This is a genomic window from Streptomyces sp. M-16, from assembly GCF_052114405.1.
GTDB lineage: Bacteria > Actinomycetota > Actinomycetes > Streptomycetales > Streptomycetaceae > Streptomyces.
Window position 1 is genome coordinate 1 of the sequence record NZ_JBFRER010000038.1, and the last position, 57,245, is coordinate 57,245.

The following is a 57,245-nucleotide window of genomic DNA, read 5'->3' on the forward strand; positions in this document are numbered from 1 at the left end:
TGCGCACAGTGCGGAGCTGCGCACAGTGCGGAGCGAGAGCCAAGCACGCACTCCCCCTCTCCGAGAGAACGTATACGTGCACCGCGTGCGGAGCGGTGTCCCCCAGGGACAAGAACTCCGCCCGCGTGATGCTCGTCCGGGCTGGTCTCAACCCGGCTGGTGCTGATCTTGTAAGACCTGCCCCCTGCCAGGGGCCAGGCGAAGTGAGCCAGGAATCCCTCTCGTTCACGAGGGGGATGAGTCAAATCCTTCGTACGTACGGAGCCCCGAGAGGGCGCAGCGATGCCGCCGGGGCATCGTCCGGCGATGGTCGGCGCTGACAACCGGGCTGTCAGGGCGGGCTCGCCTTCGGCCGGTCAGGCCTTGCGACGGCCGGCGATCAGACGCTGGAGCAGGATGAAGACGAACAGCAGGCAGCCGACCACGATCCTGGTCCACCACGAGCTGAGCGTGCCCTGGAAGCTGATGACGGTCTGGATCAGGCCCAGCACGAGCACTCCCAGCACGGTCCCCAGCAGGTATCCGGACCCTCCGGTCAGGAGCGTCCCGCCGATCACCACGGCTGCGATCGCGTCCAGCTCCAGGCCCACCGCGTGCAGCCCGTAGCCGGAGAGCATGTAGAAGGTCAGCAACACTCCGCCGAGCGCCGAGCAGAAGCCGCTGACGGCGTACACGGCCATCTTCGTCCGCCCGGCCGGGAGCCCCATCAGCCGGGCCGACTGCTCGCTGCCGCCCAGCGCGTACACGTTCCGGCCCAGCCGCGTGTAGTGCAGGACCACGAATGCGATCACCAGCACAGCCACCGCGATCAGAACGCTCGGCGAGACGAACAGGTCGCCGGGCAGGGGAATCCGGGTCTGGGCGAAGGCCGTATAGGTCGGGTTGGTGAGGGAGATCGAGTCGATGCTGATCGTGTAGCAGAGGCCACGGGCCAGGAACATGCCGGCCAGCGTCACGATGAACGGTTGGATCTCGAAGGAGTGGATCACCCATCCCATCGCGAGTCCGGCGCCCGTCCCCACCGCCAGGACCAGCGGGATCACCAGCAACGGCGGCCAGCCGTGCTGTTCCACCAGCCAGGCGGAGATCATCGTCGACAGTGCGACCATCGCGCCGACGGACAGGTCGATCCCGCCGGTCAGCACCACGAAGGTCATCCCGATGGCGACCACCAGCAGGAAGGCGTTGTCGATGAGCAGGTTGAGCAGCACCTGCCCGGAGAAGAATCCGACGTACCGGACGGATCCCGCACCGAACATCGATATCAGCAGGGCCGATGTGACCAGCAGCGGGATGTACGCGCGGCCACGCGCTGCCGTGATCGCGCTCATGCCCCCACCTCCGTGTTCTCTGTCGTCAGCGGACGCGGCCTCGTGCCGCGCCCGGTCCGGGCCCGTCGGCGAGCGGCCTTGGCCCGGAAGGCGGGTGACTGGATCAGGCAGACCGCGATCACCACGAAGGCTTTGAAGACCAGGGTGGTCTCCGGCGGGATGCCGATGGTGTAGACGGTGGTGGACAGGGTCTGGATGATCAGCGCACCGATCACCGTGCCGCCGAGCGAGAACCGTCCGCCGGTCAGCGCGGTGCCGCCGACCACCACGGCGAGGATGGCGTCCAGCTCGATCCAGAGCCCGGCGTTGTTGCCGTCCGCACTGGAGACGTTCGAGCTGATCATGAGCCCGGCTACCGCGGCGCACAGTGCGCTGAAGACGTACACCAGGCATATCAGGCCCATCGCCCGGATGCCGACCAGGCGGCTGGCGACCGGGTTGCCGCCGACCGACTCCAGCAGCAGCCCGAGCGCCGTACGCCGGGTCAGCAGCGACGTCAGCACCACCACCACGACCGCGAGCAGGATCGCGAACGGCATGGTGAGCCAGTAACCGCCGCCGATCAGCTTGTAGGGCTCGCTGGTGACGGTGACGATCTGGCCGTCCGTCACCAGCTGGGCGACACCGCGTCCGGCCACCATCAGGATGAGGGTGGCGATGATCGGCTGGACACCGGCCCCCGCCACCAGTACGCCGTTGACCAGCCCCAGGACGAGGGCCACCGCCAGGGCGATGGCGACGGCGCCGAACACCGTGCCCGGGCTCGCCGGGTCGGCCGCGCCGCCGATGTGCAGGCAGGCCAGCGCGCCCGCGATGGCGACGGTGGAGCCGACCGAGAGGTCGATGCCACTGGTCGCGATGACCAGCGTCATGCCCAGCGCCACCAGGATCAGCGGGGCGCCGAAGTGCAGGATGTCGATCAGGCTCCCGTACAGGTGCCCGTCCTTGACCCGGATCGCGAAGAAGTCCGGAGTGAACAGCACGTTGGCCAGCAGCAGGGCCGCGAGCACGGTGGCGGGCCAGAAGAGGCGGTGCTTGGTCATGACCGGGCTCCGCTCGCGATCGTCGCCATGATGCGTTCGGGAGTGAGCGTTCCGTCGTTCGGCAGCTCGGCGACCAGCCGGCGGTCCCGCAGCACGCCCACCCGGTGGCTGAGCCGCAGGACTTCCTCCAGCTCGGCCGAGATGAACAGCACCGACATGCCGTCCCGGGCCAGCGTGGCCACCAACTTCTGGATTTCGGCCTTGGCACCGATGTCGATCCCCCGRGTCGGCTCGTCGAGGATCAACAGCTTGGGGTCGGTGATCAGCCAGCGGGCCAGCAGTACCTTCTGCTGGTTGCCGCCGCTGAGATGGCGCACCAGCGCCTCGGGGTTGTCCGGGCGGATGTCCAGTGACCGGATCCAGCGCAGCGCGATCTCGTCCTGCTTGGAGCGGGAGAGCGGACGCGTCCAGCCGCGAGCCGCCTGCAGGGCCAGGATGATGTTCTCGCGTACCGTCAACTCCGCCACCAGACCCTCGTTCTTGCGGTCCTCCGAGCAGAAGGCGATCCCGTACGAGATCGCGGCGCGCGGCGTGCGCAGCGCGACGGCGGCGCCCTCGATCCGCACCGAGCCCTGGGAACTGCGGTCGGCACCGAACAGCAGGCGGGCCGCCTCCGTACGCCCCGACCCCAACAGCCCTGCGAACCCCACGACTTCACCGGGCCGGACGGTGAGGTCGTACGGCTCGATCGCGCCGGTGCGCCCCAGGCCGTCGGCGCTCAGGAACGGCGTGGTTCCCGCTTCGGCGGCGGTCTCGTGACGCGTGGCGCCCGACAGCTCCTCCAGACTCCTCAGTTCGCCGCCGATCATGCGGGCGACCAGTTCGACCTGGCTCAACTCACCGATCGGGTACTCGCCCTCCAGCCTGCCGTTGCGCAGGATGGTCATCCGGTCGCAGATCTCGTAGATCTGGTCCAGGAAGTGCGAGACGAACAGGATCGCCACACCCTGGTCGCGCAACCGGCGTATCACCGCGAACAGTTGTCGCACCTCGTCGCGGTCCAGGCTGGAGGTCGGCTCGTCCAGGATCAACACCTTGGCCGAGACGTCCACCGCCCGGACGATCGCGACCAGTTGCTGGACCGCGATCGAGTAACTGCCCAGGGGGGCGGTGACGTCGATGTCCAGGTCGAGGTCGGCGACCAGCTCTGCGGCGCGGCGACGGAGGGCCGACCAGTGGATGAGTCCGAGGCGGCGCGGTTCACGGCCGATGAGGATGTTCTCCGCGACCGACAGGTTCAGGCAGAGGTTGACCTCCTGGTACACCGTGCTGATCCCGGCCTGCTGCGCCTGTAGCGGGCCGGGGATGTGCACGGGCCGGCCGCTCAGCACGACCTCGCCGCCGTCCGACGCGTAGACGCCGGTGAGCACCTTGATCAGCGTGGACTTGCCGGCGCCGTTCTCACCCATCAGGGCGTGCACCTCGCCGGGGAAGAGCCGGAAGTCGACCCCGTCCAGCGCCACCACGCCCGGGAACTCCTTGCGGATCCCGTGTACTTCCAGGACCGGTTGCTGTGCGCGGTGCGCCGGCATCCGCCCCCTCCTCTCGTGGTCGCGACCGGGGCCGGCCGGGTCGGATCCGGGTAGCCCCTGGTCACCGGGCCGGTCAGTACTGGCGGGTCGGCAGGGCGGCCGCGGCCTGGTCCCGGGTGAAGACGCCCTCTTCGGTCTTGATCCGGCGCGGCACCTGTTCGCCGGCCTTGATCTTCTTGATGAGGTCCATCAGCTGGTCGCCCAGGAGGGGGTTGCACTCGACGAGGACGTTGATCTTGCCCTGGCTCATCGCGGTGAAGGCGTCCTTGACACCGTCGACCGAGATGATCTTGATGTCGGCGCCGGGCTTCTTGCCGGCTTCCTCGATGGCCTGGATCGCGCCGAGTGCCATGTCGTCGTTGTGCGCGTAGAGCACGTCGATCTTCGGCTGGGACTTCAGGAAGGCCTGCATGACCTCCTTGCCCTTGGCGCGCGTGAAGTCACCGGTCTGGGAGGCCGTGATCTTGAACTTGGGGTCTGCCTTGATGACGTCGGCGAAGCCCGATTTGCGGTCGTTGGCCGGGGCGGAGCCGGTGGTGCCCTGCAGCTCCACGATGTTCACCGGGTCGCTCTTGCCCTGGTAGTCCTTCACCAGCCAGTCGCCGGCCTTCTTGCCCTCCTCGACGAAGTCCGACCCGAGGAAGGTGGCATAGAGCGACTCGTCCTTGGAGCCCACCGCGCGGTCCGTCAGAACGACCGGGATGTGGGCGGCCTTGGCCTCCTTGAGCACGGTGTCCCAGCCCGATTCGACCACCGGCGAGAAGGCGATGACGTCCACCTTCTGCTGGATGAACGAGCGGATGGCCTTGATCTGGTTCTCCTGCTTCTGCTGGGCGTCGGAGAACTTCAGCGTGATCCCGGCCTTCTTGGCCGCGTCCTGGACGGACTTGGTGTTGGCCGTGCGCCACCCGCTCTCCGCGCCGACCTGGGAGAAGCCCACGGTGAGCCGGCCACCGGAGCCCTTGCCGTCGGACGGGCCACCGCCGGTGCCGCCGCCGGAACCGCAAGCGGACAGAACGGCGACCATCGTGCCGGCGGCCAGGGCCGCCGCAGCTCTCTTGGACATCCTGGGATTCCTCTCAAGTGGGGAGGCCGCTCTCGGCGCGGACGGATCGCCCGTGGGCAGATCGACCGCGGGCAGATCGACCGGGCAGGCCGACCGGCGCGGGAGGCGGTGGAAACACCGGCAGGGGCGATGGACGCCCGGTGCGGCGTTGGTGCGGGCGGCGGTGCGGTCCGCGCCGTCCATGTGAACGGGATGTAGCGGTGCCGTTTCGCTTGAGTGAGATTGTTAACGCTCACAATTCCATGGACAAGGGGGCCGCCGTGCCGTTACCCAATCTTGACCAGGCCGTCCGCGGGCCGCCGGCTATCGACGCGAGGGCTGCCGGCTATCGACGCGCCACCGGGCCGGCACTGCGCCGCAGCACCATCTCCGGCGAGATCAGCACGTGGCTGCGGGCGTGGCCGACGCCGGTCAGCTCCTCCACCAGCAGCTCAAGAGCGCGGCGTCCCAGCTCACCGAAGTCCTGACGCACGGTGGTCAGCGGTGGGGCGAAGTACGCGGCTTCGGGAATGTCATCGAACCCGACCACGCTGATGTCCCCCGGAATCGCCCGTCCCGCCTCATGGAACGCGCGGAGCAGGCCGAGGGCCATGTGGTCGTTGGCGCAGAAGACCGCCGTGACCAGGGGATCCTCTGCGATCCGTAGTCCGGCCTCGTACCCGGACCGCGCGCTCCAGTCGCCGCTCTGTACCGGTGGCACCTCGGCGCCGCCGGCCTGGAGGGCCCCCCGCCAGCCGTCCTGTCGGGTCTTGGTCTCCAGCCAGCCGGACGGGCCGGCGACGTGGTGGACCGTGGCATGCCCGAGGTCGAGCAGGTGTCGGGTGGCTGCCAGCGCGCCCGACTCGTTGTCGACGGCGACCATCGGCACTCGGGACTGGCTGCCCGACCCGACCGCGACCACCGGCACCGTGCTGGACAGCTTCGCCACCGCGCTCACCGCCGAGATCTGCGGCGCGATGACGACGATGCCCTCCACGCCCTGGTCGCGGAGCCGGTCCACCGCCTCCTGTACGGACCGGCTGTCCAGCGAACGCAGGCTCGCGACGCTGACGAAGTACCCCGCACTGCGCGCGGCCTGCTCGATCCCGTCCAGCATCGAGGCGGGCCCGTAGAGCGCGCTGCCGAAACTGACCACACCCAGGGTCTGGGAGCGGCGGGTGACCAGCGCGCGGGCCGCCGAGTTGGGACGGTAGTCCAGCTCCCGGATGGCGGCGAGCACCCGGTCCCGGGTGTCGGGCCGGACGTGCGGTGCACCGTTCAGCACCCGGGACACGGTCTGGTGGGACACGCCGGCGACCCGCGCCACATCCGCCATCACGGGCTGGCGGGACTCCGGCTCGGTGCTTGCAGTTCCCACTCAAGGCTCCCTCATCGGTCGTACCAGTGCGGATCGCAGCCGCTCGGTGCCTACGAGTGACGACCCTCGGCGGCTGGACCGCTGTGGGGATCCGGCCGAGGACGCAGGGCTTCGCAGACCTTACGACTGTCTCACGAGTGCTCACGAGAGTGTATTTGTTCGCGATCACATGATCTGTGGCAGCCCGCTCTCGCATGGCTGACGCAGCAGATCACCCGTCCCGCGGAACGCATGCGCCGAGCGGCAGCGCACGCGGCCTCCGGTCCCCGCCGCCGGGCGGGGACCGGAGGCCGTCGTGCGGCGGGGTGGCTCCCGACGCCTCACGGATACGGATGCCGCGCTCGTTCACGACTGCGGAGGCATGAGGTCCGGCGCCTTGGCCTCACGCTCGCCGAGCGCACCGAGATCCGGACCCTTTCGGCCCGGGCCGCTGGAGCGCCTCCGCGTCGTTCCGGCGTCATATCGGGGAGGCTCTCGGTGGCCCGGGACCGGACTTCGGCGGGCGGCAACCTTTTCCGGAGCGGCGGCAACTGACGGGCACACCAGAAGGCGATCACACCCACGGGTCGCCCGATCCTCCGCCGCATGCCGCCGCACACCGCTGACCTGAGCGGTGGTACGGGGCAGGGCCGAAGCAAGGAGTAGCCCCCATGAACGAGACGGATCCCACGGCGGACGGCCGCAGCCGGCGCAAGGCCGCGGCCGGTGGCGAGCGGCGTACGCGGGGGCGCCACCGCCGGCGCGGGATGACGATCGGCCTGATGCTGGGCGTGCCTGGAGTCCTCGGCCCCTACCTGCTGTTCGTGCAGGCCGATTCGAACGCCGCGACGGTGGACGCCGACGCCTACTACACGCTGACCTCTGTCCGCAGCGACAAGGTGCTCGACGTGCCGGGGGCGGACACGTCGGACGGCGTCTGGATACGGCAGGCGAGCCGCAGGGCAGGTGCCACGAGTCAGCAGTGGCGGCTGAGGCAGGCGGGGGACGGCTACTACGAGGTGGAGAACCGCAGCAGCCACAAGGTCCTCGGAGTGCGCGGCGCTTCCAAGGAGTCCGCGGCGGCCGTCGAGCAGCAGACCGACCACGGCTCTGCCACGCAGCAGTGGAAGATGCAGGACGTGGGCGATGGGGCGGTGAAGTTCGTCTCCCGGAGCAACGGCATGGTGCTGGACGTGTGGGGCGGCTCCACCAACGAGGGGTGCCGCTCATCCAGTACGCCGACCGGGGCAGCACCAACCAGCAGTGGAAGCTGGTGAAGGCGGCCGGCCCGGGCAGGTACACCTGGCACAACGCGCAGATCGTCGGTGGCGGGTTCGTCACCGGGCTGGTCTTCAACCCCGCCCGCAAGGACCTGCTGTACGCACGGACCGACATAGGCGGCGCCTACCGCTGGGACGCGACCGCCGCCCAGTGGACCTCGTTGACCGACTGGATCGGCGGCTCCGACTGGAACCTGCTCGGGATCGAGAGCCTGGCGACCGACCCCGTCGACCCGAACCGCCTGTACCTCGCGAGCGGCACCTACACCAACGACTGGGCGGGCAACGGCGCGATCCTCCGCTCCACCGACCAGGGCAAGACGTTCCAGCGCACCGACCTGCCGTTCAAACTGGGCGGCAACGAGGACGGCCGGTCCATGGGCGAGCGGCTCGTGGTGGACCCCGCCAACCACGGCACGCTCTACCTGGGCACCCGCAAGAACGGGCTCTGGCGCAGCACCGACTACGGCGTGACCTGGAGCCAGGTCGCCGCCTTCCCCGTCAAGGACGGTGCGAGCAGCGGCGTCGGCCTGTCCTTCGTGACCTTCGGCCCGGCCGGCAGCCGGACGATCTACGTCGGGGTGGCCGACAAGACCACCTCGCTGTACCGCTCCACCGACGGCGGCAGCAGCTGGCAGGCCGTGTCCGGCCAGCCCACAGGGCAGCTGCCGCAGCACGGTGTGCTGTCCGGTGACGGCTCGCTGTATCTCACGTACACCAACGCCCCGGGCCCGAACGGAGTGACGGCCGGTTCGGTGTGGAAGTACACGCCGTCCACGGGGGCCTGGAAGGACATCTCACCCTCCAGCGGTGGTTACGGATTCGCCGGGCTGGCTGTCGATCCGCAGCGCCCGTCCACGGTGATGGTCACCACGCTGGACCGCTGGTGGCCCTCGGACGAGGTGTACCGGTCGACCGACGGCGGCGCCTCCTGGAAGGCGCTCGGCGCGACCTCGGTGCGGGACAACTCCGCGGCGCCGTACGTGGGCACGGGCATCGGGCACTGGATGGGCGCGCTGGCCATCAACCCCTTCGACTCCGGGCACGTGCTGTACGGCACCGGGTCGGGGATGTGGGGCAGCAACGACGTGACAGCGGCGGACAAGGGGGGTGCCACGCACTGGACGGTCCCGGCCAAGGGGCTGGAGGAGACCGCGGTCCTCGGGCTGATCAAGCCCCCGGGCCTTCCGCTGATCAGTGCGCTCGGCGATGTCAGCGGATTCCGGCACGAGGACCTGACCAAGGCACCCGCCAAGGCACTCTCCGGACCGCTGTTCTCCAACACCACCGGCATCGACTTCGCCCAGGCGAAGCCGGGGTTCGTGGTCCGGGTCGGTCTCGGTGGCGAGCAGCACGGCGCCTATTCGACCGACGGCGGGGCCGGCTGGACGCCGTTCGCCGGGGAACCCGTGCGCGGCGCGGGCGGCGGGGCCGTCGCGGTCTCGGCGGACGGCGCCGCCGTCGTCTGGACGCCCGCGGGCCAGAGGCCGTTCCAGTCGACGAACCGCGGTTCGACCTGGACGGCCGTCTCCGGCCTGCCCGCGGACTCGGCCGTGGTGGCCGACCGTTCGTCGGCGAACACGTTCTACGCCCTCAAGGGCGGCACCCTGTACACCAGCGCCGATGGTGGAAAGAGCTTCACCGCCCGGGCCACCGGCCTGGGTGACGGACAGCTCAAGGCGGCTCCGGGCGTCGCCGGTGACCTGTGGATCACAGGCGGAAGCAACGGACTCCTGCACTCCACCAATGGCGGGGCGAGCTTCAGCAAGCTCGCCGGGGTGCAGCAGGCGTACGGTGTCGGCTTCGGCAAGGCTGCCCCGGGCGCCACCTACCAGACCCTCTACCTCAGCGGGACGCTGAAGGGCGTCACCGGGGTGTTCCGCTCCATCGACGGCGGTTCGACCTGGGTCCGGATCAACGACGACCAGCACCAGTTCGGCGGGAGCGTGATCTCCGTCGTCATCGGCGACCCGGACGTGTACGGCCGGGTCTACCTGGGCGGCTACGGCCGTGGCGTGGTGTACGGCGACGGGTCCTGATCGCCCCGGGCCGGGGCGGGCGGCCGTACGCGGCGCCCGCCCCGGCATCGGCGACATCGACATCGACATCGACATCGACATCGACATCGACATCGACATCGGCACCGGACCGGAACGGACCGGAGCGGCAACCTTTTCGCCTTCGGCGGCCACTGAGGAGTGCGACGTCGACTCGATCTACCGAACGGATGGGCATGAGGACAACGAAACACGGTGCTCCGCGGCCGCGGCGCGGACGCGGGGCGGCCGTCGGCATTCCGTTGGCGGTGATGGCCGTCGGTGTGCTGGCCTGCCTGGCCCTCACGCTCCTCCCCGGGAGCCGGTCCGGTGCCGGGCTTCCCACCGACGCATACGTAGCGGCCGGCCCGGCGGACGCACCGTCCGGTTCCGGGTCGTCGGCAGCAGTGGTCGGCGCCGCGACCGCATCGACGCGGGCGACGGTCACGAGCCCGCCCCCGCCCCCGCCGTCAGCCGCCAGTATCCCGTCGCCCTCGGCCTCCAGCCCGGCACGCGCGGAGTCGGCAGCGTCTTCGCCGGGACGGATCAAGCCCTCGGTCAGCTATCAGGGAGTCGCGACTTCCTACGCCGCGGGTGACGGCAATGGTGCCTGCCTGTACGGACCGTCCGGTGATCTCATGATCGCGGCGATGAACCACACCGACTACGAGTCGGCCAGAGCGTGCGGGGCGTACGTGCGGGTCCGCGCCGCCAACGGGAACTCCATCACGGTGCGGATCGTCAACGAATGCCCCCTGCCCTGCGCACCCGGGCAACTCGACCTCAGCCAACAGGCCTTCGCCGAACTCGCGAACCCCTCGCTCGGCCGGATCCCGGTCACCTGGACGCTGCTGAGCCCCGCCACGCCCGACACGCTCTCCATCCGGTACAAGACCGGGTCCAGCCGCTCTTGGTGCGGTGTCCAGGTGATCGGGCACCGGAACCCGGTGGCGGTGCTCGAACTCCGGACCGCCAACGGCTGGCGGAAGCTGCCCCGCACCGACTACAACTACTTCCTCTCCGCCGACGGCAGCGGATGCGGCGGAGCGATCAGGGTGACCGACCTCTACGGAGAACGACTGACCGTCGAGGGGATCGCACTGAAACCGGACGTCGCGCAACCGACCCGCGTCCAGTTCGCCCGGCGTTGACCGTGCCGTCCGCCCACCGTCACGGCTCCGCCCCCGGGATCGGCCACTGTCCGGTTGCGGCGACGGGCCCTGTTACGCTCCATCCGATTGTTAACGCACACATAGCAGGGAGAGGGCGACCGGGGGAGATGCTCCTTCATGACGCGTCCGCGGAGTTCCACGACTTCTTCGAACGCCACTACGCCGAACTGGCCCGTCTCGCTCATCTCCTGACCGGCGAGACGGACGCGGCCGACGACCTCGCCGCGGATGCCCTGGTCGCCCTGTGGCAGCGCTGGGACCGGCTTCGCAAGGCTGACCACCCGCTCGCCTACGCTCGCGGCGCTGTCGCCAACATGGCGCGGGAACGGATCCGCAGTGCGGTGCGCGAGCGGCGCCGGATCGCGCTGTTCTGGTCCCGCAGTCCGGAGCAGATGGAGGGGCCGGACGTGGCGGCCGTGCTGGACGTACGTACGGCGCTCGCCCGGCTGCCGTTCCGGAAGCGGTCGTGCGTGGTGCTGCGCCACGCCTTCGACCTGTCGGAGAAGGACACCGCGGCGGCGCTGGGCATATCGGTCGGTACGGTCAAGAGCCAGACCTCGAAGGGAATGGCCGAGTTGGAACGGATACTTGGCACACGGGCGGTCGGCGACCTGGTGGCGGGGAGGAGGAGCCGGTGAACGAGGACATCATCCGTCGGCTGCACGACGCCGCCGAGGCCCACCAGCCCGATCGCGCCGGGATGCTGGCCCGCGTGGAACGCGGCGCGGCCGACGGCACCGTCCGTCACCACACACCGTCCATCGCGAGATCGTGGCCCAAGGCCGCCCTCGCAGGCCTCGCCATCACCGCGACCCTGGCCACGGGTGGTCTCGCGGTCGCGGGCATCGTCCGCACTCCGCCCCCGTCGGACAGCGCCACCACCCCCGCGACCCCGTCCCCGACGGTTCCTTCCCGTCCGACGCCGTCGGCTCCCACCACCCCCGCCGCCCCGGCACCGGCACCGGCCCCGACTCCGACCACCACCGCCCCGGTCGGCCCGCGCCCCACTCCGCTGCCCAGCAGCCGGGTTCAGAACGGGCCCCTGTCGTCGGACGGCTCGGTGGATCCGCACAGCACCGTCTACTGGGCCCAGAGCGACCTCACTTTCAAGACCACACAGCCGCTCACCTCACTCACCGTGGAACTGCGCATCGCCCAAACCGGCGGCGTGCAGAACACCGGCAACTGGCGCACCCTGCCGGGCGAAGACTTCGTCTTCACCGTTCAGGAGACCGGCGGAGCCCTGGTCTACCGCTGGGTCCTCAAACCGGGCCGTACCGTGCCGGCCGGGCAGCATGAATTCGCCGGCCAGTACAACCACGCCACCGGCGTGCGCAGCGCCACGGACGACGGCTACCGCGTCGACGCGCAGACCTCGGGCGGCTCCGTCGCGGTCTGGGGACGGTTCACCCCGGCACGGTAAGGACCGGCCGGGTTCCGGCCGCGGTCGAGGGAGGTGGGAATGGGACTCATGGATGCGGACCACACGGGGCTGGTCGTCACCGCGCAGGCCGGTGACGATCGGGCGCGCGAGGAGCTGATCGCCGCGTACCTGCCGTTGCTCTACAACATCGTCGGGCGGGCGCTGAGCGGACATGCCGACGTCGATGACGTCGTCCAGGAAACCCTGCTGCGCGTGGTGCGCGACCTGCCCGCCCTGCGTGCCCCGGAGAGCTTCCGGTCCTGGCTGGTCTCGATCACGCTCCACCAGATCAGTACCCACCGGCACCGGCAACGCGCCTTCGCCGGCCGGAGCACGGCCATCGACGAGGCACACCGGATACCGGACGCCGGCGCCGAACTCGAGGACATGACGATTCTGCGTCTGCAGGTGTCGGACGAGCGCCGTCAGGTGGTCGAAGCCGGCCGGTGGCTCGACCCGGACCATCGAGTGCTGCTGTCGCTGTGGTGGCAGGAAGGCGCCGGCTCGCTGAGCCGCGACGACATCGCCGCCGCGACGGGGCTCACGGTCGCCCACGTCGGAGTGCGCCTGCAACGCATGCGCGAGCAGCTGGAACTGAGCCGGACGATCGTCGCCGCGCTGGAGGCCGACCCGCGCTGTCCGCAGTTGGACGAGGCCGTCATCGGCTGGGACGGTCTGCGTACATCGGTGTGGCGCAAGCGGATCGCGCGGCACACCCGCGGATGCCCGGTCTGCGCGGCGACGAAGACAGAACGGGTTCCGGTCGAGCGACTGCTCCTCGGTCTCGCCCCCCTGGCCGTCCCGGCCGGGCTCACCGCCGCGCTGGCCGCCAAGGGCCTGCTGTCGGGTACGGCCGCGAGCGCCGCCGGGCCGGCCACGGCACACGTCGCCTTCGGCACGGCGACGGGGGGAGGCGGTCTGCACGGCTCGCTGATCGGCAAACTCCCCGCCGTGACCGCTCATCCGCTGGTGGCCCTCGCCACCGGCGCGGTCCTCATCACCGGGACCGCCGCCTACGTGACCTGGCCCGAACCGGCGCATCGGGTGCCCGGCGTCACCGCCGCTCCCACGGCCGGCCACCCCACGCCGATCCCGTCGCGCACCACCCCGTCGGCCGGACCGTCCCCGGCGAGTCCGTCGGCCGCCGCGGGCACTGTTCCGCTGGGCGCACAGTCGCTGGAGTCCGTGGACGAGCCCTCCCTGTACCTCACGTATGCCGGCGACTTCGCGACGCTCGGCCGAGTCTCGGCGTCCAGCAGCGCGCAGACACGGCAGCGGGTCACCTTCACGGTCGTCGGGGGGCTGGCCGACACACGGTGCGTCACCTTCCTCGCCGCGGACGGCCGCTATCTGCGCCATCGTGACCTGCGGCTACGGCTGAGCACCAACGACGGCAGCGAACTGTTCCGTGAGGACGCCACCTTCTGTCCGCGCCCCGGGGCGGTCGCCGGGTCGGTGACCTTGCACGCGCACAACTATCCCGGTTCCGTCCTCCGCCACCGCGACGGTGGCATCCGGCTCGATGGCTCCGACGGCACTCGGGCCTTCGCCGACCAGGCTTCCTTCATCATGCGAAGGCCCTGGGCCTGAGAACCGCTCCTTGAGCACGTGGACCGCTGGTGATCAGGGAGGCGCCCTTTCCACGGGACGACCGGAACGCAGGGCTCGGCATAACGCTAATTGCCCGCGAGATGCATCACGGGGCAATCATCCGGGCGGCGCCACTTTTCTGTTACGAGACCGTGCGTCCGGAAGCCTCCATTGTGTGGGGTGCTCTTCCCGCCGCTCACCTTGACGGGCCGGCGTGGCAGGTACCCCGACGTTCCCCGTTGACGTATCCCCTGAAGAGAGCCGCTCCAAATGACGCCACACACCCACGCCTCCCGGGCGATCGGCAGGCAGGAACGGGCCCACGCCCTGCCCCGCCCCCGACCCGCGACGGATCGGGCCGTACCGGCCGATGCGYGCACGATCACGGAACCCAGGGCGACTCGCGGCCCCCGAGGAGAATCATGAAGGGCCTGCACCGGCTCGTCCGGCGTCGCCGAACCGCGGTGATAGGACTCTCGGCCGCGGCCCTGGTGGCCGGTGTCGTGACGCTCCTGCCCAGCTCGGCCGGAGCCGCCGCCCTGGGTACGCAGGCGGCCCCCTCGGGCAGGTACTTCGGCACCGCCGTGGCCGCCGGCAGGCTCGGCGACTCGAAGTACGCCGGGCTCGCGGACCGGGAGTTCAACATGATCACCCCGGAGAACGAGATGAAGTGGGACGCCATCGAACCGTCCCGCGGCAACTTCAACTTCGGCCCCGCCGACCAGATCGTCAACCGCGCCATGGCACACGGCCAGCGCATGCGCGGCCACACCACGGTCTGGCACTCACAGCTCCCGTCCTGGGTCAGCTCCATCGGCGACCCGAACACGCTGCGCAGCGTGATGAACAACCACATCACCACCGAGATGACCCACTTCAAGGGCAAGATCTACGCCTGGGACGTGGTCAACGAGGCCTTCGCCGACGGAGGCGGCGGCCAGCACCGCAGCTCGGTGTTCCAGAACGTGCTGGGCAACGGCTTCATCGAGGAGGCGTTCCGCACCGCCCGGGCGGCCGACTCCTCGGCCAAGCTCTGTTACAACGACTACAACATCGAGAACTGGTCGGACGCCAAGACCCAGGGCGTCTACAGCATGGTCAGGGACTTCAAGTCCCGCGGCGTGCCGATCGACTGCGTCGGCTTCCAGAGCCACTTCGGGGCCGGCGGGCCACCGTCCAGCTTCCAGACCACCTTGTCCCACTTCGCCGCGCTGGGCGTGGACGTCCAGATCACCGAGCTGGACATCGCCCAGGCGTCGTCCACCCACTACGGCAACGCCGTCAACGCCTGCCTGTCCGTGACCCGGTGCACCGGCATCACGGTGTGGGGCATCCGTGACAGCGACTCCTGGCGCAGCGGCGAGAGCCCCCTGCTGTTCGACAACAACGGCAACCCCAAGGCCGCCTACACCACCGTCATGAACGCGCTGAAGGCCGCCTCCGGTACCGCCCCGGGCGGGGCGCCCGGCGGAACCGGTACCGGGCAGATCAAGGGCGTCCCCTCCGGCCGTTGTATCGACATCGACGGTTCCACCCCTGCCAACGGCACCCAGGCGCAGCTGTCGGACTGCAACGGACAGACGAACCAGCGCTGGACCTACACCTCCGGCAAACAGCTGACGATCTCCGGCAACAAGTGCCTGGACGCCATGGCCCATGGCACCGGCAACGGCACGAAGGTCGTCATCTGGGACTGCAACGGCGGCGCCAACCAGCAGTGGAAGATCAACACCAACGGCACGATCGCCGGCGTCCAGTCCGGGCTGTGCCTCGACGCCGTCGGCGCGGCCACCGCCAACGGCACCAAGATCCAGCTGTACTCCTGCGCGTCCGTCGACAACCAGAAGTGGACCGCCCCGTCCGGGACGGGCGGCGGCGGCACGTGTGCTCTTCCCTCGACGTACAAGTGGAGTTCGACGGGTGCCCTCGCACAGCCGTCGAACGGGTGGGCCGCGCTGAAGGACTTCACCACCGTGACGTACAACGGCAAGCACCTGGTCTACGCGTCGAGCGCCTCGGGCACCTCGTACGGCTCCATGGCGTTCGGTCCCTTCACGAACTGGCCGGACATGGCGTCGGCAGGCCAGACCAAGATGAACCAGAACGCGGTCGCGCCCACGCTGTTCTACTTCGCGCCGAAGAAGATCTGGGTGCTCGCGTACCAGTGGGGTGCCTCGCCCTTCAGCTATAGCTTGTCGAGCGACCCCACAGACCCCAACGGCTGGTCCGCGCCGCAGCCGCTGTTCACCGGGAGCCTCCCCGGCTCCGCCCCGATCGACCAGACCCTGATCGCCGACGACCAGAACATGTACCTGTTCTTCGCCGGTGACAACGGCAAGATCTACCGGGCGAGCATGCCGATCGGGAACTTCCCGGGCAGCTTCGGCTCGTCGTACACGACGGTCATGAGCGACACGGTGAAGAACCTGTTCGAGGCGCCGCAGGTCTACAAGGTCCAGGGCCAGAACCAGTACCTCATGATCGTTGAGGCTCGGGGTGCGAACGAGCAGCGCTACTTCCGCTCGTTCACGGCCTCCAGCCTGAGCGGTTCGTGGACCCCGCAGGCCGCCAGCGAGAGCAACCCCTTCGCCGGCAAGGCCAACAGCGGTGCCAGCTGGACCAACGACATCAGCCACGGCGATCTGGTCCGCAACAACCCCGACCAGACCATGACCATCGACCCCTGCAACCTGCAGCTCCTCTACCAGGGCAAGTCCCCCGACGCGGGCGGCCCCTACGACCAGCTGCCGTACCGGCCGGGTGTCCTCACCCTGCAGCGCTGACCTGCCTCGGCCAAGACCTTCGCCGCTCTCGGCTTCGGCAAGGCCGCCCCTCGACCTCTCGGTTGGGGGGCGGCTTTCTGCTGCGGAGTCGCACCGCGGCGGCGAGGTCGGCGGCGGGGCTCAACCGGATAGGTCATCCGTATTCGTGTTACGGTCATTTCAAGCGGATGAACTATCCGGATACCTGTTGGGGGTGGATGTGCCATGAAGAGGGCTGCTGTGGTCACGGCCGGGACGGCCGGTATCGGCTTGGAGACGGCGCTGGGGCTGGCTGCCGTCGGGTTCTCGGTCACCGTGATCGGACGCAATGCCGACCGGGGTGCCCGGGCGGTCGACCGCATCAACGCGACGAACCCGGAGCACCCTGCCCGGTTCCTGTCCGCGGACCTCTCCTCGCTCGACGAAGTGCGCGGTCTCGCCGAGCGGATCGCCGCCGATCACGCCACCTCGGGCGAACCACTGACCGTGCTGGTCAACAACGTCGGGGCGATGTTCGCGGATCGTCGGGACCTGGGCGGTGTCGAGGCCTCGTTCGTCGTCAATCACCTCTCGCCGTACCTGCTGACCGAGCTGCTGCTGCCCACGCTGACGGCGGGCGCCCCGAGCAGGATCGTGAACGTGACCTCAGGTGCGGTCGGGGTGGCGAAGCGAGTGTTCGACGCCGTCGAGCCGCCCGGCGGCTATTACGGCTTCCACTGGTACGGCCGCGCCAAGCTCGCCAACCTCGCCTACACGCTCGACCTGGCCGCGCGGCTGGACGGCACCGGCGTATCGGTGTTCGCCGCCGACCCCGGAGGCGCCGCGACCGACATGACCAACGGCACCATGGGCGACCCGAAGATCGTCTCTCCCGCCCTGCGGCTGCTGTGGCCGCTGGTGCGCCGCACGTTCGCACGCTCGACTTCCGGCCCGGCGTCCCTGGCGGCCAGGCCCTCGATCGTCGCCGCCACCGACGACGCCCTCACCGGCCGGACGGGCATCGTCATCGGCCCCAAGACGAGCCCGGTGCCGCCGCCGCGGGCCGCGGCCGACCCCGGCGTCGCCAGGGCCGTACGCCGGCTCAGCGAACGGTACGCGCCGCTGGCGGCCGCCTGACCCGCCAAGCGGTGACGGAACGGGCGGCGGGATCATCCGGATGGGCCATCCCATTAGCATGTCCCCATGACGACGACACCACTGCGCAAGGACGCGGCCCGCAACTGGGACCGGATCGTCGCCGTCGCCCGTGCCCTCGTCGACGAGGGCACACCGTTGCAGCTCAACGACGTCGCCCGCCGCGCCGGACTCGGAGTCGGCACCGTCTACCGCCACTTCGCAACGCCCGAGGCGCTGCTGGAGACCGTCGCCACCCCTTGCCTGGAAGCCCTGGCCGCCCACGGCGAGCGGGCACTGGCCGACACCGACCCCTGGCGCGCGCTGGAAGTGTTTCTGACCCGCACCGTCGAAGCGCAGGTCACCGACGCTTCCCTGGCCCCGGTCACCGCCGCACCCGCGGACGCCCTGCCGCGCACCACGGAGCTCAAGCAGTCGCTGTGGTCGGCCGGCCATGCGCTCCTGGGCCGGGCCCGCGAGGCCGGGGCCGTCCGCCCTGACGTGACCTCGGCGGACCTGGTCCCGCTCATGTGCGGCATCGCGTACGCCGTGCACGTCCACGGCGGCCCTGACGCCGACCGGGCCGACACCGCTCGCCGCTACCTGGCCACCCTGCTCGGGGGCCTGCGCGCCGTACCGCCGAAGGCGTGAGACGCGTCCCGCGTTCCGCGTAGGGCATTCGGGATCCGGCGTTCACGTGACGGCTGCCCGATGCCCGCGGGTCACACGGGTGTGTAGACGGAGAGTCTCAAAGCCGGATCGTCGTTGGCCTGGACGGTCGTGTACTCGAAGCGCAGCAGGCCCTTGGCGGGGTGGTAGACGCCCCACAGGTCGGGTGAACGCTCTTTCAGGTCGCTGTGGCGAGTGCCCGGGCGGGCTGCGTCTGCTCGTAGGAGTGGCCGACCCGCAGGAGTGTGGGTTCGCCGAGGGGCCGGCCGAGCAGCTGCATGCCGATCGGCAGGCCCGCCGAGTCGTGGCCGACCGGAACGGTCAGGGCGGGCACTCCGGTGATGTTCGCGGGGGCGCAAAGGCGCACGTACGCGTCGGAGACGCCCTCAACCGTGCCGTCGGGCCAGGTGACCGTCTCCTCGTCGGCCCCGACCGCCGGCATCGGGACGCTCGGGGCGGCGATCACGTCGACCTCCTCCAGCATGCGGGCCCACTCGGCGCGCATGAGCGTGCGGGAGCGCTGAGCGCGTACGTAGTCACCGGCGCTCATCAACTCGCTCGCCTCCAGAAGGATGCGCACGTCCTCCTGGTACAGCTCGGGGACCGTGCGCAGGCTGCCTTCGTGGTAGGCACCGGCCTCCGGCACCATCAGGCCCCACTGGGTGGCCTGGATGTAGCGGGTCATCGGGATGTCGACCTCTACGAGCTGTGCGCCCAGGGCTTCCAGCTGCCCGATGGCGTGCCGGACGGCCGTCTCCACCTGCGGGTGGACGTTGTCGAAGTAGTAGGTGCGCGGCAGGCCGATGCGCAGCCCCGTCAGGTCCGTGCCGGTACCGGGCCGGTAGTCCGCGGCGGGCACGGACAGCGAGGCGAGGTCGCGCGGATCGTGTCCGGCCAGCGCGGTCAGGACCAGGGCCGCGTCCTCGACGGTGCGGGTGACCGGACCGACGTGGTCCAGGGACCAGGACAGGGAGGTGACGCCGTGACGGGGGACGAGACCGTAGGTCGGCTTGAGGCCGACGACCCCGTTGAGCGCGGCGGGCACCCGGATCGACCCGCCGGTGTCGGTACCCAGGGCGAAGGTCGCGGTGCCCGACGCGACGGCGACCGCGGAGCCACCGCTGGAGCCACCGGCGACCCGGCCGTGGTCCCAGGCGTTGCGGGTCTGCGGGGTGGTCAGGCCGAACGCGAATTCGTGGGTGTGCGTCTTGCCCATCAAGATCGCGCCGGCTGCGCCCAGACGCGCGGCAACCGTGCCGTCCGCTGCCGCGCGATGGCCGGCGCGGACCCGCGAGCTGGCCGTGGTGGCCATCCCGCTGACATCGATCAGGTCCTTGAGCCCCATCGGGATGCCGTGCAGCGCTCCCCGGTAACGGCCGTGCGCAGCTTCGTGTTCGGCTTCGCGCGCCGCCCGGCGCGCCTGCTCCGCGGCGACCGTGACGTAGGCGCCGAGGTGCGGCTCCACCCTCTCGATGCGGTCGAGGACGGAGTCGACCAGTTCGACGGGGGACAGTCGCCGGGCACGTATCGCGTCCGCGGCGGTGGCGAGGGACAGCTCATACGGCTGCATCGTGCTTCTCCTCTCCGGCGCGATAGGCGGTGGCGGGCGGGACGTCCCCGAAGTCCAGCTCGCGCAGGACCGCGACGACGCTGTGGATGTGGTTGGCGACCGCGGCGACCGCGGAGTGACGCTCGGCCGGCAGCACCAGTCCGGCGCGGGCGGCCCAGCGGGCGGCCTCCGGAGGTGTGAGTTCGACGGCGGACATGGACGTTCTCCCTCTCGGTCGAGGCTGGAGCGGCGGAGTCGCCGAGGCCCTAAAGGCCAAGAATTCGCTTTGTGTACTGCACGCGCCACGGCTGCTCGGCGGCCCGTGCGGGGCGGCTGAGCGGGGCCGGTCGCGTGGTCAGGCCGCAGTGGTCGAGAACTCGTTGCCGTGCTCGGCGAGCAGCCGGTAGCGGCCGTTCTCCCGGCGGACGGTGCCGGCCGTGGGCTGCGGGAAGTGGGTGCCCAGGAGCAGTGCGTCGGTGTCCGCCAGGGCGTCGAGCAGTCGGCGGCGTGTGCGGACCGCCTGGGCGGGGTCGATGTCGACGCAGCTGTTCACGTGGGGGTGGGACAGCTGCACGGGGTGGTGGATGCTGTCGCCGGTGATCAGCGCCCGGCGGTCGCTGCCGCGCAGTTCCACGGCGACCTGCCCCGGGGTGTGGCCCGGGGCAGGGACCAGGAGGACGCCCGGCGCCACCTCGTGCCCCTGCTCGGGCACGTCCACGAGGTCGTACTGTCCGGCGTCGCGGACGGGGGTGACGGAGTCGCGGAACATCTGACGGCGGGCCTCGTCCAGGTCGGTGGCGGCCCAGTGGTCCCATTCGGTGCGGCTGGTGAGGTAGCGGGCGTTGGGGAAGGTGGGGATCCAGTCCTCGCCGACGGGGCGGGTGTTCCAGCCGACGTGGTCGGTGTGCAGGTGCGTGGTGATCACCAGGTCCACGGACTCGGGCGCGAAGCCGGCCGCCGTCAGCCGCTCCAGGAAATCAGTGTCGAGACCGTTCCAGGCCGGGTTGGCGCGGCTCTTGCCGTTGCCGATACCGGTGTCCACGACGATCCGCAGCCCGCCCGCCTCCACCGCGAAACTGTGGCTCGCCAGGCGCGGGACGTCGGCGTCGGCGAAGTCGGGCCGCAGCCACGACGCCTCGTCCAGCACCTCCTTGGTGGCGTCCGGCAGCAACCAGGGCCCGGTCTGCTGCGGCAGTTCGATCTCGTCGACGCGGCGTACGGCGATGTCGCCGAGGCTCCATCGGGCCTGACGAGGGGTGGCGGTGCTCATCGGTGGGTCCCTTTCGGTGGTGCCGGGCAGCGCGGGTGGTGCGGGTGGGGGTGATGCGAGTGGTGCTGTGGAAGGCAGGCCCTGGTCAGGCCCTGCGCGGCCGGTGCGCGGCGTGGATCAAGCCGGGCGAGCGCATGGGCGCTGAAACGACGGAGCGTCAAGGCCGAGAAGTGCCGGGCGTCCTGGTAGAGCGCGCACAAGGGCCTCGGTGCGCTGGAGGCGACCAGCAGACCGACCAGGGTCGAGGCGTGGAGGCGGAAGCACTGCGGTGGCGCAGTAGGGGCAGGCGGCGGTGGGACGGCAGGCCCGTGACGCTGGACATGGAAGCACCTCCGAGCCTTAAGGCGAATGCTTTGCATGAAGCAGCCTAGGCCCGCGCCGCACTCAAACGCAAATATTTAGCTTTTACGCGCCGGGAGGGGATGCGGTGCGACCGAGCGCCGCCACCAGGCGGCCGGCGTACGCCTCGGACAGGTCCGAGGGGCGGAACAGGATCCGATACATCAGCGGGGCGACGATGACGTCCAGCAGCGTCTCCACGTCCGGCACGGCCTCTCCGCGCCCGGCCGCGCGCACGCCGATGACCTTCAGCTGCTCGGCGGCGTAGTCGGAGCAGCGGGCCGCGTTGCCCTGCTCGGGGTCGCCGAGCAGGGCGTCACGGATGTACGTGTGCCCGGCCGTCGAGGACATCTCCTCGGCGAACTGTACGGCCCACGCCTCCAGGTCCGCCCGCAGGCTGCCTCGATCGGCCGGTGGGGCGTCCGGGCGCAGCCGCTCGACGGCCACGTCGGACAGCAGCTCCCGCAGGTCCCCCCAGCGCCGGTAGACGGTGGACGGTGTGACCCCCGCACGGGCCGCGACCAGGGGCACGGTCAGCGCATCCCGCCCCACCTCCGCCTCCAGATCGCGGACAGCCTGGTGCACGGACTGCTGGACGCGGGCGCTGCGCCCGCCGGGGCGTGGGGTCGCACGGGCACTCATGGGTACAGCCTAACGCGAAGAAGTTGCGTCTGACGGGACGCCGCCTTGGTCGGACCGCCGCGAGAGCTGATCCCACCGGCCGCCGCGCGGTGCCGGCTCCACGAACTGCTCGTACCGGTCCACGCTGACGTTGGCGACCTTCCGCTTACTGGGCGCCACGCCCATGCCCTGCCGGGCGAGCACCTCCGACATCGCCGGCGGAACCCGCATCAGGGCGAACGGTCCGCCTCGCCCTGAGCGAGCGACTGCGTCAGACGTTCCAGGCGCATGGCGAAGGCAGTGGCCTCACCCGCCGGCCACGTCGCCATCTCCTCCGCCACGAAGGATTCCATTGCCCCGCGCAACGCCGTGACCGCCCTCTCGCCCTCAACGGTGAGGACCAGCCTGGTCGCACGGGCGTCAGCAGGGTCGGGACGGCGGGCGACCAGCCCGGCCTCCTGCAACCTGGTCGCGTAGCGGGTGGTGACGGTGCGGTCCATCCCGATCGCCTCGGCGAGCTTGGTGGCGGTGACGGGCCCCATGCGGGCGAGCCCGGACAGCACTGGGTAGGTCGTGGCGTCCACGCCCTCCACTCCTGAGGTCAACCGGCCGTAGAGCCCGGCACGGGTGGCGCGCAGGGTCAGCGCCCCGATGGCTGCGGCCACGCGGGCGGCGGACGTGCTGTCACGTGTCGTTTCGCTCACCCCTCGATGGTACGTGCAAAAAGCACGGAGTCCTGCTACCGTCATATGCGTGCATAAAGCACGTACATCAAGCACGCAAATGCTCAGGCACGCCACCGTGCAAACACGCAAAGGACAGTCATGTCGCATTCGTCTTCGCACCAGCACCAGCCCGCCGTGCGCCCGGAAGATGTCCTGCCCGAGGGTGTCGACTCGACCGCGATCAACGGGCTGACCGTCCGCAAGGGGTCGGTGGCCGCGTTCGTCGCCAACGCCCTACGGCTGGACGACCTCACCGAGGGCACCCCCGAGTACGCAGCCCTCGTCGCGCAGATGCGGGAACTCGCTCCCGCCCTGCGCACCATCGGCCTCCTCGACGTCTTCCGGCCTCGCTCCCCGGCAGTTGGGTCGATCCTTGCCGAGGCCGCGTAATCGCCCTACGGCAACGCCACCGGCCGGGCCGCGCGGTACCGCCGGCCGGCAGGTTGCCGGCGACGGGCCGGCGCGGCGCGACCTCGGCGGCCGGACCGCCGCCAAGCGGGCAGGCGAACGCCTCGGGAGCTGAGTGCGTGGGCCGGAGGGGGGATGCAGGGCCTGGTTCGTGCCCATATCCGGCATCCTCGCTGGTGGCACGCCACTGCTGCTACGGCACGACCCCGCCTTCGGGGGCGAGGCACCAGCTGGCCGCGCTGGATTCGTTCGGACCCATGAGTGTCCGGTGCTGTCGAAGCGCGAGCGGGAGTGCGAATCCGGTTACGGGCGTGCGGGTTCAGGCTCCTGGGCTGATGTCGTCCCAACCGCGTTCGAGGATGTCGAAGGCGCGGTTGACCGTCTCGTAGCCGTCGGCGCGCCCGCGGGCGGTGCGGGGTGCCTCCAGGACGAAGTGCGCCAGTGCCGCGCAGTGCGGATCGTCGGCAGGGTGTCCGGTCGTCTCGGCGATGGCGTGGGCGAGCGCGGTTTCGTGGCGCAGCCACATGTGTTGGGCGTAGTCGCGCAGGGCGGGGGTGTTCTCCACGAGTGCGGTGAAGTCCGCGAAGGCGGGGTCGCCGCCCCTGGCGCCGACCCGGTGGCTGAGGGCGTGCTCGCGCAGGGCCGCGAGGACGGACTGGCCCCGGGGTCTCTCGTGCACGGCGGCCAGGAGCCGGGCTTCCTGGCCGCCGTCTTCGTCGAAGACGAGCGCTTCCTTCACGGGGAAGTGCTTGAACAGGGTGGTGGTGGACACGTCCGCCGCATCGGCGATCTCCCGGATGCCGACCTGGTCGTAGCCGCGTTCGAGGAAGAGGCGCAGGGCGGCATCGGCCAGGGCCTGGCGGGTGGCGGCCTTCTTGCGTTCGCGACGCCCCATCGGTGCGTCCTGCGCGGTCGTCTCGCTCATGCCTCAACCCTACCCCGTTCGGTTGCACAACTACAAAAGTTGCCTTGTTGCACTTTTGGAGCGGGGGTGTTCTTCTGGATCGGCCGGCCGCACGGCGCTGCCTGGATGCGGCCCTTCTTCCTGTTGAGCCCCCCTGAACGGAGCATCGCCATGGACACCTCCACCGCACCCCGTATCGCGATCATCGGAGCCGGCCCCGGCGGGCTGATCTGCGCGCGGATCCTGCAGCGGCGCGGCATCTCCGCCACCGTCTACGACCTGGACGCCTCCGGCGCGGCACGCGACCAGGGCGGCACCCTCGACATGCACCCCGACTCCGGCCAGAACGCCCTGCGGGAAGCCGGACTGCTGGACGAGTTCCTGGCCTTGGCCCGCCCCGAAGGCCGGCAGATGCGCCTGGTCGGCCGCGACGGACGCGTCCTGTTCGATGCCGTCCCGCCCGAGACCGCCACCGAAGACGGCAACCCGGAAATCGACCGGGGCCAGCTGCGCGCCCTCCTGCTGAACTCACTTGAGCCCGACACCGTGCGCTGGAGCCACAAGCTCACCCACGTCGAACCCCTCGCCGAAGGCGTCCACCGCCTGCATTTCGCCGACGGCTCCACCGCCGAGGCGGACCTCGTCGTCGGCGCGGACGGAGCCTGGTCGAAGGTCCGCCGGCTGCTCTCCGACGCGACGCCCGTCTACACCGGCGTCACCTTCGTCGAAGCCGGCCTCGACCAGGCGGACATCCGCCACCCCGCCCTCGCCGCACTCACCGGTGACGGAACGATGATGGCCCTCGACGACAACCGGGGGTTCGTCGCCCAGCGCAACAGCCGCCGGCACGTACGCGTCTACATCGGCATGCGCACCGACGAGAACTGGCACCGGAACGCCGGAATTGACCTGGCCGATGTCGGCGCCGTCCGCGAAGCGCTCCTCAAGGAGTTCACCGGCTGGAGCCCCGAGCTGCTCCGGTTCATCACCGCCACCGACACCGGCTACACCAACCGGCCCCTGTACGCCCTGCCCGTCCCCCACACCTGGCAGCACACACCCGGCCTCACCCTCCTGGGCGACGCCGCCCACCTCATGTCACCGTTCTCCGGCATGGGCGCCAACCTCGCCATGCTCGACGGCGCCGACCTCGCCCGCGCCCTCGTCGGCAGCAGCAGCATCGAGGAAGCCGTCCGTGCGTACGAACACCTCCTGCTGCCCCGCTCCATCGAGGCGGCCGAAGGCGCCGCCGAGGGAATCGCCGGCGCCTTCGCACCTGACAGCGCCGCTCAGACCCTCGCCCACATGACCCAGAACCACTGAACGTCCCGGCCCCGTTGGCGATCCGCTGGACGGCTGCCTGGAAGGCGTCGAAGAAGGGGGCCCAGCCCCGGGCGAGGGCGGCCGAGGCCGAGCCTGCCGCCCAGCGATCATCCGGCTTCCTGGGCCGCGCGGATGGTCGGGCGTATTTACGGACTGGCGGTCCGCTTCGTAATGCCTCCGCGGATGGCGCTGTGAGGTGGCCGGTTGTCGGCGTTAAGCGCCGGCCGCCTGTGCGCCGCCCGCCCCGTGGTCGGTCTACCGGCAGATGGCCCGCGGCCCCGGGTCGGGCAGCTCGTAGGCCGGGGCCTCTTGGCGGGCCGCCGGCGTCATGCTGGTGGCCAGGCCTGCGAGCCCCTGACCGGCATGGGGACGGGGTGTGCTGGGCCTACTTGGACTCGATCCGTCCGAGTGGATCGGGCCCGGCCGCCAGCGAGTGCCGCGCCGCCTGCCAGGCGGAGTCTCCGGGGTAGAGCTGGCTGCGCAGGTAGGCCCAGGTGAGCCGGGCGACGGCGGCGACGCGCCCGGGGTTCTCGTCCGTGGTCTCGGCGACGTCGTATCCGGATATTCCGCCGAGCCCGTGCTCCGCGTCGAACAGGGTGAGGAGGGATTTGGGGCTGGGGGAGAGGGTGTAGGGGTCGGTGTGCCACTCCGGCCCTCGCACCGTCAGGTGCGCGGAAGCGTCGTGGTCACCGGCGACCACCAGCGCGGGCGCGGCCATCTTGGAGAAGTCCGTGGTCAGGAAGAAGGGGCAGTTCTCGACCACGAACTCGGTCAGGGCGTCGCCGCCCCGGCCGGGCGCGGCGAGCAGTACGCCCGCCTTGATCCGGGGCTCGGTCAGGTTCACTTCCGTTCCGTCGAGCGGATCGGTGAGTCGCGCGCCCAGGAGCAGGCTTGCGGTGTGTCCGCCCATTGAATGCCCGGCCACCGCGATCCGGCTCCGGTCCAGGCGCCCGCTCAACTGAGGGACGGCGGCCTCGATCGCGTCGAGCCCGTCGAGGATGCGTGTCATGTCCTCGGCCCGCGAGCGCCAGTGCGAAGGCGCTCCCGGGCTGTCGGGATCCAGGCTCAAGGTCCTGGAATCCAGGTGGGTCGGCTGGATCACGACGAATCCGTGTGCCGCCCAGGAGTTCGCGAGGGGGGCGTAGCCGTTGAGCGAGGAGAGGTTGTTCGAGAAGCCGAGACCGTGCGAGAGCAGGATGACGGGCAACTCGCGCCCCGCCGTCGGGGCCGAGACCCGCAGGTGCAGGTCCATGGCGCGGCCGGGAGCCGGCAGTACCACCGGACCGACTGAGAACACGGGCGTCGGCGAGCCGGGGATGCCGGCTGTGTGTGCAGGTTCACTCATGGCGGGGATGTCCTTTCGACGGCCTCTGCCGCCGCCCTCTTCAGCCGGGGGGGGCGAGGCGGTGCGGAGCGCCGGGCCTCGGCCATCCTTAACCGGAGCGTTGCTCCATTTAATATATGGAGCGCTGATCCGTTTCGTCAACGGCCATCGGAAGGAGAGGGCGTGGTGCCCACCGCAGATCAGCCCGGAGGGGAGCGGTCCCGGGGCAAGCGGGCCGACGCCGTGCGCAACCAGCGGGCGGTGCTCACCGCCGCCGCCGAGGTGTTCGCCACCTCTGGCGTCGACGCGCCCATCCGCCGGATCGCGGTCCGGGCGGGCGTCGGGATGGCTACGATCTACCGCCACTACCCGACCCGGGCGGACCTCGTCACCGCCGTCTACCGCCACCAGATCGAGGCATGCGCCGAGGCCGGCCCGAGGCTGCTGGCCGCCGCCGACTCCCCGTTCGACGCGCTCCGCCAGTGGGTCGACCTCTTCGTCGAGTTCCTCGTCACCAAGCACGGACTCGCCGATGCCCTCCAGTCCGACAGCGACCGCTTCGCCGCGCTGCACACCCACTTCCTCGACCGCCTGCTGCCCGTCTGCGCCCGACTGCTCGACGCCGCGGTCGAATCCGGCGATATCAGGTCCGGCCTCCAGCCCTACGAACTCATGCGGGGCATCGGCAACCTCTGCGTCGGACGGGACGACGACCCCCGTTACGAACCCCGCCGACTGATCGGACTGCTCCTCCAGGGACTGCGGCAACCACGGTCACCCGGCGTTGACGACACCCGATGACGGTCCGGAACCGCGGGATCGGGGTGGGGCTACGAGGGGCCGTTGCGGGCAGCTTCCTCATGCGGGGCCGGCTCCCGCTCCGTGGTGCCGACCCTGGCGCGGTCAGCGGGCGAGGGATACGGCGAAGGGCTGGAAGCCGTGTCGGCGCAGGATGTGGGGAACCACGAGGATCATGGCCTCAGTGGCGCGGGCCGTGGTGATGTCGCCGAGGTCCTCGATCCATGCGGGCTGCCAGCCCAGGTCGCCGAGCACGCCGGTGACTGTCTTCTTCGCGTGTTCGTCGTTACCCGACACGTAGACGGTCGGCGGGGTGGCCAGGGTTTCGGGGGCGGTCATGACCATGAACAGCATGGTGTTGAGGGTCTTGACCACATGGGTGTCGGGCAGGGCCGCCTGGAGTTGCTCGGCGAGGCTGCTGCCGGGGTAGCACAGGGGCCCGGGCAAGCCGTCGTCGGCGTCGCGGGTCGCGTTGGAGACGTCGACCAGTATCTTTCCGGCGAGTTCGGCGCGCAGATCGGTGAGGCGGTCCAGGGCGCTGTCGCCGGGCGTCGCGTTGATCACGATGTCCGCGGTGCGGGCGGTGGTGCGCTGGTCGGCGAAGGAGATGCCGGGGTCGATGCCTTCGGCAGGTGCTGCGGTCTCGTCCGGGTTCCGGACACCGAGGGTGACGTGGTGTCCGGCCGCGGAGAGCTTGCGGGCGAGGTTGGCGCCGACGCGGCCGGCGCCCAGGATGCCGATGCTGGTCATGAGGTGATGCTCCTTGCGGTGTGAGGTGGGTAGCGCGGAGGTGTCCGGTCAGGCGATCGGCGACAGGACTTTGAGGGCGGCGGTGCGGATGCCGCGCTCCTGTCGGTCAGCGTGAGAGGGTGGCGACGGCCTGGGCGTGGACGCCGGGCGCGGCGGCCAGGAAGCTCTCGCTTTGCGGGGTCCAGGGGCGGCCTTCGGCGTCGGAGATCCGGCCGCCGGCCTCGGTGACGAGGAGCGCCCCGGGCAACAGGTCCGCGCGGGCACCGGCGAACTGCCAGAAGGCGTCGATCCGGCCGGCGGCCACGTTCAGCAGGTGCAGGGTCGCGGGCACGGACGTACGGACGACGAGCGCGTCGAAGAGCATCGCGGTGATCGAGGAGCCGACGCGCCGCACGACGTTCTTGTCCTCGTCGGGCCGGGCCTGGCTGGTGGCCACGAGGCTCAGGCCGAGGTCCGCGGTCCGGGAGACGTGCAGCGGCCGGCCGTCGACATAGGCGCCCGCTCCGGTGAGCGCGGTGTAGGTCTCGCCGGTCAACGGCAGGTGGACCACGGTGAGCACCGGCTGGTTCTCGCGCACGAGGGTGGCGGTCACCGCCCAATCCGGCAGGGCGTGCAGGTGGTTGACGTTGCCCTCGGCCGGATCCACGACCCACCATTCGCCGGGCGGCAACGCCCCGCCGTCCAGCTCGTCCTCCACCCATCCGGCGTCGGGACGCAGGCGGGTGAGACGGGGGCGCAGGATGTCGAGGGCCGTGTCGTCGTTGGCGGCGAGCGCGTTCATCAGCTCTTCGCGGTTCTGGTAGCGGACCACCTCGCCGAAGCGCTCGCGCAGCGCCGACCCTGCCGCGCGCACGGCGACCGAGGTCTGGTCGAGCAGGTCGGCGTCGGAGGCGGCGGCGTCAGTGGTCTGAAGCGTTTCGGACATGGCGGACTCCCGTGTGAGAGGGGGATGGTGAGGTCGGGTCGGGCCGGGCCGAGCTGTGCGGTCCGTCCTGCGCCTTCGCCTCAACGGTAGGCAGCGGGGTAATTAACTTCAACTGCATGTCAAGCACGCCTAGGATTACTCGCATGCAATTGAGTGCGTGCCGCGCCCGGCGCGTTGCCGGGGGAGGGCAGGCGCCGGGAGTGGGAGGGGCTCGCGCCACTCGGCCTCACCCGCCGCGTGGTGGCGACCGCGCCCGCCGAACCAGCCGCGCTGGAGTTCGCGCCCGGCTCCCCTCTCCTGATCAGCGATCTCGCTCACTCGGCCGGCTCCTGGCCGACGAGCAGGTCGAGCAGGCCGGCGGGGGCGTCGTCGCCGAAGATGAGCCGGTGATTCTTGTCGGATTCGGCGGCGAACTGGGCACTGCGGGGAAAAAGAGCCTGCTCGTACTCCGCAAGGGCGGCTTCGATGTCGTCGGAATGGGCGGCGATGGCTTTGCCCAGTTCAGCGCCGTCGAACATGGCGAGGTTGGCGCCCTCCCCGGCGAACGGTGACATGAGGTGGGCGGCGTCGCCCAGCAGCGTCACTCCGGGAACGCGGTCCCAGCAGTGGCCGATCGGCAGGGCGCTGATCGGGCGCGGGGCGAGGGCGGTTTCCCCGTCAGTGATGAGTGCGGTGAGTTCAGGCGCCCAGCCGGAGAATTCCGCCGCGACCTGGGCCGCCGCCGTTTCGGGACTCGCGAGGATGGCGGCGATCCATTCCTGCGGTTTGGCGAGCGCGACGTAGGTGTGAAGGACGGCGCCGGCCTCTCGATGGCCAAGGATCCCCTTGCCGGCTGCGACGGCGAACAGGGAACCGTCGCCGGCGGCCTCGGCCGCTGCGGGGTGGCGTTGGTCGGCGTCGTACAGGTAGGTCTCGACGAACGACGTGCCGACGTACTCGGGCTTCGCGTCGGAGAGCAGCGGCCGGATCCTCGACCAGGCGCCGTCCGCGCCGACGAGGAGGCCGGTCGTCACGGTCGGCCCGTCGGCGAAGGTCAGCTCGTGCCTTCCGCCTCCGAGGGGGCGGACACCGGTGACCTTGTGTCCCCACTGGATCATCTCGTCGGGCAGCGAGTCGAGCAGGATCCGACGCAGGTCTGCGCGGAGCACCTCAGGGCGACCGCCCGTGCCGTCGTCGGGCTGGTCGAGCAGTACCGCGCCGTGCTGGTCGAGCACGCGCAGGGCCTCGCCGCCCTCGTGGATGATCGCGCGGAACTCGTCGGTGAGGCCGGCCGCTTCGAGGGCGAGCTGCCCGTTGTACTCGTGGATGTCGAGCTGACCGCCCTGCGTGCGGGCGTCCGCCGATGGCTCGGCTTCGTAGATGGTCGCGGGGATCCCGTGCAGGTGCAGGACCCGTGCGAGGGTCAGGCCGCCGAGCCCGGCGCCGACGATCGTGACGGGAGTGGTCATGGTGGTTTCCCTTTCACTTGGACACCGTTCTACTGAGATACAGTGTTCGCAGTAATGGCGCCACGTCAGCACTACTGCGAACAGTGGGTGCAGTAGTGAGGAGGGAAATCGATGGACGACGCTCACACGGTGATCTGGAACCGGCCGGAGCGGGCCGCGAAGGGCCCCGCCCCGTCACGCACCCGGGCGGAGATCACCAGCACCGCCATCGCGATCGCCGACGCCGAGGGCATCGAGGCACTGTCCATGCGCCGCGTCGCCAAGGAACTGGGAACGGGCACGGCCTCGCTCTACCGCTACCTGGCGTCCAAAGACGACCTGCTCGACCTCATGCTCGACGCCGTGGCGGCCGAAGGCGGCGGCCCGCTTGCCCCCACCGGCGACTGGCGCGGCGACCTGCGAAGCCTGGCCCACCGTTCCCGGGCCACCATCCACCGGCATCCCTGGATGACCTCCCTCGCGGCAGGGCGCCCCTCGCTCGGGCCGAACTCCCTCGATGTCACCGAATGCGCACTCGCCGCCCTCGATCCCCTCGGCTTCGACATCGGCGTCATGATCACCATCGTCGACACGCTGCAGGCGTTCGTCCGCGGCTATGCCATCGGCGAGCTCGCCCAACAGGAAGCCGTCCGGCGCTCCGGAGTCGGCAACCAGGAATGGATGGACGCCCACGCGCCCTACCTCGACGAAGTCGTCAAGGCCGGGCGTCACCCACTCCTCGCCCGGGTCATTCGTGATGCCGAGCTCCCTCACGCGGCCGACAGTGCCGAGCGCGGGTTCGAACTGGGACTCGAACGACTTCTCGACGGATGGGAAGCCAACCTCCCCGTCCGGCCCTGACGGTCCGGCAGGATCAACCGGGGGGCCGTCGGGGGAACTGCACACCCCGACGCCGGCCTTCGCGCGCCGAACCCCCGGCGCGGTGCCGCGCACGGAGGGAGGGCTCGGCCTTGGCGGTGGGACGTCGAGCCCTCGATGTTGATCATGGTCGTGTAGTGAGGAACCTGTCTCATGCAACTGGATTTGAACCTGCTCACGGCGCTTGACGCGCTGCTGGAAGAGGGCAGCGTCGCCGGCGCCGCGGCCCGTCTCCATGTCACCCCACCGGCTATGAGCCGCTCCCTGGGCCGCATCCGCAAGGTCACCGGTGACCAGATCCTGGTCCGCACCGGTCGCACCATGGTCCCCACCACCCGCGCACTGGCCATCCGCGCCCAGGTCCACGCCGTCGTGCAGGAGGCCCATCAGCTTCTCTCCGCGCAGCATGGCCTCAACCTCGCGACTCTGGAGCGGGTGTTCACCCTGCGCTGGCACGACGCCCTGACCGTCGCCTGCGGTCCGGCCCTGATCGCCGCCATCCACCGCCGGGCCCCCGGCGTGCAGCTGCGTCTGCCCGCCGAACCCGGCACGGACACCCCCGACCTACGCCGGGGCGAGGTCGATATCGAATCCAGCTCCACGCTGCCGACCCTCGCCGACATCCGCCACCGCCTCGTGGGCAAAGACCGGATCGTCGTCGCCGTCCGCCCCGGTCACCCGCTCGCCGAAGGCCCGCTGAGCGTCGAGCGCTACACGGCCGCCGACCACGTCACCGTCTCGCGTCGCGGACGCCTGCGCGACCCGATAGACGAAGCCCTGACCACACGCGGCCACGAACGCCGCGTCGTCGCCGCCGCGCCCACTGCCGCCATCGCGCTGCAACTAGCCCTCGACACCGACCTGGTGGTCACCCTTCCCGACGCGGTCACCCGCGCGGCCCGGGACCAACTCGGTCTGATCACAATGCCCCTGCCACTCCAGATGCCCGCCATCCCGCTGTACCTGCTGTGGCACCAGCGCCACGACGACGACCGCGCCCACACCTGGCTGCTGGACCTGGCCACCGAAACCGTCCGGGCACTGTTCGCACCACTGCCAGACTCCCAACAGGCCGGGACCGACTGACTCCCGTTCTCGGGTTCTGGCTGGAGGAGTTGCTGTTCCCGTCGATCGCCGACGTGGCGGTGCTGTCGGCCGCCGTGAACGCCGAGGCGGTACGCCCAGGGGCCCGAAGCAAGGCGGCGGGGGCCATGTGTCCGGGACGCGGGAGCTGGTCTCGGCGGATTCGCGGCTCCTACCTGCGGTTTCCTGCTGATGTGCCCCAGCGGAGGCAGAACGGCCGGACGGTGAGTCAAGCTCAGCGCGTGCCGGTGCGACGCAGGTGGGCGTCGATCAGGGCGAAGACCGTGTCCGGCTGTTCGATGTGCGGCAGGTGGCCCGCTCGGGGGACGGTCTCCAGCCGGCCCCGGCCGAAGGCTGCCGCGTACGCCGCACCGTAGGCCGGTGTGACGACGCGGTCGCTCTCACCCCATAGCAGGAGGGTTGGCAACTGCACCCGTCCGAGCCTGCCGAGCAGCCCGGGGTCGTGCATGTAGGGGTCTCCCGCCAGCAGGCGCATGGTCTCCATGTTGCCCTGTCGGCGGGCGAGTTCCTCGGGCGGGACCGCGGTGGGTGGGACGTAGTAGCGCTCGGGCTCGTGCCAGGAGTGTTCGGCGAGGCCGCGGGCGTCGAGGGCGAACACGTCCGTGATCGGCTCGGAAGCGACGTCGACGCCGACGGCGTCGATCAGGACGAGGCTGGACAGGGTGCCGGCGGTGTCCTGTGCAGCCATCTCGGCGGCGACCCACCCGCCGAGCGAGGAACCGACGACGAGTACGTCGCGCAGCCCGCGGTCGCGGAGCAGTTCCAGGTAGGCGCGGGCGAGGTCGCTCATGCCGGTGCACCACGCGGCGCGCGGCGTACCGTCCCAGCCCGGGTGGACGGGCGCGAGGGTGTGGGCGGCCCGGGCGAGGTGGCCGGCGAGGCCGGCGACGGTCGGCCGTCCTCCGCCACCGTGCAGGACGAGCACGGGCCGCCCGGTGCCCGCTTCCGACAGGGCGAAGGGCGGCGTGAACGACGTTTCCCCGTAGGGCGATCCATGCGCTGAAGAGGTCATGTGCCCACTCTAACTAAGGATGTTTATATAAACCAGCTTAGTTTGAGACTATGCTCGCCCCATGCACACAGACCTCCAACTGCTCGGCAGGGCGGTGAAACAGGCCCAGTACCGCAACCACCGGGCGCTGGACACTGCTCTCGCCGCTGTCGGCACCACCCTTGCGCAGTGGGATGCGCTGCGGGCGATCAGCCGGTCCCCGGGCGCGTCCGCGCGCGAACTCGCCGCCGCCACCTTCCAGAGCGAGCAGGCGTTCGGCACCCTCGTGGGCCGCCTGACGAAGCAGGGCGTGGTCGAACGGAGCCCGGGTCGGGGGAGGCGCATCGACCACCACCTGACGCCCGCCGGCGAGCACCTCCTGGCCGCCGGGGGCGAGGCCGCCGACCAGGTCCTCGCCGCGAACTTCGCGGCCCTCGCCGAGCCGGACCGCGCGACCCTCCTCGCCCTGCTCCAGCGCCTCAACGGCGAGGAGGAACCCGGGGCGGGAGCGCCGACCGCCGTCTGAGAGGGCGGCGGCAACCGGCAAGCGGACTGCGTCCGTGCTCGGACCGGTGCGGCAATCGCGTGCGCGCCGCCCGCCACGACACCGACCATTTGGCATAGGCGGGCGAAGGTCCAGGTTCGTCGTCCCGTGAGCAGGGCGGATGCGGGCGTGACCGCTCGCGGGGTCAAGGACGGGTACCGCGGACCAGTGCCCTGACCGCCGACCCGTCAACCTGAAGGTGCGCCGGGCCCGGCGGTCGCCGACGAAGACCGCTGAGAGCGGCACCATCCTCCGGCCCTGGGCCACTGGACGACCGTCGTGCGCCCAGCGGCGGCCGCCGTGTTGCACGTCTGCCCGGCCCCGAATCTGTGCCGTGGCAGGACTCGAACCGGACCGACGGGGTTACGCTCTGCGCCATGCGATGAAGTGGCCCAGGGGGTTGGATCCTTCGCCTCCCACGCCGAGGGGCGGGTGAAGCGGCCGAGCCTGGCACCCTGCGGTCAACTCCTGTGCCGTTGCGTCGAAGGACTCATCCTCGTCTGGTTGGGGGATACGCGGGAGATTGCGGGGGGTGGCRGGCCGCCAGGGCCGAATCCGAGCGGGCGGACGCCTGGGGGATCCAGATGGAATTGCGCCGCCGGGCCGGGCCGCCGGCCTTCGGAGGTCGACGTAAGGATTTGGGAAAATGACACAGGACGGCAGACGGAACCACAGTATGCGATACAAGAACGAAGATGATGTCAAGCAGGCGCTGGGAATCGACTCCTGGAGGAACCTTTCCAAGGAGAAGATGATCAGGTTCGCGGCCATGATGCCTGACATGGACACTGAAGTGGCTCTGAAAATCGTTGAACAGTTCCCCGTGTTCAAGGATTTCGCCATGGGTATCGTGGGCGTGATGGAGAAGGCGCACGAGTCCACGCTCTCGGCCAACAAGAAGAGCCAGAAGTATTTCCATCGGGCCTGCCAAGAAATAAGGGACATCCTCAAGCGTGAACTCGATAGGGGTGACCTGGGTTGGGAGGAGAGGAAATACATCATCGAACGAATCCAGGAAACCGGAAGGATGGAGTTCGAGAAGGACAGCGAGAACAAACGGTTCCTGGATGGGATGCTCAAGAAGGTTGTGGTCGGCGTGGGTGCGGTAGCCGCCCTGGGCGTGGCTTTTGTCGGCGGCAAGGTGATAGCCGAAAGCAAGGACAGCCCCGAAGGGTCCGCGGAGGCTTGACCTCGATATTTCGCATCTCGCTCCCCGTCGGGAGCGGTCCGACCGGCTGGCCCCCGGTCGCGCTGCCGGCGTCGTGGGGGGGCGTAGGTTCGGGCGGCTCACCCGGATGTCGTACGGGTTCACCCGGGCGGGGCACGCTCCGTCCTCGTGCTGTTGCGTGGCACGCGTCGCGCGTCGAGGCTCGGCGCACGGCCTGGATCGCCCGTGTCGAGGCGGCCCGGCGTTCTCGGAGCGACGGGAGGGAGCCATGGCGGCTCCGAACGCGTCGGACGACGGCACTGGATCGCCGCGGCAGCCCGCCGGGCCGGCTCAGCGCAGTTTCGGGCTGAGGGTCGCCACCGCGCTGATCATCGGCACGATCATCGGTGTCGGAGTGTTCAACCTTCCCACCGCGCTGGCCACTTACGGGCCGATCGGTCTGGTCTCGATGGGGCTGACGACCATCGGTGCGCTGGCGCTCGCGCTTCTGTTCGCCGCGCTGTCTCGGCGGCTTCCCGCGGACGGCGGCCCCTACGCGTACGCGCGCACCGCGTACGGCAACACGCTCGGGTTCTTCAGCGCGTGGTCGTACTGGATCACCGCGTGGGCGGGCAACGCGGCGATCGCGGTCGGATGGGTGCTGTACGTCGAGGTGTTCCTGAACCAGGGGCACAACCGGTTCTTCTCGGTCCTGTTGGTGCTGGCCGCGCTCTGGCTGTCCGCGTTGGTGAACCTCGTCGGGGTGCGGCAGATGGGCCTGGTGCAGGTGGTCACCACGGTGCTGAAGTTCGCGGCGCTGGCCTTCATGGCTACCGTCGGGCTGTTCTTCGTGGACGGGGCGAACTACAGCCCGGCGAACATCAGCGGCGAGGGCACCGTCGCGGCCATCGGCGGCGGCATGGCGATCGGCCTGTTCAGCTACCTCGGGGTGGAGACCGTTGCGGTGGCCGCGGGCAAGGTTCGCGATCCGGATCGCAACATCCCGCGCTCCACCGTGATCGGGACGCTGGCGACGGCCGCGGTGTACATGCTCTCCCTGGTCGCGGTGTTCGGGATCCTGCCGGCCGCGCGGCTGAAGGACTCCACCGCGCCGTTCTCGGACGCCGCGAACGTGATCTTCGGCGGGACCTGGGCCGGGAACGCGATGGCCGTCGCCGTGATCATCTCCGGGCTCGGCGCGCTGAACGGCTGGACGATGATCTGCGCGGAGATGCCGCTCGCGGCGGCGCACGACGGGCTGCTGCCCGCGCGGTTCAAGCAGCTGTCCGCCAAGGGCGTGCCGGCGTTCGGGGTGGTCGCCTCGACCGTGCTGGCGTCCGTCGCGGTGATCGTGAACTACTCCGGGTCCGGCGGCACCTCGGTGTTCACCACGCTGGTGCTGATGACGGGCATCACGGCCGCCATCCCGTACGCGCTCTCCGCCGGAGCGCAGATCAAGTGGCGGCTGGCGGACCGGCGGCACGCGCAGCGCGCCCGGTTCGCCCGCGACATGGTGATCGCGGTGCTCTCTCTGGCGTTCTCGCTCCTCTTCATCTGGTACTCGCGCGACACCAGCCGCACCTCGTGGGGCTACTGGGCCCCCTTCCTGCTGGCCGCGGCGGCCCTGCTGTGCGGCGTGCCCGTCCACCGCGCGCAACGCCGGCACATGACGCCGCCGACGGAGGTGCCGCCATGGCGGTGACGGAGCCGACCGAGCCCGGCCCGGACACCCCGCCCGCGCCCGCCCCGCCCCGGGCGCGTCAACTGACGGCGGAGCTCGGGAGCTCCGCCGTCACCGGGGGGCCGTCTCCCGCCCTGGGCAGCGTGAGGACCATGGTCAGGCCACCGCCGGGGGTGTCCTCGGCGGTCAGCGTGCCGCCGATGGCCTCGGTGAAGCCGCGGGCCACGGCGAGGCCCAGGCCCACGCCGGCGCCGCGCGGGGCGTCGCCGTGGCGCTGGAAGGGTTCGAAGATGCGGTCCTTGGCCTCGTCCGGGACGCCCGTGCCCCGGTCCACCACGCGGAGTTCGACCCGGTCGTGCAGGGCGCTGGCGGTGACCAGGACCGGCCGGCCCCGGGGGCTGTACTTGACGGCGTTCTCGACGATGTTGGCGACGGCGCGCTCCAGCAGGCCCCGGTCGACGGGGACCATGGGAAGCGTTTCGGGGATGTCGAGCTCGACGCTGTCCTCCGGCACGCCGCCCAGGGCCATCGGGACGACCTCGTCGAGGTCGGTCTCGCGGATCAGCGGGACGACGGTGCCGGTGTTGAGGCGGGACATGTCGAGCAGGTTGCCGATCAGCGCGGCGAGCCGGTCGGCGCCCTCCTCGATGCCCTCCAGCAGGCCCGCCCTGTCCTCCTCCGACCACTCCACGTCCTCGGAGCGCAGGGAGGTGACGGACGCCTTGATAGCGGCCAGCGGAGTGCGCAGGTCGTGGCTGACGGCGGCGAGCAGAGCGGTGCGGATGCGGTTTCCCTCGGCGAGCCCGCGGGCCTCCTCGGCCTCGTCGAGCAGGCGCTGCCGGTCCAGTACGACGGCGGCCTGGGCGGCGAAGGCGCCGAGTACGCGCCGGTCCTCGGCGGGCAGCACCCGGCCGGCCAGGGCCAGTGTCATGTTCTCGCCGATCGGCATGTCGACGTCGGCGTTCTCCGGGCGGGCGACCGGATGGCTGCCCACGGACGCGGCCGTGGACCACGCGTCGACCTCGCTCGCGCGCTCCAGCAGGGCCACGGAATCCATGGAGAAGGTCTCGCGGAGCCGTTCCAGGAGGGCGTCGAGGGAGTCCTCACCGCGCAGGACGCTGCCGGCGAGGAAGGAGAGGATCTCGGACTCGGCCCGTAGCCGGGCCGCCTGGTGGGTACGGCGCGCCGCGAGGTCGACCACGGACGCCACCGAGACCGCCACGCCCACGAAGATCGCGATGGCCACGATGTTCTTCGGGTCGGCGATGGTCAGCCGGTAGAGCGGTGGCGTGAAGAAGTAGTTCAGCAGGAGCGATCCGAAGGCCGCCGACGCGAGCGCCGGCATCAGCCCGCCCAGCAGGGCGGCCGCGACCGTGCAGGTCAGGAACAGCAGCATGTCGTTCGCCAGCCCGAGCCCGGGGACGACCTGGCTGAGCAGCAGGGTGAGCAGGGCCGGTCCGGCGATTCCCGTCACCCAGGCCCGGATGATCCGGGACCTCCCGAGCCGCGCCCTGCGGGCGATCGGCAGGCCACGGCCCTTGGCCGCCGCGTCGTGGGTGACGATGTGCACGTCCAGGTCCGGCCCGGACTCGCGGGCGACGACCGCGCTCACCCCGGGCCCGAAGAGGTACTGCCAGGAGCGCCTGCGGCTCACGCCGAGGACGATCTGGGTCGCGTTCACGCCCCGGGCGAACTCCAGCAGGGCGTCGGAGACGTTGTCACCGATGACGTGGTGGAAGGTGCCCCCGAGGTCTTCGACCAGCGTGCGCTGGACGGCGAGTTCCTTCGGCGAGGCGGAGGACAGGCCGTCGCTGGCGGCGATGTAGACGGCGAGCACCTCCCCGCCGGCGCCCTTCTCCGCCAGGCGGGCCGCGCGGCGGATGAGGGTACGGCCCTCCGGTCCGCCGGTGAGGCCGACGACGATGCGTTCGCGGGCTTGCCAGGTGGTGCGGATGTTGTGTTCGCCGCGGTATTCCCGCAGGTACTCGTCGACCCGGTCGGCCGTCCACAGCAGGGCCAGCTCCCGCAGGGCGGTGAGGTTGCCGGGCCGGAAGTAGTTGGACAGGGCCGCGTCGACCTTGTCCGCCTGGTAGACGTTGCCGTGGGCCATCCGGCGGCGCAGCGCCTGCGGGGACATGTCAACCAGCTCGATCTGGTCGGCCCGCCGCACCACCTCGTCGGGGACCGTCTCGCGCTGGCGCACGCCGGTTATGGTCTCGACGACGTCGCCCAGGGACTCCAGGTGCTGGATGTTGACCGTGGAGACCACGTGGATCCCGGCACGCAGCAGTTCCTCCACGTCCTGCCACCGCTTGGTGTTGCGGGAGCCGGGGACGTTGGTGTGCGCGAGCTCGTCCACCAGGACGACCGCCGGCCGCCGGCCGAGGATCGCGTCCACGTCCATCTCGGCGAAGGTCGTGCCCCGGTAGTCGAGGTCCCGCCGCGAGACCACCTCCAGACCGTGCAGCATCACCTCGGTGCGCGGCCGGTTGTGGTGTTCGACGAAGCCGACGACGCAGTCGGTGCCCCGCTCGATCCGGCGGTGCGCTTCGGAGAGCATCGAATGGGTCTTGCCGACCCCCGGCGCCGCGCCGAGGTAGATACGGAGCTTTCCGCGTCCCATGATGGTGAGTCTGTTCCCGTCCTGTTCCTGTTCGGCGTGGTTCACGGTTCGAAGCGGTAGCCCATGCCCGGTTCCGTGATCAGGTACCGGGGGTGGGAAGGGTCCGCTTCGAGCTTCCGCCGGAGCTGGGCCATGTAGACGCGCAGGTAGTTCGTGTTGTCGCTGTAGGTCGGGCCCCAGACTTCGAGCAGCAGCCGGCCCTGGGAGACCAGGTGGCCCGGGTGGGTGACGAGGATCTCCAGCAGGTGCCACTCCGTCGGGGTGAGCCGTACGCTGAGGTCGCCGCGCTGGACCTTCTTGGCGAGCAGGTCGATGGTGAACCCGTCGGTCGTGACCAGCGTGATGGCGCTGGTCCTCTGCTCGGGATCCGCCTGCCGCCGGGTGGCCGCGCGGAGCCGGGCCAGGAGCTCGTCCATGCTGAAGGGCTTGGTGACGTAGTCGTCGGCACCGGCGTCCAGCGCACGGATCTTGTCCTCCGAGGTGTGCCGGGCGGACAGGACGAGGATCGGGACCCGGCTCCACCCCCGCACCCCCTTGATGACGTCGATGCCGTCCATGTCGGGCAGCCCGAGGTCGAGGACGATGACGTCGGGTCTGCGGGCCGCTGCGAGCCGCAGGGCCGAGCTGCCGTCGGGAGCCTCCTCGACTTCGAACTTCCGCGCCTGGAGATTGATCTTGAGCGCGCGGACGAGCTGGGGATCGTCCTCCACCACCAGCACCCGGGTCATCGGTGTGCAGCCTTCCTTCTTCGCGAGCGGAACGGTGAGGAGCCGGCGGGGTGCGAACGCTGCGCACCCCGCCGGCTCGCGGCTCGTGTGGGGCGAACCATCAGTTCCCGGTCAGTGCCTTGAGGGCGGTGTTGAGTTCGAGGACGTTGACGCGGGGTTCCCCCATGAAGCCGAGGGTGCGGCCCCGGGTGTGGTCGGCGACGAGCTTCTCGACCCGCTTGACGTCGAGGCCGTGCCGCTCGGCGACCCGGTGGACCTGCAGGTCGGCGTACTGCGGGGAGATGTCCGGGTCGAGGCCGGAGCCGGAGGAGGTGACGGCGTCCGCCGGCACGTCCCGCGGATCGACCTTGTGGGTCACCGTCGAATTGTCGGCGACCACGGCCTCCTTGGCGTCCTTGACCAGCTTGACGAGGTCCGGGTTGTCGCCGGCCTTGTTGGTGGCGCCGGAGAGCAGGAGGGAGTACCGGGTGTTGACGCTGTTGCCGCCGAGGCCGTTCGAGGGCCGGGGCTGGAACCAGTCGAGATCCGGCCTGGCTGCCTCCCCGGCGTCGTCGGGGTCCTTCTTCGGCAGGTCGTACCTCTGCCCGATGAGGGAGGATCCGACGACGTCGCCGCTCTTGTCCCTGATCTCGGAGCCGTTGGCCTTGTCGTTGAACAGGGCCTGGGCGATCCCGGTGACGGCGAGGGGGTAGAGCACGCCGCACACGATCGTCAGGACGAGCAGGGCCCTCAGGCCCGCGCCGATCAGACGCGCTGTGTTGCCTACGGAGTTGTTCATGGCGGGTATCAGCCGATTCCGGGGATGAGGGTGATGAGCATGTCGATGATCTTGATGCCGATGAACGGGGCGACGAGGCCGCCGAGTCCGTAGACGCCGAGGTTGCGGCGGAGCATCTTGTCGGCGCTGGCCGGCCTGTACCGCACGCCCTTGAGGGCCAGCGGGACGAGGGCGATGATGATCAGCGCGTTGAAGATGACGGCGGACAGGATCGCCGACTCGGGGGAGGCCAGGCCCATGATGTTCAGCTTGTCCAGGCCCGGGTAGACCACGGCGAACATCGCGGGGATGATCGCGAAGTACTTCGCGACGTCGTTGGCGATGGAGAAGGTGGTCAGCGCGCCCCGGGTGATGAGGAGTTGCTTGCCGATCTCSACGATSTCGATGAGCTTGGTGGGGTAGGAGTCGAGGTCGACCATGTTGCCGGCCTCCTTGGCGGCCGACGTGCCCGTGTTCATCGCGACGCCCACGTCGGCCTGGGCGAGCGCGGGGGCGTCGTTGGTTCCGTCGCCGGTCATCGCGACGAGCTTGCCGCCCGCCTGCTCCCGCTTGATGAGGGCCATCTTGTCCTCGGGGGTGGCCTCGGCGAGGAAGTCGTCGACACCGGCCTCTTCGGCGATGGCCTTGGCGGTGAGCGGGTTGTCACCGGTGATCATGACGGTCTTGATGCCCATGCGGCGCAGCTCGTCGAACCGCTCGCGCATGCCCTCCTTGACGACGTCCTTGAGGTGGATGACGCCCAGGACCCGGGCGCCGTCCTCGTCCTCGACGGCGACGAGCAGCGGGGTGCCGCCGGCCTGCGAGATCGCGTCGGTGAGCGCCTGCGCGTCGTCCGCGACGGATCCTCCGCGCTCGTCCACCCAGGAGATGACCGAACCGGTCGCACCCTTGCGGACCTTGCGGCCGTCGACGTCCACACCCGACATACGGGTCTGGGCGGTGAAGACGATCCATTCGGCGTGGGCGAGTTCGCCCTGGTGGCGTTCGCGCAGTCCGTACTCCTCCTTCGCGAGGACCGCGATGGAGCGGCCCTCGGGAGTCTCGTCGGCGAGGGAGGAGAGCTGGGCCGCGTCGGCGAGTTCGGCCTCGGTGACGCCCTTGACGGGGACGAACTCGGCGGCCTGCCGGTTGCCGAGGGTGATGGTGCCGGTCTTGTCGAGGAGGAGCGTGGACACGTCACCGGCGGCCTCGACGGCGCGGCCGGACATGGCCAGGACGTTGCGCTGGACGAGCCGGTCCATGCCCGCGATGCCGATCGCGGAGAGGAGGGCGCCGATGGTGGTGGGGATCAGGCAGACCAGCAGCGCGGTCAGCACGATCATCGACTGCTTGGCGCCGGCGTAGATCGCGAAGGGCTGGAGGGTGACGACGGCGAGCAGGAAGACGATCGTCAACGAGGCGAGCAGGATGTTGAGCGCGATCTCGTTGGGGGTCTTCTGCCGGGCGGCCCCCTCGACCAGGTTGATCATCCGGTCGATGAAGGTCTCACCGGGCTTCGTCGTGATCTTGACGACGATCCGGTCGGAGAGGACCTTCGTACCGCCGGTGACCGCGCTGCGGTCGCCGCCGGACTCCCGGATGACGGGCGCGGACTCACCGGTGATCGCGGACTCGTCGACGGAGGCGACGCCTTCGACGACGTCTCCGTCGCCGGGGATGATGTCACCGGCCTCGCAGACGACGAGGTCGCCGATGCGCAGATCGGTGCCGGGGACCTGCTCCTCGCCCGGGCCGTCCTGGGTCAGGCGGCGGGCGACGGTGTCGGTCTTGGCCTTGCGGAGGGTGTCGGCCTGGGCCTTGCCGCGGCCCTCGGCGACGGCCTCGGCGAGATTGGCGAAGATCGTGGTCAGCCACAGCCAGGCGGTGATCGCCCAGCCGAACCAGTCCGTCGGGTCCTTCAGGGCCAGCACGGTGGTGACCACCGAGCCGACCAGGACCACGAACATCACCGGCGACTTGACCATCACCCGGGGGTCGAGCTTGCGCACGGCGTCCGGGAAGGACGTCAGCAACTGCGCGGGGTCGAACAGCCCTGTGCCGACGCGTCCGCCGTCCGGCTTCCGGCCGGTGGGTACGTCCTGGTGCGGAGGGCGGGTCGGAGTCACGGTCGGCATGACGTCCTCTTGCTTCCTGGTGTCGGAGGTCATGACGCCAGCCCTTCGGCGAGCGGACCCAGCGCGAGCGCCGGGAAGTAGGTCAGACCCGTGATGATGACGATCGTGCCGACGAGCAGGCCGGCGTAGAGGGGCTTGTCCGTGCGCAGGGTTCCCGCCGTCTCCGGTACGGGGTTCTGTTCGGCGAGCGAGCCGGCCAGTGCGAGGACGAACACCATGGGCAGGAACCGGCCCAGCAGCATGGCGAGGCCGATGGTGGTGTTGAACCACTGCGTGTCGGCGTTCAGGCCTGCGAAGGCGGAGCCGTTGTTGTTGGCGCCCGAGGTGTAGGCGTACAGGACCTCGGAGAAGCCGTGCGCCCCGGAGTTCAGCATCGAGTGCGGCGGGGTCGGCAGGGCCATGGCCGCGGCCGTGAAGCACAGCACCAGCGCCGGGGTGATGAGGATGTAGCAGGCGGCCAGCTTGATCTCGCGGGTGCCGATCTTCTTGCCCAGGTACTCCGGGGTGCGGCCGACCATGAGGCCGGCGATGAACACCGCGATGATCGCCATGACCAGCATGCCGTAGAGACCGGAGCCGACACCGCCGGGCGCGATCTCGCCGAGCTGCATGCCGAGCATCGCGATGCCGCCGCCGAAGCCGGTGAAGGAGGAGTGGAAGGAGTTGACGGCACCCGTGGACGTGAGGGTGCTGGCCACCGCGAAGATCGACGAGCCGCCGATTCCGAAGCGGGTCTCCTTGCCCTCCATCGCCCCGCCCGCGACCTCGAACGCCGGGCCGTGGTGGGCGAATTCGGTCCACATCATCAGGGCGGTGAAGCCGAGCCAGATGACGGCCATCGTCGCCAGGATCGCGTAGCCCTGGCGCAGGTTGCCGACCATCCGGCCGAACGTGCGGGTGAGCGCGAACGGGATCACCAGGATGAGGAAGATCTCGAAGAGGTTGGAGAAGGGGGTCGGGTTCTCGAAGGGGTGGGCGGAGTTGGCGTTGAAGTAGCCGCCGCCGTTCGTGCCGAGCTCCTTGATGACCTCCTGGGAGGCCACCGCCCCGCCGTTCCACTGCTGCGTGCCGCCCAGGAACTGGCCGACCTCGTGGATGCCGGCGAAGTTCTGGATCGCCCCGCAGGCGACCAGGACCAGCGCGCCGATCACCGAGATGGGCAGCAGGATCCGGACGGTGCCGCGGACCAGGTCGGCCCAGAAATTGCCGAGTTCGCCGGTGCGGGAGCGCGCGAAGCCCCGTACCAGGGCCACCGCCACGGCCATGCCGACCGCGGCCGAGACGAAGTTCTGCACGGCGAGGCCGCCGGTCTGCACGACGTGGCCCATCGCCTGCTCACCGGCGTACGACTGCCAGTTGGTGTTCGCCACGAAGGACGCGGCGGTGTTGAAGGCCTGGTCCGGGTCGATCGAGGCGAAGCCGAGCGAGCCGGGCAGGACGCCCTGCAGGCGCTGCAGGGCGTAGAGGAACAGGACGCCCACGGCCGAGAAGGCGAGGACGCCGCGCAGGTACGCGGGCCACCGCATCTCGGCGGTGGGGTTGGCGCCGATCGCCTTGTAGATCCACTTCTCCGGCTTGTAGTGCTTCTCGGAGGAGTAGACGCGGGCCATGTAGTCGCCCAGCGGACGGTAGGCCAGGGCCAGCGCGGCGATCAGAGCGAGGAGCTGGAGGACACCAGCGATCCGGGGACTCATGTCGGCTCAGAACCTCTCCGGGTACACGAGGGCGAGGACGAGGTATCCGAGCAGGGAGACGGCCACGACGAGGCCGACGACGTTCTCGACGGTCACAGCTTGGCCACCCCTCGGGCGATGAGAGCCACCAGCGCGAACACCGCGACCGTGGTGACGACGAAGGCCAGATCGGCCATCGTGAGCTCCTGATGAAGTGATGAAGTGGAATCGGCCGGAGTGGCCGATACCGAGCAAAGCGCGAGTGGCTCCCCGCGTTAAGGGACCTTGACGGGGTCCATACGGGCGCGGGGCAACCCTTGATGCGGCCCTGACGCGGGGTCTCGGGTTCAGAGCCACTCGGGCCCGTCTGCGGGGCTCGGCGTACGGAGCGCGTGAAGAGTGGTCCGGTCGGCGTATGGAACTCGCCAAGGTGGCCGACGGCAGCGGTGAGCGGCTCCGACGCTGTCCTCACTCTGCCCACTTCGGAGGAACGGCGACATGGCCATGCACACAGGAGAACCAACCGCTGCCGGACAGGGGCCGGGCCGCCAGGAGGAGCCCCCTGATACCGGCGCCGGGCCGGCGGCCGAGCCGGGGGAGCGGCACAAGCTGACCGCGCTCCAGGGCCTCGCCGCGCTCTCCCTGGACGCCATGGCCTCCGTCGCGTACGGCCCCGAGTCGATCGTGCTCGTGCTCGCCGCGGCCGGGGGGTACGGCCTCGGCTTCACCCTCCCGGTGACCCTGGCGATCGCCGCGCTGCTGGCCGTACTGGTCGCCTCGTACCGACAGGTCATCGCCGCCTTCCCCGACGGCGGCGGCTCCTACGCGGTGGCCAAGCGGCACCTCGGCCCGCGTACGAGCCTGGTCGCCGCGGCCTCGCTGATCCTGGACTACGTCCTGAACGTCGCCGTGTCGGTCACCGCCGGTGTGGCCGCCCTGACCTCGGCGTTCCCCTCGCTGTACGGGGAGCGGGTGTGGATCTGCCCGGGCGTGCTCGTGCTGGTCACGGCCGTGAACCTGCGCGGCGTCGTCGACTCGGCCAAGGCGTTCCTCGTGCCCACGGCCGTGTTCGTCGGCTCGATCCTCGCCATGATCACCGTCGGTCCGTTCCGGGACGGGCCGGTGTCCACCGAGACCGCCGCAGGGCACGCCTCCGCCCTCGGCGACGGCGCCACCACCGTCGGCGCGCTGCTCCTGCTCAAGGCCTTCTCCGCCGGCTGCTCGGCACTCACCGGTGTCGAGGCCGTCGCCAACGCCGTGCCCTCCTTCCGGGCACCGGCCGCCCGCCGTGCCCAGCGCACCGAGATCGCCCTCGGCGCCCTGCTCGGTGCGATGCTGATCGGCCTGTCCCTGCTCATCGGCCGGTTCCACCTCCAGCCGGTGGAGGGCGTGACCGTCCTCGCCCAGCTCGCGGACGCCTCCTTCGGCCACAACGCGGCCTTCTACGTCGTCCAGTTCGCCACCGTGGTGCTGCTGGCCCTCGCCGCGAACACCTCCTTCGGCGGGCTGCCCGTCCTGATGGGCCTGCTGGCCCGGGACAACTACCTCCCGCACGTGTTCGCGCTCAAGGCCGACCGGCAGGTCCACCGGCACGGTGTGGTCTGGCTGGCCCTGGTGTCCGCCGTCCTGCTGGTGTTCTCCGGCGGAGACGCCAACACCCTGGTGCCGCTCTTCGCCATCGGGGTGTTCGTCGGCTTCACCATCTGCCAGGTCGGCATGGTCCGGCACTGGTCGCTGGAACGCCCCGCCTGGTGGCGGGCGAAGGCCGCGCTCAACGGCTTCGGCGCACTGCTCACCGGTGTGTCCGCGGTCGTGGTGACGGCCACCAGGTTCACCGAAGGGGCCTGGCTGATCGTCGTGGCCCTGCCGCTGATCGTCCTCGCCTTCGAGAAGGTGCACCGCGCATACGGGCGGATCGGTGAACGCCTGGAGCTCGGCCGGGTCCCGCAGCCCCCGGAGCGCTCCCGTTCCCTGGTCGTCGTCCCCGTGTCGGGGCTGTCGCTGCTGACCTGCCGGGCGCTGACCGCGGCCCGCTCGCTCGGCGACGAGGTCCTGGCGGTGACCGTCACCCACCCGGCGCCCGAGGACCGACGGGCCGCCGAAGCGCTGCGCCGCGACTGGGAGCTGTGGAACCCCGGCATCGAGCTCGTCGAACTCCCCTCGCCGACCCGCGCGCTGGGCCGTCCCGTATCGGGCTACGTCCGCGAGCTGACGGAACGGCAGCCGGACACCCAGGTGACCGTCCTGATCCCGGAGACCGAGCCGGAACGCCTCTGGCAGCGGATGCTGCAGAACCAGCGCGGCTCGGTGGTCGCCCACGCGGTACGCCGGGACACCGACGCGGTGATCTGCCGGCTGAGGTTCCGCATCACCGCGGAGCCGCGCTGACGTGTCCCTGTGGACGGATTGCCCGGCGCAAGGCCTGGTCAAAGGCGGGCCGGTTGGGCGAGGATCGCGTCCGCACCGTTGCGCCGACGAATCTCCGGCACATCACATCCATCACAGGAGGATGTCCATGCCCCGCCGTTCCCCTCGCGGCTTGACCGCGGCGGCCACCGCCGCCGCGGCACTGTTCACCCTGGCCGGTCCGGCCTCGGCGACCGGGTCCGCCCCCGCCGCCTCCCTGCCCCAGGGGCGCGTCTTCATGGTCAACCCCGTGCAGTCCTCGGGCGATCAGACCCTCGTCGACTCCAAGGACGGCGCGGACGCCGTGCCCGCCTCGGCCTACACCACGGCCGCCTTGCGCAACCTGGACGGCAGCGGCGGCCTGTCCGGGAAGTGGGCGTACGTCCGGTCGGAGACCGGCGCCGCCGCGACGGTCGCCGACGCCGCCCGGTACGGCCGCGCAGACGACCAGTTCGGTCAGGTCATGGCCTACTTCTGGGTCAACGAGGCGCAGGAGTACCTGCAGGGCCTCGGCTTCGGGAGCGAGTTGCCCGGGGCCAACGACCGGGCCCAGCCGGTCCGTATCAACCAATACGGCGCCGACAACTCCTTCTTCACCGACAAGAAGGCCGAGATCCGCTTCGGGAAGGGCGGCGTCGACGACGCCGAGGACGCCGAGGTGATCGTCCACGAGTACGGGCACGCCGTGCACAACGCCCAGGTCCCGGGCTTCGGCACGTCCCCGGAGGCCGGCGCGATCGGCGAGGCCTTCGGCGACTACCTGGCCGTCGAGGTCGGCGCCCACGCGGACGCCGTCCACGGCTGGCCGAGCAAGACGGACCTGGCGTGCGTCGCCGACTGGGACTCGACCTCCTACAGCACCGCCCCGCACTGCCTGCGCCGGATCGACGGGAACAAGGTCTACGCGGACAGGGTGGGCGAGGTCCACGCCGACGGGGAGATCTGGTCCCGTGCCCTCTTCGACATCCGGGGCGCCCTCGGGTCCCGCACCGCCGACCGCATCATCGTGAACGCGCAGTTCGGCTTCGCGCCCGGCACCAGCTTCCAGGACGCGGCGCTGACGACGATCGCCACCGCTCAGCGCATGTACGGCGGGACCGCGGCGGACACCGTCCGCGCGGCTTTCAAGGCCCGTCAGATCCCGGGCATGTGACGGACATCCGCTCGGCCCCGAGGTCAACTCCCCTGGGCCAGCGGAATGTTCCCTTTTTGACCGTTGAGCGGACATGAAAGTCCTGTCTCCGGATAACAACAGGTCAAATCCCTGTTGCATACCTGTCAAACACTCGCTCCTTCCTGGCAATCTCACACCCGCCCCCACGGCCACGAAGGAGAACGAGTGCCCCACCACATGTCCTCATCCCCCACCTCCCGCAGCCGGACCCGAGCGCTGCGCACCGCCGCCGTCGTCGCGTCGGCGGCGATGGTCGCGATCTCCGTTCAGGGCGGGTCCGCCAGCGCGGCCGTCGAGCGCGAGGCGGGAGCCACGGCCCTGGCGCTGTCGGCCTCGGCGCGCACCCAGGCGATAGCCGACGCGCAGACCGGAGCGGCCGGTACCGCGCGTGCCATCGGCCTGTCCGACCAGGAACGCCTCGTCGCCCGCGATGTGATCAAGGATGCCGACGGCACGGTCCACACCCGCTACGAGCGCACCTACGGCGGACTGCCCGTCCTCGGCGGCGATCTGGTCGTCCATCAGAAGAAGGACGGCAGCCGGAAGACCACCAAGGGCACCGAGGCGCGCATAGCCCCGTCCGCGGCCCGCACCCTGAAGGCCGCGCCCGCCGGCGCCCGTCAGGTGGTCTGGGCCGCGACCGGCACGCCGGTCTTCGCCTACGAGGCCGTCGTCACCGGCACGCAGCCCGACGGCACCCCCAGCGAGCGCCACGTCATCACCGACGCCGCCACCGGCGCCGAGATCTACTCGTACGAGGCCATCGACACGGGCACCGGCACCAGCGAGTACTCCGGCCCCGTCGCGCTCGGCACCAGCCCCAGCGGGTCGGTCTACAGCCTGACCGACGGGGCCCGCGGCGGCCACAAGACCTACGACCTGAACGGCGCGACGTCCACCGCGACCGGCACCCTCTTCACCGACGCCGACGACGCGTGGGGCGACGGCTCGCCGGCGAACCGTCAGACGGCCGCGGTCGACGCCCATTACGGCGCCGCCGTCACCTGGGACTTCTACCGGTCCGAGCTCGGCCGCAACGGCATCGCCGGTGACGGCAAGGCCGCTTACTCCCGTGTCCACTACGGAAACGCCTATGTCAACGCCTTCTGGGACGACAGCTGCTTCTGCATGACCTACGGCGACGGCGCGGGCAACGCCAAGCCGCTCACCTCACTGGACGTCGCCGGCCACGAGATGAGCCACGGCCTGACCGCCGCCACCGCCAAGCTGAACTACAGCCGCGAGTCCGGCGGCCTCAACGAGGCCACCAGCGACATCTTCGGCACCTCCGTGGAGTTCTTCGCGAACAACTCCGCCGACGTCGGTGACTACCTCATCGGCGAGAAGATCGACATCCGGGGCGACGGCACGCCGCTGCGCTACATGGACAAGCCCAGCAAGGACGGCGCCTCCGCCGACTACTGGTCGAAGACCGTCGGGCGGCTCGACGTCCACAACTCCTCCGGCGTCGCCAACCACTTCTTCTACCTGCTCTCCGAGGGCAGTGGGGCCAAGACGGTCAACGGGGTGTCCTACAACTCACCCACCTACGACGGTTCCACCGTCACGGGGATCGGCCGGACCAAGGCCTACAAGATCTGGTACAAGGCGCTCTCGACCTACATGACGTCGACCACCAACTATGCGGGGGCGCGCACCGCGACCCTGCAGGCGACGGCCGACCTGTACGGCTCGACCGGCACCGAGTACCAGCAGGTGGCGGCCGCCTGGAAGGCCGTGAACGTCCAGTGACGCGCTGACGCCCGCCTGAACGGCCGTCAGGGGCCCGCTCCCCGGGAGGGGGACGGGCCCCTGACGCGCGCGCCGGCCCGGGGAGGGGGCGGAGGCCGGGTGCCGGCCGGGCGGGGCGCCCACTGCTGTCCTCGGTCCCCTACGGGGATGTGGTCGTACCGTGCTCGGGAAGGAGTGAGCCGCGGCAGGTCGGGGCGGCGCGCGGCACGTGGTGCGGTCCGCTCCCGCGCCGGGAGGAGCCGGAGCGGGCTCCTGGTCGCGTCAGGACTCTTCGTCGTTCCCCCTGGTGAAGGCGAGGTCGCTCCAGTGCACGCCGCCCCGGTCGAGCGGGTCCGCGCTGTCGCCGTGATGGACGCAGGCCAGCCCCCGGGACCCGGCCAGTGCGATCGTTTCCGCCGCCGTGACCTCGAACATCCGCCGTCCCGGCGGCACCGGACCGTGCCGGAGCGAGAGGAGCAGCAGACCGCCCGGGGCCAGCAGCGCGGCGACGCGGGCCATCGACCGCTCCCGCTCGGCGGCGGTGAGGTGCATCCAGACCGCCGAGATGACGATCAGGTCGTACGGGCCGTGCCGGTCCGTCGCCGTGAGGTCCGGCAGCGCGTCGTCGAGCCAGGTGATCGGGTCGGTGGCGTGGATCCGCCGGGCGTGGGCGCGGAGTTCGCCGGTCGGCTCCACGGCGACCACGGTGTGACCCAGCGCCGTCAGCGCCGACGCGTCCCGGCCGGTGCCGGCGCCGATGTCGAGGACGCGGGCGCCGGGGGGCGGCAGCAGGTGCAGTACACCCGCGTGCACGTCCTCGAACGTCACGCTCTCGTACTGCTCGGCGAGTGCGTCGGAGGCCTCGGCGTACCCGGAGGTGCTGGTGAGGACGGAGGTCATGGTTCGCTCTTTCTTCGCGGCCGCCGAAGGAGTGGACGGCGTGTCACGGACGCCCCCGGACGACATGTCGGGGCCGTTTCCGTAGCCGGTCGAGCTAGAGGGCGGAGGTGTTCAGGAGCCGGTTGGGGGTTCCCGGCGGGACGGCCGTCAGGGCGTCCCGGGTGGCCTGCTGGGTGACCCAGGTGCGTACCTGGGCGGGTGTGGCGCCGGGGTGCGCCGAGAGGTAGAGGGCCACCGCGCCCGTCACGTGCGGGGTGGCCCACGAGGTGGCGGCGGAGTCGCTGGTGGCGGTACCGCTGCCGCCCGCCACCGCGGAGGTGACCTTGTCCCCGGGGGCGTACAGGTCCACGCAGGATCCGTACCCGGAGCCGAAGCCCTCGGTGTCCCGCCAGTGGCGGTCGTCGGCGGTGGAGGCGGCCACGACGATGGCGCCGTGGGCGCCGGCCGGCGAGTGTCCGCAGGCGTCGTCGTTGAAGTTGCCCGCCGCGACGACGACCGGGATCCCGGACTCGACCAGGTGCTGCACGGCGGCGTCGAGCGCCGGCGAGCGGGTCTTGAGGTTGAGGGACATGTTGACCACGGCCGGGCGCCGGGCGTGGGCGGTCACCCACTCGACGGCCTTGATGACGGAGGTCTCGCCCGCCGGCGGGCTGTCCTTGCCCGGCCCGCTGCTGCCGCCCTCTTCGCAGCCGATGGCCTGGACGCGTACGAGTTCGGCCTTGGGGGCGACCCCGTAGGTGCGGCCGCCGATGATGCCGGCCACGAACGTGCCGTGGCCCAGTCCGTCCCCGCCGAAGCAGTCGCCCTGGTCCGGGGCCCCGATGAAGTCGGCGCCGGGAGTGGCGCGTCCGGTGAACTCGGGGTGCTTGAGGTCCATGCCGGTGTCCAGCACGTAGACGTGGACCCCGCTGCCGTCGGTGCCCGCCGTGAAGCGGCCGTCGAGGGGGCGGGTGCGCTGGTCGAGCCGGTCCAGGTTCCACGGGACACCCGTACGCACGAGGGGGGACGTGCCCGTGTGCCCCGACGGCGCGGGGTTTCCCGGGGTGGCTCCCGAGGGGTGGGACGTCGGGTGCGGAGCCCCGGACGGGCCGCCGGTGGCCGGCGCGTGGGCGGAGGGGGACGCCTGAGAGGTCCCGGATCCGCCGCTGGGCCGGGCGGGCGCCGCGGAGCCGGGCTCCCCGGACGGGGTGCAGGCCGAGAGTCCCAGTGCCGCCGCCACCGCGGTGACCAGCATCGTGTTGCCGTACGCCCGTCTCATGTCCCGTCCGTTCCGTCACCCGTCGCCCCGCCCCGGCCGCTTGCCGTCAACGGCCCAGACGTTCCGGAGGGCGCCCCGGTTGCAGAGGCGGAGGCGATGGGATGGGGCTCGATGTCCGCGAAGGACGCCCAGCCGACCCGCGCCCCCGACGACCGGATCCACCACGGAAGGGGCGAGGCGGGTTGCAGAGGCGGTGGCGGTGGCGTGCGTGCCATCGGCTCCGGCCAGGCTCCGGCCCGGCTCCGGCTCCGGCCCGGCTCCGGCCCCGGCTCACACGGCGACCGTCACCGCCCGCGCGAGGACGGCCTCGGTGTCGACTCCCGTCGGGAGGGTGCCGTACGCGCCGCCGTGCTCGCCGCCCAGACGGGACGCGCAGAAGGCGTCGGCGACCGCGGCCGGGGCGTGCCGCAGCAGCAGCGAGGCCTGGAGGGCCAGGGCCATGGTCTCGGTCAGCTGCCGGGCCCGGTATTCGGCTTCGGCGGGATCGGCGAGCTGCTTGTGGAGCCCGGCCACCGCCGCGTCCAGGTGCCGGTCGGCGCCGGCCGCCCGGCCCACCTCGGCGAAGAAGGCCTCGACGGTCTCCGGCTGGCGCGCCATGGCGCGCAGCGAGTCCAGGGCGGCGACGTTCCCCGAGCCCTCCCAGATGGACGAGAGCGGCGCCTCCCGGTACAGGCGCGGCATGCCCGACTCCTCGACGTAGCCGTTGCCGCCCAGGCATTCGAGGGCTTCGGCGGCGTGCCCGGGGGCGCGCTTGCACACCCAGTACTTGGTCACGGCCAGGCCCAGCCGGCGCAGCAGCGCCTCGTCCGAGTCCCCGCGCGCGACCCGGTCGGTGGCCCCTGCCAAGCGCACGGCGACGGCCGTCGCGGCCTCGGATTCGAGGGCCAGGTCGGCCAGGACGTTGCGCATCAGGGGCTGGTCGATGAGGGCCTTGCCGAACGCCCGCCGGTGGGTGGCGTGGTGGACGGCCCGGATCAGACCGAGCCGCATCCCGGAGGCCCCGCCCAGGACGCAGTCGAGGCGGGTCGTGTTGACCATCTCGATGATGGTCGCGACCCCGCGCCCCTCCTCGCCCACCAGCCAGCCGAACGCCCCGTCGTACTCGATCTCGGAGGAGGCGTTGGAGCGGTTGCCCAGCTTGTCCTTGAGGCGCTGGAGCAGCAGCCGGTTGCGGGTGCCGTCGGGCAGGACCCGCGGCAGCAGGAAACAGGACAGTCCTCCCGGGGCCTGCGCCAGGGTCAGGAAGACGTCCGACATGGGCGCCGAGGTGAACCACTTGTGCCCGGTCAGCCGGTACGTGCCGTCCCCGGCCGGTACGGCGGTCGTGGTGTTGGCGCGGACGTCCGAGCCGCCCTGCTTCTCGGTCATCGACATGCCGGCGATCAGCCCGCGCTTGGTGTCGGGCCGGCGCAGCCCGAAGTCGTACGTGCGGGACGCCAGCAGCGGCTCCAGCCACTCGGCCAGGGCGGGCGCGGCGCGCAGCGCCGGGACGGCGGCGTACGTCATGGAGACCGGGCAGGTGTGGCCCGCCTCGACCTGGCTCCAGACGATGAACTTCGCGGCGCGGGCGACGTGCGCGCCCGGTTCGTCCTGCGTCCAGGGGGCCGCGTGCAGCCCGTGCGAGACGGCGGTGCGCATCAGCTCGTGCCAGTACGGGTGGAACTCGACCTCGTCGATCCGGTGGCCGTAGCGGTCGTGGGTGTGCAGGACGGGCTCGTTCTCGTTGGCCAGCCGGCCCCACTGCGCCGCCTGCTCCGAGCCGGCGAGGACGCCGAGGCGGTGCAGCTCGGGCACGGACCAGCCGGCTCCCTCGCGGTCGAGGGCCTCCAGCAGGGCCGGATCCGCGGCGGCGTCGTATCCGTGGTGCGGAGGTACCTGGTTGGTGACCTCATGCGTCTGCGGCATCGTGTCCTCCAAGGGCACGCAGGGTGAAGGTGGTCAGGCCGGGGATGACCTCGCCCGGGGCCGCGTCGCCGTCGGCGAGCGGTCCGACGAGCGCTTCGGCGATCGCCCCGACCAGCGCGGCGGCCGTCAGTTCGGGAGCCTGCGGCGGCAGTTCGCCGACGGCCACGCCCGCGGCGACCTGTCGGGCGAACACGTCGCGGAACGCCCGCCGGAAGACGAGGCGTTCGGTGTCGACGGCCGGATCCGCGGGCTCCGCCAGCAGGGCGAAGGCCCGCCGGGGCGCCTGGAGCGCCCGCGAGGCGAAGGTCTCGACGGCAGCGGCCACCCGCTGAGCGGCGCTCCCGGGCCGGTCCGCGGCGGCGGTCACCGCCTCCACCTCCCGTGCCACGAGGGTCCGGAAGAGGGCGGCGGCGAGCTCGGACTTGCCGGAGAACGACTGGTAGACGCTCCCGGTGGAGATACCGGCCTCGGCCGCGATCGCGGCGACGGAGCAGCCGGCGTACCCCTCCCGGGAGAGCAGGCGGACGGCGGCTTCCAGGACCCGGTCGCGGCGGGCGTCGAGGCGGGCCTGCACGGCGGGCGGTCGGCGGTAGGGCATGGGAAGGATTGAAGCAGTGATTCATTGCTTCACGCCAGACCCGGGCGGGAACCGGTTCCGGCGTCGGCCACGGCGCCGGCCCCGGCCTCGGCCCCTTACGTCATGCGCAGGTGACGGTCACCCGGCCGCYGCCGCCGTTGCTGGAGAAGCCGATCGTGAACCGGCCGTCGGCGGGCGGCAGTTCGGCCCGGCCGCCCAGTGTGATCACCTGAGACGCGTCGGCGGCGAGGGACCCGCCGTCCTCGCTGACGGTGACCCCGGCGGGCAGCTGCCCGACCGACCAGATCAGGTTGCCGCCACCGCTGTTGCGGACCAGAAGGGTGTGGGGCCACTCGCCGTTCGCGCAGTACTCCTGGACTCCGGTCGGACGCAGTGACAGGACCGGCGTGGCGGCCGGGGCGGGTGYGCCGGACTGCTTCGGCGGCTGCGGCGTACGGGCCGGCGAGGGGCTGTTGCCGCCGCGGGTGGGCGGGTCGGAGGCGGCAGGTGCCGGTGTGGCCGCCTTCGTGGCGGGGGTGCTCGGGCTGGTGGCGGGCGCAGGGCTGCCGCTGTCGGAGGAGGCCGTGGGGGCGGGGGCRCCGCCGGGCGCGTCGGCCGACGCGGCACCGGACGGCGTGGCCACCGCCTGGGGCTGGAGGGCGGCCGGGTCGTGGCCGAGCCGCTGCCCCACGAAGACCCCGCCCGCGGCGACCACCAACACACCGCCGATGATCAGCGCCATGGTCTTCATCTTCTTCTTGGCGTGCTTCTGACGCGCCTTCTTGTCCGGGTGCTCGGTACGCCCGCCCTGGACGATGATGCCCTTGCCGACCGAACGGGGGTCGTCCTGCTTGGGCCCGATGGCTCGCGGGTCGTCCTGCTTGGGCCCGATGGCCCGGGGGTCGTCCTGCTTGGGGCCGATGGCCCGGGGGTCGTCCTGCTTGGGGCCGATGGCTCGCGGGTCGTCCTGCTTGGGGCCGATGGCCCGGGGGTCGTCCTGCTTGGGGCCGATGGCCCGCGCCGGGTCGTGCGAGCCGGAAGCCGTGCGGCCTCCCTGGACGATGATGCCGTCCCCGCCCGGGGTCGGGTCGGTGAACCCTCCGCCGGCGTCCGGGGTGGTCCCGTGGGACGGGACCGACGCGTCGTTCTCCGGACGCGGCACGTCCGGTCCACCTCTGCCGTCGCTCATGGCGCGAAACCCCCTGGGGTCACATGCTGGCCGGTCGGAACAGGGCCCCGCTGCCACGGACATGGACCGTGACGACGGGCTGTTCCCACTGAGCCAGTTTTCGGCCACCGGGTCCATCCCCGCGACGTGACGACGACGTCCCGATCCCGTACCGGAGCGGCCGCAGCCGGGCGGGACCGGCCTGCGCGACACGGGGCGGGTCGCGCGCCGGCCCGCTCACGCCGGGGCGGCAGGAGTCGAGGCGGCGGGGGAGAGGGCGTGCTCGTACGCCTGGAAGCCGTCCCGGACCCCGAGGAGGACCTCGCCGAGGACGAGGTGGCCGTCTCTGATGAGCGGGGTGTCGCGCAGCGCCTCGATGAGGAAGTAGTACGCGCCCAGGTCCTCGGTCTCCAGCACGGCGAAGTCGGAGAAGCCGGCACCGCCGAAGGCCTCGGCGTCGAAGAACCGGGCCGTGATCCGGTCCGCGTGCCGTGCGAAGACCGGCTCGATGTGCGTACTGCGCATCCGGTTGCGTTCCTCGCGCGGCAGCGCCAGCCAGCGCGGAGTGAGCGTGTAGGTCAGCACGATGCCGTACTTCATGAGTCCCCCAAAGCAATTGTTTACAGTGTTAACTCCCGTGGAGAGTTAAAGTGATACCTGTTAACTTTGTCAAGTGGAAGGCGGGCCCACGCAGATGACGGACACCCCGGGAACGACCGCGGGCCGACGGCGCCACCGCGTGCGCGAGGAGGCGCTCGCCGATGCGATGCGCATCGCGCGGCGGCTGCTGGTCGAGGAGGGTCCCGAGGCGGTGACCGTGCGCGCCGTCGCCCGTGAGATGGGCCTGACCGCGCCGGGTCTGTACCGCTACTACGCCGGCCACCGGGAGCTGGTCCAGGCCCTGGTCTCGCACCTGTACGACGAGCTGGCCGCCACCCTGGCCGCGGCGCGCGAGCGGCGGCCCGCCGACGAGCCGGGGCAGCGGCTGCGCGAGGTCTGCCGCGAGCTGCGCCGCTGGGCGCTGGCCCATCCGCGGGAGTTCGCCCTGCTGTTCGCCAAGCCCGTGGCGGACGCCGACACCGCGCCCGGGTCCGCCGCCCACGACCCCGGCTGGCGCTTCGGGGGCGTCGTCCTCGGTCTCATGGTCG

Annotated in this window: 48 protein-coding genes and 2 pseudogenes (1 of these 50 running past the window's edge); 22 read left to right on the plus strand and 28 right to left on the minus strand. The window is 70.9% G+C overall.

From position 1 onward, the window contains the following. The first annotated feature begins 8 nt into the window (after positions 1-8). Complete coding sequence (locus AB4039_RS19275; RefSeq protein ID WP_442271341.1) at positions 9-320, plus strand: hypothetical protein; 312 nt, start codon at positions 9-11, stop codon at positions 318-320. Between the two features lie 36 nt (positions 321-356). Here the strand turns inward: AB4039_RS19275 and yjfF are convergent, their stop codons facing one another. From yjfF to AB4039_RS19300, 5 genes are all read right to left on the minus strand, one after another. After that, positions 357-1,331: a galactofuranose ABC transporter, permease protein YjfF gene (yjfF, locus tag AB4039_RS19280; protein ID WP_266846844.1), complete on the minus strand. Its 975-nt coding sequence runs from the start codon at positions 1,329-1,331 to the stop codon at positions 357-359. After that, entirely contained in the window at positions 1,328-2,374 is a 1,047-nt protein-coding gene (locus AB4039_RS19285) for an ABC transporter permease (RefSeq protein WP_442271316.1), read from the minus strand. Before AB4039_RS19285 ends, yjfF begins: the two co-directional genes overlap by 4 nt. Beyond that, positions 2,371-3,906 (minus strand): sugar ABC transporter ATP-binding protein, encoded by a 1,536-nt coding sequence (locus AB4039_RS19290; protein WP_442271317.1) that lies wholly within the window; start codon positions 3,904-3,906, stop codon positions 2,371-2,373. The genes AB4039_RS19285 and AB4039_RS19290 overlap by 4 nt, the downstream gene beginning before the upstream one ends. A gap of 73 nt (positions 3,907-3,979) precedes the next feature. Further along, the gene (locus AB4039_RS19295) at positions 3,980-4,972 is read right to left on the minus strand and encodes an ABC transporter substrate-binding protein (RefSeq protein WP_442271318.1); all 993 of its coding nucleotides are present in this window, start codon (positions 4,970-4,972) and stop codon (positions 3,980-3,982) included. A gap of 325 nt (positions 4,973-5,297) precedes the next feature. Next, complete coding sequence (locus tag AB4039_RS19300; RefSeq protein WP_266846931.1) at positions 5,298-6,287, minus strand: LacI family DNA-binding transcriptional regulator; 990 nt, start codon at positions 6,285-6,287, stop codon at positions 5,298-5,300. A gap of 788 nt (positions 6,288-7,075) precedes the next feature. Between AB4039_RS19300 and AB4039_RS19305 the strand changes: the two are divergent. The 8 genes and pseudogenes from AB4039_RS19305 to AB4039_RS19340 all read left to right on the plus strand — a co-directional run bounded on the left by AB4039_RS19305 (position 7,076) and on the right by AB4039_RS19340 (position 18,335). Continuing rightward, positions 7,076-9,627, plus strand: a pseudogene (locus tag AB4039_RS19305) (RICIN domain-containing protein). A gap of 269 nt (positions 9,628-9,896) precedes the next feature. After that, positions 9,897-10,775, plus strand: coding sequence for an expansin EXLX1 family cellulose-binding protein (locus AB4039_RS19310; RefSeq protein ID WP_442271319.1), 879 nt, complete (start codon positions 9,897-9,899; stop codon positions 10,773-10,775). Positions 10,776-10,903: 128 nt separating this feature from the next. Then, positions 10,904-11,434, plus strand: coding sequence for a SigE family RNA polymerase sigma factor (locus tag AB4039_RS19315; protein ID WP_266846832.1), 531 nt, complete (start codon positions 10,904-10,906; stop codon positions 11,432-11,434). Beyond that, positions 11,431-12,219: a hypothetical protein gene (locus AB4039_RS19320; protein ID WP_266846830.1), complete on the plus strand. Its 789-nt coding sequence runs from the start codon at positions 11,431-11,433 to the stop codon at positions 12,217-12,219. The genes AB4039_RS19315 and AB4039_RS19320 overlap by 4 nt, the downstream gene beginning before the upstream one ends. Before the next feature lie 39 nt (positions 12,220-12,258). After that, positions 12,259-13,809 carry a sigma-70 family RNA polymerase sigma factor gene (locus AB4039_RS19325; RefSeq protein WP_266846828.1) on the plus strand — a complete coding sequence of 517 codons (1,551 nt, stop codon included), beginning with the start codon at positions 12,259-12,261 and terminating at the stop codon, positions 13,807-13,809. Positions 13,810-14,231: 422 nt separating this feature from the next. Next, positions 14,232-16,592 (plus strand): non-reducing end alpha-L-arabinofuranosidase family hydrolase, encoded by a 2,361-nt coding sequence (locus AB4039_RS19330; RefSeq protein ID WP_266846826.1) that lies wholly within the window; start codon positions 14,232-14,234, stop codon positions 16,590-16,592. Positions 16,593-16,796: 204 nt separating this feature from the next. Then, complete coding sequence (locus AB4039_RS19335) at positions 16,797-17,687, plus strand: SDR family NAD(P)-dependent oxidoreductase (protein WP_442271320.1); 891 nt, start codon at positions 16,797-16,799, stop codon at positions 17,685-17,687. Positions 17,688-17,753: 66 nt separating this feature from the next. Further along, entirely contained in the window at positions 17,754-18,335 is a 582-nt protein-coding gene (locus AB4039_RS19340) for a TetR/AcrR family transcriptional regulator (protein WP_442271321.1), read from the plus strand. A gap of 196 nt (positions 18,336-18,531) precedes the next feature. On the opposite strand, the gene AB4039_RS19345 is transcribed toward AB4039_RS19340, so the two are convergent. The 5 genes from AB4039_RS19345 to AB4039_RS19365 form a co-directional block, all read right to left on the minus strand. Then, positions 18,532-19,923, minus strand: coding sequence for an amidase (locus AB4039_RS19345; protein ID WP_442271322.1), 1,392 nt, complete (start codon positions 19,921-19,923; stop codon positions 18,532-18,534). After that, positions 19,910-20,119 carry a hypothetical protein gene (locus tag AB4039_RS19350; protein ID WP_266846818.1) on the minus strand — a complete coding sequence of 70 codons (210 nt, stop codon included), beginning with the start codon at positions 20,117-20,119 and terminating at the stop codon, positions 19,910-19,912. Before AB4039_RS19350 ends, AB4039_RS19345 begins: the two co-directional genes overlap by 14 nt. 138 nt (positions 20,120-20,257) lie before the next feature. Continuing rightward, positions 20,258-21,172: an MBL fold metallo-hydrolase gene (locus AB4039_RS19355; RefSeq protein WP_266846816.1), complete on the minus strand. Its 915-nt coding sequence runs from the start codon at positions 21,170-21,172 to the stop codon at positions 20,258-20,260. Between the two features lie 405 nt (positions 21,173-21,577). Then, a complete protein-coding gene (locus AB4039_RS19360; RefSeq protein ID WP_266846814.1) occupies positions 21,578-22,153 on the minus strand; it encodes a TetR/AcrR family transcriptional regulator in 576 nt (191 codons plus the stop codon). A gap of 209 nt (positions 22,154-22,362) precedes the next feature. Then, on the minus strand, positions 22,363-22,836 hold the full coding sequence (locus tag AB4039_RS19365; RefSeq protein ID WP_266846812.1) for a MarR family winged helix-turn-helix transcriptional regulator: 474 nt from the start codon (positions 22,834-22,836) through the stop codon (positions 22,363-22,365). Positions 22,837-22,956: 120 nt separating this feature from the next. Here AB4039_RS19365 and AB4039_RS19370 point away from each other — a divergent pair, with 120 nt between their 5' ends. Beyond that, entirely contained in the window at positions 22,957-23,247 is a 291-nt protein-coding gene (locus AB4039_RS19370) for a hypothetical protein (RefSeq protein ID WP_442271323.1), read from the plus strand. Positions 23,248-23,584: 337 nt separating this feature from the next. Here the strand turns inward: AB4039_RS19370 and AB4039_RS19375 are convergent, their stop codons facing one another. After that, positions 23,585-24,190 (minus strand): TetR/AcrR family transcriptional regulator, encoded by a 606-nt coding sequence (locus AB4039_RS19375; protein ID WP_266846808.1) that lies wholly within the window; start codon positions 24,188-24,190, stop codon positions 23,585-23,587. 150 nt (positions 24,191-24,340) lie between these two features. Here AB4039_RS19375 and AB4039_RS19380 point away from each other — a divergent pair, with 150 nt between their 5' ends. Then, positions 24,341-25,492: an FAD-dependent oxidoreductase gene (locus AB4039_RS19380; RefSeq protein WP_442271324.1), complete on the plus strand. Its 1,152-nt coding sequence runs from the start codon at positions 24,341-24,343 to the stop codon at positions 25,490-25,492. A gap of 385 nt (positions 25,493-25,877) precedes the next feature. Here AB4039_RS19380 and AB4039_RS19385 read toward each other — a convergent pair whose 3' ends face one another. Beyond that, positions 25,878-26,837 (minus strand): alpha/beta fold hydrolase, encoded by a 960-nt coding sequence (locus tag AB4039_RS19385; RefSeq protein ID WP_266846805.1) that lies wholly within the window; start codon positions 26,835-26,837, stop codon positions 25,878-25,880. Positions 26,838-27,002: 165 nt separating this feature from the next. Between AB4039_RS19385 and AB4039_RS19390 the strand changes: the two genes are divergently transcribed. Next, positions 27,003-27,617 (plus strand): TetR/AcrR family transcriptional regulator, encoded by a 615-nt coding sequence (locus tag AB4039_RS19390; protein ID WP_266846803.1) that lies wholly within the window; start codon positions 27,003-27,005, stop codon positions 27,615-27,617. A 102-nt stretch (positions 27,618-27,719) separates the two neighbouring features. Here the strand turns inward: AB4039_RS19390 and AB4039_RS19395 are convergent, their stop codons facing one another. Together AB4039_RS19395 and AB4039_RS19400 are read right to left on the minus strand one after the other, a co-directional pair. Then, positions 27,720-28,364 carry an NAD(P)-binding domain-containing protein gene (locus AB4039_RS19395; protein WP_266846801.1) on the minus strand — a complete coding sequence of 215 codons (645 nt, stop codon included), beginning with the start codon at positions 28,362-28,364 and terminating at the stop codon, positions 27,720-27,722. A gap of 106 nt (positions 28,365-28,470) precedes the next feature. Next, positions 28,471-29,289, minus strand: coding sequence for an inositol monophosphatase family protein (locus tag AB4039_RS19400; RefSeq protein WP_442271325.1), 819 nt, complete (start codon positions 29,287-29,289; stop codon positions 28,471-28,473). A gap of 204 nt (positions 29,290-29,493) precedes the next feature. On the opposite strand from AB4039_RS19400, the pseudogene AB4039_RS19405 reads away from it, so the two are divergent. Further along, a pseudogene (locus tag AB4039_RS19405) lies at positions 29,494-29,595 on the plus strand (LysR family transcriptional regulator); the annotation flags it as partial. A gap of 8 nt (positions 29,596-29,603) precedes the next feature. Here AB4039_RS19405 and AB4039_RS19410 read toward each other — a convergent pair. Beyond that, positions 29,604-30,737: an FAD-dependent oxidoreductase gene (locus AB4039_RS19410; RefSeq protein WP_442271326.1), complete on the minus strand. Its 1,134-nt coding sequence runs from the start codon at positions 30,735-30,737 to the stop codon at positions 29,604-29,606. Positions 30,738-30,848: 111 nt separating this feature from the next. Between AB4039_RS19410 and AB4039_RS19415 the strand changes: the two genes are divergently transcribed. Next, a complete protein-coding gene (locus AB4039_RS19415) occupies positions 30,849-31,577 on the plus strand; it encodes a TetR/AcrR family transcriptional regulator (protein ID WP_442271327.1) in 729 nt (242 codons plus the stop codon). A 171-nt stretch (positions 31,578-31,748) separates the two neighbouring features. Then, complete coding sequence (locus AB4039_RS19420; RefSeq protein WP_266846795.1) at positions 31,749-32,681, plus strand: LysR family transcriptional regulator; 933 nt, start codon at positions 31,749-31,751, stop codon at positions 32,679-32,681. A gap of 232 nt (positions 32,682-32,913) precedes the next feature. On the opposite strand, the gene AB4039_RS19425 is transcribed toward AB4039_RS19420, so the two are convergent. Then, positions 32,914-33,711, minus strand: a complete 798-nt coding sequence (locus AB4039_RS19425) for an alpha/beta fold hydrolase (protein ID WP_442271328.1) — start codon at positions 33,709-33,711, stop codon at positions 32,914-32,916. A 61-nt stretch (positions 33,712-33,772) separates the two neighbouring features. Here AB4039_RS19425 and AB4039_RS19430 point away from each other — a divergent pair, with 61 nt between their 5' ends. The 3 genes from AB4039_RS19430 (at position 33,773) to AB4039_RS19440 (ending at position 37,083) form a co-directional block, all read left to right on the plus strand. Continuing rightward, positions 33,773-34,216, plus strand: coding sequence for a MarR family winged helix-turn-helix transcriptional regulator (locus AB4039_RS19430; protein ID WP_266846792.1), 444 nt, complete (start codon positions 33,773-33,775; stop codon positions 34,214-34,216). A gap of 664 nt (positions 34,217-34,880) precedes the next feature. Beyond that, positions 34,881-35,423, plus strand: a complete 543-nt coding sequence (locus tag AB4039_RS19435) for a hypothetical protein (RefSeq protein ID WP_266846791.1) — start codon at positions 34,881-34,883, stop codon at positions 35,421-35,423. 247 nt (positions 35,424-35,670) lie between these two features. After that, the gene (locus AB4039_RS19440) at positions 35,671-37,083 is read left to right on the plus strand and encodes an APC family permease (RefSeq protein WP_442271329.1); all 1,413 of its coding nucleotides are present in this window, start codon (positions 35,671-35,673) and stop codon (positions 37,081-37,083) included. 58 nt (positions 37,084-37,141) lie between these two features. Here the strand turns inward: AB4039_RS19440 and AB4039_RS19445 are convergent, their stop codons facing one another. From AB4039_RS19445 to kdpF, 6 genes are all read right to left on the minus strand, one after another. After that, on the minus strand, positions 37,142-39,685 hold the full coding sequence (locus tag AB4039_RS19445) for an ATP-binding protein (RefSeq protein WP_442271330.1): 2,544 nt from the start codon (positions 39,683-39,685) through the stop codon (positions 37,142-37,144). Between the two features lie 41 nt (positions 39,686-39,726). Further along, positions 39,727-40,413 carry a response regulator gene (locus tag AB4039_RS19450; RefSeq protein WP_442271331.1) on the minus strand — a complete coding sequence of 229 codons (687 nt, stop codon included), beginning with the start codon at positions 40,411-40,413 and terminating at the stop codon, positions 39,727-39,729. A gap of 100 nt (positions 40,414-40,513) precedes the next feature. Continuing rightward, complete coding sequence (locus tag AB4039_RS19455) at positions 40,514-41,191, minus strand: potassium-transporting ATPase subunit C (RefSeq protein WP_442271332.1); 678 nt, start codon at positions 41,189-41,191, stop codon at positions 40,514-40,516. Positions 41,192-41,199: 8 nt separating this feature from the next. Next, positions 41,200-43,338, minus strand: a complete 2,139-nt coding sequence (gene kdpB, locus AB4039_RS19460) for a potassium-transporting ATPase subunit KdpB (protein WP_442271333.1) — start codon at positions 43,336-43,338, stop codon at positions 41,200-41,202. After that, entirely contained in the window at positions 43,335-44,999 is a 1,665-nt protein-coding gene (gene kdpA, locus AB4039_RS19465) for a potassium-transporting ATPase subunit KdpA (protein ID WP_442271334.1), read from the minus strand. Before kdpA ends, kdpB begins: the two co-directional genes overlap by 4 nt. 6 nt (positions 45,000-45,005) lie before the next feature. Next, complete coding sequence (gene kdpF, locus AB4039_RS19470) at positions 45,006-45,095, minus strand: K(+)-transporting ATPase subunit F (RefSeq protein WP_037860493.1); 90 nt, start codon at positions 45,093-45,095, stop codon at positions 45,006-45,008. A gap of 381 nt (positions 45,096-45,476) precedes the next feature. On the opposite strand from kdpF, the gene AB4039_RS19475 reads away from it, so the two are divergent. From AB4039_RS19475 to AB4039_RS19485, 3 genes are all read left to right on the plus strand, one after another. After that, positions 45,477-47,366 carry an APC family permease gene (locus AB4039_RS19475; protein ID WP_442271335.1) on the plus strand — a complete coding sequence of 630 codons (1,890 nt, stop codon included), beginning with the start codon at positions 45,477-45,479 and terminating at the stop codon, positions 47,364-47,366. 127 nt (positions 47,367-47,493) lie between these two features. Further along, the gene (locus AB4039_RS19480) at positions 47,494-48,537 is read left to right on the plus strand and encodes a M36 family metallopeptidase (protein ID WP_442271336.1); all 1,044 of its coding nucleotides are present in this window, start codon (positions 47,494-47,496) and stop codon (positions 48,535-48,537) included. A gap of 198 nt (positions 48,538-48,735) precedes the next feature. After that, positions 48,736-50,310 carry a M4 family metallopeptidase gene (locus tag AB4039_RS19485; RefSeq protein WP_266846558.1) on the plus strand — a complete coding sequence of 525 codons (1,575 nt, stop codon included), beginning with the start codon at positions 48,736-48,738 and terminating at the stop codon, positions 50,308-50,310. 261 nt (positions 50,311-50,571) lie between these two features. Here the strand turns inward: AB4039_RS19485 and AB4039_RS19490 are convergent, their stop codons facing one another. The 6 genes from AB4039_RS19490 to AB4039_RS19515 form a co-directional block, all read right to left on the minus strand. Next, positions 50,572-51,189, minus strand: a complete 618-nt coding sequence (locus AB4039_RS19490) for a class I SAM-dependent methyltransferase (protein ID WP_266846559.1) — start codon at positions 51,187-51,189, stop codon at positions 50,572-50,574. 94 nt (positions 51,190-51,283) lie between these two features. Further along, positions 51,284-52,447, minus strand: a complete 1,164-nt coding sequence (locus AB4039_RS19495) for a S8 family peptidase (RefSeq protein ID WP_442271337.1) — start codon at positions 52,445-52,447, stop codon at positions 51,284-51,286. A 270-nt stretch (positions 52,448-52,717) separates the two neighbouring features. Next, positions 52,718-54,352: an isovaleryl-CoA dehydrogenase gene (locus AB4039_RS19500; RefSeq protein WP_266846563.1), complete on the minus strand. Its 1,635-nt coding sequence runs from the start codon at positions 54,350-54,352 to the stop codon at positions 52,718-52,720. Beyond that, complete coding sequence (locus AB4039_RS19505; RefSeq protein ID WP_266846564.1) at positions 54,336-54,950, minus strand: TetR/AcrR family transcriptional regulator; 615 nt, start codon at positions 54,948-54,950, stop codon at positions 54,336-54,338. The genes AB4039_RS19500 and AB4039_RS19505 overlap by 17 nt, the downstream gene beginning before the upstream one ends. Before the next feature lie 100 nt (positions 54,951-55,050). Next, positions 55,051-56,118, minus strand: a complete 1,068-nt coding sequence (locus AB4039_RS19510) for a hypothetical protein (protein WP_442271338.1) — start codon at positions 56,116-56,118, stop codon at positions 55,051-55,053. 216 nt (positions 56,119-56,334) lie between these two features. After that, entirely contained in the window at positions 56,335-56,697 is a 363-nt protein-coding gene (locus AB4039_RS19515) for a darcynin family protein (protein ID WP_442271339.1), read from the minus strand. Positions 56,698-56,791: 94 nt separating this feature from the next. Here AB4039_RS19515 and AB4039_RS19520 point away from each other — a divergent pair, with 94 nt between their 5' ends. After that, positions 56,792-57,245, plus strand: the 5' portion of a protein-coding gene (locus tag AB4039_RS19520) for a TetR/AcrR family transcriptional regulator (protein WP_266846569.1). 266 nt of this gene lie beyond the right edge of the window; the window shows 454 of its 720 coding nt (coding positions 1-454); its start codon is at positions 56,792-56,794; its stop codon lies off the right edge, out of view.

Excerpts from the sequence above, each read along its gene's own strand:
- yjfF (WP_266846844.1), bottom strand. The coding sequence starts at position 1,331 with ATGAGCGCGATCACGGCAGCGCGTGGCCGCGCGTACATCCCGCTGCTG.
- AB4039_RS19285 (WP_442271316.1), bottom strand. The coding sequence starts at position 2,374 with ATGACCAAGCACCGCCTCTTCTGGCCCGCCACCGTGCTCGCGGCCCTG.
- AB4039_RS19295 (WP_442271318.1), bottom strand. The coding sequence starts at position 4,972 with ATGTCCAAGAGAGCTGCGGCGGCCCTGGCCGCCGGCACGATGGTCGCC.
- AB4039_RS19300 (WP_266846931.1), bottom strand. The coding sequence starts at position 6,287 with ATGGCGGATGTGGCGCGGGTCGCCGGCGTGTCCCACCAGACCGTGTCC.
- AB4039_RS19310 (WP_442271319.1), top strand. The coding sequence starts at position 9,897 with ATGGCCGTCGGTGTGCTGGCCTGCCTGGCCCTCACGCTCCTCCCCGGG.
- AB4039_RS19315 (WP_266846832.1), top strand. The coding sequence starts at position 10,904 with ATGCTCCTTCATGACGCGTCCGCGGAGTTCCACGACTTCTTCGAACGC.
- AB4039_RS19325 (WP_266846828.1), top strand. The coding sequence starts at position 12,259 with ATGGGACTCATGGATGCGGACCACACGGGGCTGGTCGTCACCGCGCAG.
- AB4039_RS19330 (WP_266846826.1), top strand. The coding sequence starts at position 14,232 with ATGAAGGGCCTGCACCGGCTCGTCCGGCGTCGCCGAACCGCGGTGATA.
- AB4039_RS19335 (WP_442271320.1), top strand. The coding sequence starts at position 16,797 with ATGAAGAGGGCTGCTGTGGTCACGGCCGGGACGGCCGGTATCGGCTTG.
- AB4039_RS19340 (WP_442271321.1), top strand. The coding sequence starts at position 17,754 with ATGACGACGACACCACTGCGCAAGGACGCGGCCCGCAACTGGGACCGG.
- AB4039_RS19345 (WP_442271322.1), bottom strand. The coding sequence starts at position 19,923 with ATGCAGCCGTATGAGCTGTCCCTCGCCACCGCCGCGGACGCGATACGT.
- AB4039_RS19350 (WP_266846818.1), bottom strand. The coding sequence starts at position 20,119 with ATGTCCGCCGTCGAACTCACACCTCCGGAGGCCGCCCGCTGGGCCGCC.
- AB4039_RS19355 (WP_266846816.1), bottom strand. The coding sequence starts at position 21,172 with ATGAGCACCGCCACCCCTCGTCAGGCCCGATGGAGCCTCGGCGACATC.
- AB4039_RS19360 (WP_266846814.1), bottom strand. The coding sequence starts at position 22,153 with ATGAGTGCCCGTGCGACCCCACGCCCCGGCGGGCGCAGCGCCCGCGTC.
- AB4039_RS19370 (WP_442271323.1), top strand. The coding sequence starts at position 22,957 with ATGTCGCATTCGTCTTCGCACCAGCACCAGCCCGCCGTGCGCCCGGAA.
- AB4039_RS19375 (WP_266846808.1), bottom strand. The coding sequence starts at position 24,190 with ATGAGCGAGACGACCGCGCAGGACGCACCGATGGGGCGTCGCGAACGC.
- AB4039_RS19380 (WP_442271324.1), top strand. The coding sequence starts at position 24,341 with ATGGACACCTCCACCGCACCCCGTATCGCGATCATCGGAGCCGGCCCC.
- AB4039_RS19385 (WP_266846805.1), bottom strand. The coding sequence starts at position 26,837 with ATGAGTGAACCTGCACACACAGCCGGCATCCCCGGCTCGCCGACGCCC.
- AB4039_RS19395 (WP_266846801.1), bottom strand. The coding sequence starts at position 28,364 with ATGACCAGCATCGGCATCCTGGGCGCCGGCCGCGTCGGCGCCAACCTC.
- AB4039_RS19400 (WP_442271325.1), bottom strand. The coding sequence starts at position 29,289 with ATGTCCGAAACGCTTCAGACCACTGACGCCGCCGCCTCCGACGCCGAC.
- AB4039_RS19410 (WP_442271326.1), bottom strand. The coding sequence starts at position 30,737 with ATGACCACTCCCGTCACGATCGTCGGCGCCGGGCTCGGCGGCCTGACC.
- AB4039_RS19415 (WP_442271327.1), top strand. The coding sequence starts at position 30,849 with ATGGACGACGCTCACACGGTGATCTGGAACCGGCCGGAGCGGGCCGCG.
- AB4039_RS19420 (WP_266846795.1), top strand. The coding sequence starts at position 31,749 with ATGCAACTGGATTTGAACCTGCTCACGGCGCTTGACGCGCTGCTGGAA.
- AB4039_RS19425 (WP_442271328.1), bottom strand. The coding sequence starts at position 33,711 with ATGACCTCTTCAGCGCATGGATCGCCCTACGGGGAAACGTCGTTCACG.
- AB4039_RS19430 (WP_266846792.1), top strand. The coding sequence starts at position 33,773 with ATGCACACAGACCTCCAACTGCTCGGCAGGGCGGTGAAACAGGCCCAG.
- AB4039_RS19435 (WP_266846791.1), top strand. The coding sequence starts at position 34,881 with ATGACACAGGACGGCAGACGGAACCACAGTATGCGATACAAGAACGAA.
- AB4039_RS19440 (WP_442271329.1), top strand. The coding sequence starts at position 35,671 with ATGGCGGCTCCGAACGCGTCGGACGACGGCACTGGATCGCCGCGGCAG.
- AB4039_RS19445 (WP_442271330.1), bottom strand. The coding sequence starts at position 39,685 with ATGGGACGCGGAAAGCTCCGTATCTACCTCGGCGCGGCGCCGGGGGTC.
- AB4039_RS19450 (WP_442271331.1), bottom strand. The coding sequence starts at position 40,413 with ATGACCCGGGTGCTGGTGGTGGAGGACGATCCCCAGCTCGTCCGCGCG.
- AB4039_RS19455 (WP_442271332.1), bottom strand. The coding sequence starts at position 41,191 with ATGAACAACTCCGTAGGCAACACAGCGCGTCTGATCGGCGCGGGCCTG.
- kdpA (WP_442271334.1), bottom strand. The coding sequence starts at position 44,999 with ATGAGTCCCCGGATCGCTGGTGTCCTCCAGCTCCTCGCTCTGATCGCC.
- AB4039_RS19475 (WP_442271335.1), top strand. The coding sequence starts at position 45,477 with ATGGCCATGCACACAGGAGAACCAACCGCTGCCGGACAGGGGCCGGGC.
- AB4039_RS19480 (WP_442271336.1), top strand. The coding sequence starts at position 47,494 with ATGCCCCGCCGTTCCCCTCGCGGCTTGACCGCGGCGGCCACCGCCGCC.
- AB4039_RS19485 (WP_266846558.1), top strand. The coding sequence starts at position 48,736 with ATGTCCTCATCCCCCACCTCCCGCAGCCGGACCCGAGCGCTGCGCACC.
- AB4039_RS19490 (WP_266846559.1), bottom strand. The coding sequence starts at position 51,189 with ATGACCTCCGTCCTCACCAGCACCTCCGGGTACGCCGAGGCCTCCGAC.
- AB4039_RS19495 (WP_442271337.1), bottom strand. The coding sequence starts at position 52,447 with ATGAGACGGGCGTACGGCAACACGATGCTGGTCACCGCGGTGGCGGCG.
- AB4039_RS19500 (WP_266846563.1), bottom strand. The coding sequence starts at position 54,352 with ATGCCGCAGACGCATGAGGTCACCAACCAGGTACCTCCGCACCACGGA.
- AB4039_RS19505 (WP_266846564.1), bottom strand. The coding sequence starts at position 54,950 with ATGCCCTACCGCCGACCGCCCGCCGTGCAGGCCCGCCTCGACGCCCGC.
- AB4039_RS19515 (WP_442271339.1), bottom strand. The coding sequence starts at position 56,697 with ATGAAGTACGGCATCGTGCTGACCTACACGCTCACTCCGCGCTGGCTG.